Origin of the sequence: Rhizobium sp. 57MFTsu3.2 (genome assembly GCF_012932765.1) — a bacterium.
Classification (GTDB): domain Bacteria; phylum Pseudomonadota; class Alphaproteobacteria; order Rhizobiales; family Rhizobiaceae; genus Rhizobium; species Rhizobium altiplani.
Genome location: NZ_JDWI01000019.1, coordinates 54,136 through 111,515, shown reverse-complemented (window position 1 = coordinate 111,515; position 57,380 = coordinate 54,136). Strand labels below are relative to the sequence as shown.

Below are 57,380 nucleotides of genomic sequence, written 5' to 3'. Positions count from 1 at the left end.
CGATCCCGGCGTGCCGAGAAGGAGCGCCAGACGGGCGCCATCGGCACGCTGGTCAAGGATCCGGTCACCGGCGAATATCATCTGAAGAAGGACGAGGACGAGTAGGGCCGCAAAAGCCTTGACCCGTCTGGCGCGGCGTGGCACCTGTCCGCGCACTTTTTGTACGAATTCGGAAGCCGTTCCATGTCTGCAGCAATTCCCGACCACATGAACCCGAAGCGCTCGTTCCAGGCGCTGATCCTCACGCTCCATAACTATTGGGCGGACAAGGGTTGTGCGGTGCTGCAGCCTTACGACATGGAGGTCGGTGCCGGCACGTTCCACCCGGCAACGACGCTGCGCGCGCTCGGCCCCAAGCCGTGGAAGGCCGCCTATGTGCAGCCGTCGCGCCGCCCGTCGGACGGCCGCTACGGCGAGAACCCGAACCGTCTGCAGCACTATTATCAGTACCAGGTCATCCTGAAGCCGAATCCGTCGAACCTGCAGGAGCTCTATCTCGGCTCGCTGGCTGCGATCGGCCTCGATCCGCTGCTGCACGACATCCGTTTTGTCGAGGACGACTGGGAAAGCCCGACGCTCGGTGCCTGGGGTCTCGGCTGGGAATGCTGGTGCGATGGCATGGAAGTGTCGCAGTTTACTTATTTCCAGCAGGTCTGCGGTATCGAATGCTCGCCCGTCTCGGGCGAGTTGACCTATGGTCTCGAGCGTCTGGCGATGTATGTGCAGGGCGTCGACAACGTGTACGACCTGAACTTCAACGGGCGCGAAGGCGACGAGAAGATCAGCTACGGCGATGTCTTCCTACAGGCCGAACAGGAATATTCACGCCACAATTTCGAATACGCCAATACGGAAATGCTGCATCGCCACTTCATCGATGCCGAAAAGGAATGCCAGGCGCTTCTCGCCGCCGGCGCTCCTGGCGACAGCGATAATCAGAAGCTGCACAAGTGCGTCTTCCCAGCTTACGATCAGTGCATCAAGGCGTCACACGTTTTCAATCTGCTGGATGCGCGCGGCGTCATCTCGGTTACCGAGCGTCAGAGCTACATCCTGCGTGTGCGGACGCTGGCGAAGGCCTGCGGTGAGGCCTTCCTGCAGACGGATGCGGGTGGGGTGAACTTGGCGAAAACCGCCGCTTGAAGAGCGGCAGTCAGCGGCGCTCGTCGCTTCTGATCTCGACGCGGCGTTCCACCGGACGAGCCTTGCTGGACGAAAAAGTACGTTGCGATGGCCAGTATGTTGAGCAGGAAAATAAACGCGCTCATGGTCTGAATGATCCTTGCCGCAGTTTGCGTATGCACGCTAGTTCAACGTGCAGAGTGAAAATAAGGCTTCGGCCGGTGCGACGGTATCGTGATTTCTCACTACCCCCCGTCCAGTGATTGCCCCGAAAGAGGGCCGGAAAGCGGGATGACAATCTGCGGTAACCCGCATAGTCTCCGGGCATACTTTCGGTCGTTGCGGGGGATTCGCGAATGTATGTAATTCTTGGCCTTATTGTTCTGGTCGCGCTCTATGCCGTCTTTGTCTACAACGGCCTTGTTCGCGCGCGGCAGATGGCCGAGGAAGCCTGGTCCGGTATCGATGTGCAGCTGAAGCGCCGCGCCGACCTGATCCCGAACCTGATCGAGACGGTCAAGGGCTATGCCGCCCACGAGAAGACGACACTCGAAGAGGTCGTTGCCCTCCGCAATAAGGCGCAATCGGTTCCGACGGGCGACGTCGCCGGTCGCGCTCAGGCAGAAGGCCTGCTCGGCCAGGCGCTTGGACGTCTGCTGGCACTCGCCGAAGCCTATCCCGACCTGAAGGCAAACGAGAATTTCCGCGAGTTGCAGACCTCGCTGGAGACGATGGAAAGCGAAATCCAGATGGCCCGCCGTTATTACAATGGCGCCGCCCGTGATCTGAATGTCAAGGTCGAAAGCTTCCCCTCCAACCTTGTCGCTGGCCAGTTCGGGTTCCAGAAGCGGGACTATTTCGAGATCACCAACGAAGCGGATCGCGCCGTTCCGACCGTAAAGTTCTGATATCCGCCATTTGCCTTTGCGTAAAAACTGCTAAGAGCAGGGCATGATCGTGGCCTGATGTGGCCCTCGCGCAAAGACGGAAAAGACAGGCAATGAGTAAAGACAAGCTCACCATCATCCCGCCGGACAAGCCGCTGACAGGTCGCGCCGTCCCGCCCGGCTCGAAATCGATCACCAACCGCGCGCTGCTCCTGGCAGGTCTCGCCAAGGGCACGAGCCGCCTGACCGGCGCTTTGAAGAGCGACGACACGCGCTATATGGCCGACGCTCTCCGCGCCATGGGTGTCATCATCGAAGAGCCGGATGATACGAGCTTTGTCGTCACGGGCAGCGGCAAGCTGCTGCCGCCGCAGGTGCCGCTTTTCCTCGGCAACGCCGGAACGGCGACGCGCTTCCTCACGGCCGCTGCCGCCCTGGTGGATGGCACCGTCGTCGTCGACGGCGACCAGCACATGCGCAAGCGCCCGATCGGTCCGCTGGTCGATGCACTGCGTTCGCTCGGCATCGACGCGTCGACCGAAACCGGCTGCCCGCCGGTCACCGTCAAGGGCACTGGCCGTTTTGAGGCGAGCCGCATCCAGATCGATGGCGGCCTGTCGAGCCAATATGTCTCGGCGCTGCTGATGATGGCTGCTGGCGGCGACAGGGCGGTGACGATCGAACTGCTAGGCGAGGACATCGGCGCGCTCGGCTACATCGATCTGACCACAGCGGCGATGCGCGCCTTCGGCGCCAAGGTCGAGAAGACGAGCGCGGTGACCTGGCGCGTCGAGCCGACCGGCTACACGGCAGCAGATTTCGTGGTCGAGCCCGACGCCTCTGCCGCGACCTACCTCTGGGCTGCGGAGGTGCTGACATCAGGCAAGATCGACCTCGGCGTTGCAAACGGCGCGTTCACGCAGCCGGACGCGAAGGCCTATGACCTGATCGCCCAGTTCCCGCATCTTCCCGCGGTTATCGACGGCTCGCAGATGCAGGATGCGGTTCCGACCCTTGCTGTGCTCGCCGCCTTCAATGAGACGCCGGTCCGCTTCGTCGGCATCGCCAATCTGCGCGTCAAGGAATGCGATCGCATCCGCGCCGTCTCGACCGGCCTGACGCAGATCCGCCCGGGTCTCGCTCACGAGGAAGGCGACGATCTGATTGTCCAGTCCGATCCCTCGCTCGCCGGACAGCGTCTGCCTGCCAAGATCGATACCTTCGCCGACCACCGCATCGCCATGAGCTTTGCGCTCGCCGGTCTGAAGATCGCGGGCATAACGATCCTTGATCCGGACTGCGTCGGCAAGACCTTCCCGGCCTATTGGCGGACACTGGCCGCGCTTGGCGTGACCTATGCCGATGAGAGCTGACATTATCTGACGCGGCCAGGACGCCGCAGGCGAGGGGTATGATGATCCGACGGCTTTCCGGCCTTTGCTTCGTTCTGTTTCTGATGCTTGCGGCGCGTGGCGCCATCGCCGCGGAGGTGATCAACGCCTTCGCGTCAAACATTGCGCTGGAGAAGAGCGGCGCGATGACGGTGACGGAGACGATATCAGTTACCGCCGAAGGCAACCGCATTCGGCGTGGCATCTTCCGCGATTTTCCGCTGACTTATCAGGATGAAAAGGGCCGCCTCCGCCGAGTCGATTTCGACGTCATCGCGGTCAAGCGCGATGGCCGCGACGAGCCCTGGCACACCGAATCCATCAGCGGCGGCATCCGCATCTATGCCGGCTCGGAAGACGTTACCGTGAGCTATGGCCGGCACGAGTATGTCTTCACCTACCGCACCAATCGCCAGATCCGCTACTTCGACGATCACGACGAACTCTACTGGAACGTAACCGGCAATGGTTGGATCTTCCCGATCCTGATGGCGACGGCGACCGTGAACCTTCCAGATGGCGTCAGCGCGATCGATACTGCTTTCTTCACCGGCCCGCAGGGCGCGACGGACAGGAATGCAAAGATTTCAGGCGGCGGAAGTCGACTGTTGTTTTCGACGACCCGGGCGCTGAACGCAGGCGAAGGGCTGACGATCGCAGTCAAGATGCCGAAGGGCTCGATCAATCCGCCGAGCGCTGACGATGAGCGGCGCTGGTGGCTCAGCGACAACCGTGATTACTTCCTCGGCTTTGGCGGTCTCATTCTGGTCTTCCTCTATTACACGCGCTCCTGGCTGAAGGTCGGCCGTGACCCGGCGCGTGGCGTGCTGGTGCCGCGCTGGGATCCGCCTGATGGAATCTCGCCGGCGCTGGTGAACTACATCGACAATCGCGGCTTCTCCGGGCAGGGCTGGACGGCGCTGTCGGCAACGGCCCTCAATCTCGCGGTGCGCGGCTTTGTCGTGCTGGAGGACCTCAAGAACGCGATCGTCATCCGCCGCACCGACAAGCCGGTCGGCAAGGAGAAGCTGGAAGCAGGGGAAGCCAGCCTGCTTAACGCAGTCGGAGCCAAGGGCTCGCTGACGATCGATGAAGCGAACGGAACGAAGGTGAAATCAGTCGGCGACAGCTTCCGCACAGCCATCGAGCGCGAGCACCGCGGCAAGTACTACAACGCGAATGCCGGCTACACGACCGGCGGCATAGCGCTCAGCGCCGCTTCATTGGTGGCCCTCTTCGTCTTCGGAACGCTGGAACCTGATGCGATCGCCCTGATGATCATTCCGATTGGCGTCGTCGTCTTCATCTCGGTGTTCGTCGCTGGCTTCGCCAAGTCGTTCCGCCCCGGCAGATCGCTCGGCGCGAAGATCATGTCGGTGATCGCGATCGCCATTGCTGTCTTCATCGGCTTCAGCATCGTCTCGTCGCTGGCTTTGGCGCTGTTCTCGTCGCTGGTCGAGTTGCATGAGACGCCGATGCTGTTTGCGATCGGCGGCATCATTCTCCTGAACCTGCTCTACGTCTTCATCATGGGTGCGCCGACCCCGCTCGGTGCCAAGCTGATGGATGGCATCGACGGTCTCCGCCAGTACATGACGCTGGCCGAGAAGGACCGCATGAACATGGCTGGGGCGCCTGAGATGTCGCCCCAGCATTTCGAGAAGCTCTTGCCCTATGCCGTGGCGCTTGGCGTCGAAAAGCCCTGGTCGCGCGCGTTTGAAACATGGCTTGCTGCTGCGGCGGCGGGTGCCGCTGCAGCGGCCTATGCTCCCTCCTGGTATTCCGGTAATTTTGGCAGCGGCAATTTCTCCGATCGCATCGGCGGCTTTTCTTCGTCGATGGCCTCGACGATCGCCTCCACCATTCCGGCACCGCCATCAAGCTCGTCCTCCGGCTTTTCCGGCGGCTCGTCGGGCGGCTTTTCCGGCGGCGGCGGTGGTGGTGGCGGTGGCGGCGGCTGGTAAGGCGTCCTGCTCAATCATTCCTGCTTGAGCCCCCGGCAAGCGACTGTGCTTGACGTAGCAAGTATTCCTGCTTGACCCCGGGCAAGCATTCCTGCTTGACCTTTCGGCGCTCTCCCCTTAACCGCCAGACGGAAACGTGAAAGGGACGGGCATGAAGGTTCTGTTGATCGGATCGGGCGGACGCGAGCACGCATTGGCCTGGAAGCTGGCGCAATCGCCTCTCATGACGGAATTCTACGCCGCGCCCGGCAATCCCGGCATTGCCGACCACGCGACCCTGGTTGCCGTCAATGTCGACGATCATGATACCATCATTGCCTTCTGCAAGGACAAGGCGATCGACTTCGTCGTGGTTGGCCCGGAAGCGCCGCTCGTCGCCGGCATTGCTGACAAGCTGCGCGCCGCAGGCTTTGCAGTCTTCGGCCCATCGGCAGCAGCAGCCCAGCTCGAGGGTTCGAAGGGCTTCACCAAGGATATCTGCGCCCGCTACGGCATTCCGACCGGTGCCTATCAGCGCTTCAACAACCCGCCGAAGGCGAAGGCCTATATTCGCCAGCAGGGCGCCCCGATCGTCGTCAAGGCGGATGGCCTTGCTGCCGGCAAGGGTGTGACTGTTGCCATGACCGTTGATGAGGCGCTTGCTGCCGTCGACGATTGCTTCGAGGGTGCCTTCGGTGCCGCTGGCGCCGAGGTCGTTATCGAAGCCTATCTCGATGGCGAGGAAGCGAGCTTCTTCTGCCTTTGCGACGGTAAGCATGTCCTGCCGCTCGCAACGGCCCAGGACCACAAGCGGGTGGGCGAGGGCGACACCGGCCCGAACACCGGCGGTATGGGCGCCTATTCGCCTGCTCCCGTCATGACCGCCGAGATGGTCGAGCGCACGATGAAGGAAATCATCGAGCCGACCATGCGCGGCATGGCCGAAAGCGGCTATCCCTTCTCCGGCGTCTTCTTCGCCGGCCTGATGATCACCGCCAAGGGCCCCGAGCTTATCGAGTACAATGTCCGCTTTGGCGATCCCGAGTGCCAGGTGCTGATGATGCGTCTGAAGAGCGATCTTCTGCCGCTTCTCCACGCCACCGCCACCGGGACGCTCGATCAGGTGTCCGCCGAATGGACGGATGATCCGGCCCTGACGGTCGTCATGGCATCGGAGGGCTATCCGGGCTCCTACGACAAGGACACGCCGATCCGCCATATCCCGGAAGCGGGCGAGGGCGCCAAGGTGTTTCATGCCGGCACAGCGCTCAAGGACGGAGCGCTGGTCGCAACGGGTGGCCGCGTGCTGAACGTCACCGCCACAGGGAAGACGGTTGGCGAGGCGCAGACGCGTGCCTATGCGCTCCTCGACAAGGTCGATTGGGACAATGGCTTCTGCCGCCGCGACATCGGTTGGCGCGCGATCGACCGCGAAAAAGCGTGAGCAAACCCGAAATCGGGTCAGTTCTCTAAATTTTTACCCTTTCCCCTGACGGGATGGAAACAAAGCCACGCTAGTCTCTTCTCAACGTGAGACGGAGTGTTCCATGCGTCAGGTCATCTTGGGTGCGATAGCTGTGTTTACGGCAGGGTCTGCCTGTGCCTCCTCGATTGAGGTCGTGGGCAAGGACGCGCGCACCAATGGCGGGAGCATCAGCCAGGAAAGCTGCCAAACCTGCCCGCCGCTTGAAAAGGTCGAGCGCAAGAAGGACTACACCGTACCGACGCTGGCACCTGGCGCGCTGCAATCCTCGGAAGTTCGCGACGTCAACGGTGAGATGAAGCTCTATCGTACCGAAGGCTGGATGGGCGGCTCGCCCGTCGTTTTTGTAACCAAGGCGCCAGCCGAACCAATGACAGCCGCCACGCAGCCGGCCGACAACATCGACCGCGCCTCGACGACGGCTGCAGTCATCGGTGGCGACGTCAAGCCGGTCGCGGCAGGCGTGACAGGCGTGCCGAAGGAACAAAAGGCGCCGCTCGACGTTTTCAACTTTGAACTTCGACCCTGATTTCCAGTTCCCTGCCCCAGCCTGACCAAAGTTTCGGTCGTCCGGGGTCCACCCCGCGGTGGATAAAATGCGTCCCTGAGAGAAGCAGGGACGCATTTTTTTATTTCTAGTGAGCTTTGCCGAACGGGGAGTTGCCAAAGTTCGGCGCAAGCAGGCGCGCAAGTGCGTGCAATCCAGTCGAAACATCCAGCCAACGCAAATGGTGTTTGGTGCCCTGGCTATCAGCAACGGCAGCGGTAGCTTCAACAGCCGTCAGCTCGGGAACCGGCTCCGGCGGAGGGGAGTAGATGCGTCCCTGATCGAGGGAAAGGATGGTTAGCGTCGTAATCATGGCCGTCTCCCACTTGCGGTTTTGCTGTGGGAAGCAGTCTCAGCCGGTTGCGGCCTTCCGGTCCTGAAAGGCCCAAGGAAAAGTTCCGAAACGATCCGAAACTAGCGCTCAGGGACACCCGCCAACCTCAACCCGTCGAGGAGGGCAGCAATGCGATCCGGATATTTGCCGGGTTGGCCGGCGCGGATGCGCTCGGCGGTTATATCAGGCGTCAGTCGTCTCAACGCCGCTAGGTGGCGATGGGCTTCCTCCATGCGGCCGAGATGCGCACTCGCAGCAATGAGCACCCATAGCGTTGGCTCGAAATTCGGATTGCTGGCCAGCGCTCTCGAAGCCCAGGCCACCGCCTGCTCGTATTCTCCGAGGATCACGTGGGCATGCGCGATGCCGCAATGCGAGAAATGCGCGCCGCGGTCACCTGGGGTCAAGCGGTTGGCCCTGTGGAAGTGGCTGAGTGCGTCGTTGACGTTGCCGCAATGAAGATGCCCGATGCCGGCCCTGACAACGACCATCGGGTTGTTGGGATTGGATTCGGCGGCCGCCTGCAGAACTGCAGGACCCCAATCGTAGTCCTTCACCGTCTGCATCAGGGCGACGCCGCAATGAGCCATGACCATGGCGTCGCCGGCGCAGTGCTCCAGCGCCCGCCGCGCCAGTGCGCCGCAGGTTTGCACGTCGTCCTCGGTGAGCGACGGCCAACCCATCGTGTAGCGATGCTCGAGCGCCCATGCCGCATGGGCAAGCAACTGCGCATTGTCAGGCTCGACGGCCAGCCCTTGCATGAGAAGCGCATAGGCGGCAGCGTTATCGCTTTCGATTTCGGTCGAGATCTTGGCCAGCGCCTGCAGGTAGATGTCGTAGGTGGCTACGCTTCCGGGCCTTTCACGTCGTGACCGCTCGATCTCGGCCGTCTGGATCAGCGGTTCGATCAGCGTTGCGACGCGCTCGGTGATGCGATCCTGAAAGTCGAATATCTCGTCCAGCGTCCCGTCGAAGGTCTGCGCCCACATATGCGTGCCGCCTTGACCCTCGACGAGTTCGGCGACAATGCGCAAGCGGTTGCCCTGCTGCCGGATGCTGCCTTCAAGCACGTAGCTGACACCGAGTTCCGCCGCGATCTTGCGCACATCCATCCCGCTGCCCTTGTAGGCAAAGGAGCAGTCCCGGCCGACGACGGCAAAGCTTCGGAACCGGCTGAGGGCTGCAATAATGTCGTCGACGATCCCATCGGCAAAGTAGTCCTGGTTTGGATCGCCGCTAAGATTGCTGAAGGGGAGGACAGCTAGGGTCGGCTTCAACTCCGGGGCTGGAGCAGCGGCTTTCGTTTCAATGTTCGCGCGGATGAAGCGGTAACCGACACGCGGCACCGTCGCAATCCATTCCTGCCCATCGGGTGTAAGACCGAGCACTTTGCGAAGCGCCGCCACCTGGACAGTCAGGTTGCTTTCCTCGACTGCGGTTCCGGGCCAAACGCGCTCCATCAGCGCATCCTTGGAAACAACATTGCCGCGGGCTTCAAGTAACACTTCAAGAAGAGCCGCGCCGCGTTGGCCAAGCGCGACCGCCCGCCCATTCCGCAGCAAGCCGCAGCCGGGATCGAGAACGAATTCACCGAAGGCATGCGAAGCCTCAGCCATGCAGCAAGTATAGCGCAACCGCCAGAGTCGGAAAACTGTACGGCGTGCCTTGCGACACCACTTCAACTTAAGGGCGCGCAGATGAATCAAACTTGCCGCACACTGCAAGAATGCACTGATTATATTTGATAATCCTTTGAGCGCCCGCACTTGGCAATTGTTAATTCATTCACTCTAACTCTAACAACCAAAGCCGGAAGACGCATGATTGTCGTCGCCACGCGTGGTCAACGCAGAGGTCGGGAGTTCATCGATCCGGGATTGCAGCCAGCGCCTGCAGCGCGAGGAAACGGTCGCCCAGAACCATGTTGTCTCGACCATCGGCCAGGCGCTGGAGCTGATCGCCCGAGGTGACCTGACGGTCCGTTGCGCCGATCTAGGCCAGAAGTACGCAGCTCTTCGCGACAACTTCAACGATGCGCTTGCGCATCTCGAAGCTGCCATGGCCAAGGTCAGCGCCAAGGGCGGCGACATTGCCGTCAGCAAGGAAGAGATCCGTCGCGCCTCAAACGATCTGTTGCAGCGCACAGAGCGTCAGGCCGCGAGCCTCGAAGAAACCTCCGCAGCGCTCGATGAACTGACCGTCGCCGTCCGCCAGACCGCCGAAGGCGCCCATGAAGCCAGCAAGCGTGTCGAGGCCGTCAGCGGCGAGGCGAGCCGTAGCGATGCCGTCGTCTCCGAAGCGATCGAAGCGATGAGCGGTATCGAGAAGTCGTCTGCCGAGATCGGCAAGATCATCGGCGTCATCGACTACATTGCTTTCCAGACGAACCTGCTGGCTCTGAACGCCGGCGTCGAAGCCGCCCGTGCCGGCGAATCCGGCAAGGGCTTCGCGGTCGTCGCTCAGGAAGTGCGCGAGCTGGCACAGCGCTCGGCTGCGGCTGCCAAGGAGATCAAGGATCAGATCGCCCGCTCGTCCGGCCAGGTCGATCAGGGCGTCCGTCTGGTCGGCGAAGCCGGCGAGGCGCTGAAGCGTATCTCTGACCAGATCAAGGCCGCCAACGAGATCGTTGCGAAGATCGCCCACAGCGCCTCCGAGCAGGATACCACGCTGCGGTCGATCTCGTCCTCGATGAACCAGCTCGACGCTGCGACGCAGCAGAACGCCGCGATGGCCGAGGAAACCACTGCGTCGGCCGAGTCGCTGGCAAGCGACACCGACGAGCTTCTGAACCTCATCCGCGGTTTCCGCGTTGGTGACAGCCAGGATTACAGCGCGCAGGTTCGCCGGGCCGCCTGAGGTTCGGGCGCCAAGCAAGAAAACGGTCGTCGGGCGTTCCGACGGCCGTTTTGAATTAAGGGGAGTCGGCCGTCGCGGCCTCGTCGGCAGTAAGCCCTGCGACAAGTTCCTCAATTTCGCGATCGGAGTAGACGGCAATGCCAGCTTGCTTCAGAAGCGCGGCCGTCACGCCATTTGCTGCGAGCTTCTGCCCGGAAAACGTGCCGTCATAGACAAAGCCCGAGCCGCAGGAGGGGCTGCCATCGATCAGCAGCGCATAACGGCAGCCTGTTTCGATCGCGAGCGCCAGTGCATTCTCGGCAGCCCGCTTGAACTCGCCCGTCACATCGCCGCCGCTGACCTCGACGACGCGCGCACGGCCGGAGAGGACATCCTCGCCCGTGGCTGCGCCTTCAATTTCGGCGGGCGGACGCGGCACTGGCATTCCGGCGGACATCTCGGGACAGACGGTCACCAGCCGGCCTTCCTCGATCCAGCGCGCGATCGCGGGATGGGCGAGCGGCTTCGACTGGCCGTCATAACGGACGGCATGGCCCATGAGACAGGCGCTGACGAGGATCTTGTTCATGACTTTGGCATAACGCCAAGGACGTGATAGTTCCAGTCCGCCGTAAGACTTGATGAAGGGATGCAGGGTGCAGCTAAGCATTGGCGCGGACAAGCCATGACCGATCTTGCGGTTTATGCCGCGCTGTTCCTGGCGGCTTTTGCGGCTGCCACGATATTCCCGATGCAGTCGGAAGCCGGCCTCGTCGCGCTCATCCTGGCGAAGCAGCATCCGGTCATTGCGCTGATCGCGGTGGCGACAATAGGCAACGTCCTTGGCTCGGCCGTCAACTGGCTGCTCGGCGTCGGCATTGAACGATTTCGCGACAAGCACTGGTTTCCCGTCCGCCAGCCTGCGCTCGACAAGGCGCAAAGCTGGTATCGGCGCTATGGCAAGTGGTCGCTGCTTCTGAGCTGGATGCCTGTTATCGGCGATCCCATCACCATCGTCGCCGGTGTGCTGCGCGAACCGCTTCCGATGTTCCTGCTGCTTGTGACCATTGCCAAGGCCGCGCGTTATGCGGTTCTCTCGGCGGCTACAATCGGAGTTGCTGGCTGACGGAAATCAGAGATTTCCATCCTTGAATCAAAATCTGAGCAAGGATGGAAATCTGCAGCAAATGTCGGATGTTAAGGCGTCATCCGCACGCCGCATCTGATGCGCTTAACCCGAGATCTTCGAGAAGTCGGCGACCGTGCCGGTTGCCTCGCGGATCAGGCGAAGCAGGGAAAGGCGATTGGCGCGGATTGCAGCGTCTTCGTCATTGACCAACACGTCGTCGAAGAAGCGGTCGACCGGAGCACGCAGCCTGGAGAGCGCTTCCATCGCCGAGCGGAAGTCTTCCTTGTCGACGGCCGCAGAGGCTTCTGCGGAAGCGGTGGTGATGGCGGCAAAGAGCTGCTTCTCGGCGTCGAGTCGGAAGAGATTTTCGGAGACGCCGTCGGCGATCACCGTGCCCTTCTTTTCCTCGGCAGCCAGGATCTGCGTGGCACGCTTGGTGCCGACCAGGAGGTTCTTGCCATCCTCGGACGTGATGAAGGCCGTTAGTGCCTCGACACGGCGGGCGATCATCAAGAGGTCGTCGGCCTCCGGCGTCAGCACGGAATCGATGAGATCGTAGCGCGCGCCCTGATCGCGCAGATAGACCTTCAGGCGGTCATGGAAGAAGGAGAGGAGGTCGAACTGGCGTGACAGGTCGTTGTCGTCAACAGTCTTGCCTATATCCGTATCGATGCGGCCCATGTGGCTGGTGATGCGCGGCAGCAGCGTCAGGCGTACACTCCGCTCGAGAAGGATGCGGATGACGCCAAGGGCAGCCCGGCGCAGCGCAAACGGATCCTTCGAACCGGTCGGCTTTTCGTCCACAGCCCAGAAGCCGATCAGCGTGTCGAGTTTGTCGGCAAGCGCCACTGTGATCGCGACCTTGTCCTGTGGCAGCTGGTCGGACGGGCCTTGCGGCTTGTAGTGCTCCTCGATCGCGGTCGCGACAACGGCATCCTCGCCCTGAAGGGCGGCATACTTGCGCCCCATGACGCCCTGCAGTTCCGGAAACTCGCCGACAGCCTCGGTGCGCAGATCGGCCTTGGCAAGCACCACGGCCCTGTCGACCAGCTTGTAATCGGCACCGACCGGGAAAGCGACCTTTGCGGCCATGGCGCGGATGCGCTCCACGCGCTCACCCTGTGTACCCAGCTTGGCGTGGAACGTCACATCAAGCGCATCGAGCTTCGCCATGCGCTGGTCGAGCGGCTTCTTGAGGTCGAGGTCGAATTTCTTTGCCGAAGCCTCCAGTGTCTCCAGATCAGGCAAATCGCCCTGGTCGCGCTTCCAGAAGTGCAGCGCGTCGGACAGGCGCGCGCGCACGACCTTGCCGTTGCCGTGGATGATTTCCTTGCCGCCGTCGCTGGCTTCGATGTTCGAGACGAGGATGAACTTGTTCGACAGCGTGTCGCCGCCAACAGGGCGCGTCACGAAACACTTCTGGTTCGTCTTGATCGTCAGGCGGATGATCTCCGCCGGAATCGAGAGGTAGTCTTCCTCGAAGCTGCCCAACAGGACCTGCGGCAATTCGACGAGGCCCGAGACCTCTTCGAGCAGGCCTTCGTCCTCGACCAGTTCCAGTCCGTTTGCAAAGGCGACATCGCGGGCATCATGCAGGATGATGTCCTTGCGGCGTTCGCCATCGAGGATCACCTTGGCCTTTTCGAGGTTCGCGATGTAATCGCCGAAACGCTTGACGGTGATGGCGCCGGGCGCATGGAAACGATGGCCGTAGGTCACGTTGGAGGCGACGATGCCGTCGATCGAGAACGGAATGACGACGGTCTCTTCATGCTCGGTGCCGAACGTGCAGACGATCGATTGCAACGGCCGGACCCAGCGCAGCGAGCCCGGCTGAGCGGAAGCCGCGCCCCAGCGCATCGGCTTCGGCCAGGGGAAATCGCGAATGATGCCGGGCATGACATCGCTGATGATCTCTTCAGCGGTGCGACCGGGCTTGGAGATGATGGCGATGTAGAAGTCGCCCTTCTTCGGGTCGCTCTGGATCTGCGCCTCGGAAACGGAAGACAGACCGGCGCCGCGCAGGAAGCCTTCGATCGCCTTCTCGTTGGCGTCGGTGCGGGGACCCTTCTTCTCTTCGCGCACATCGGCGGAGCGCGCCGTCAGGCCGCGGATATCGAGCGTCAGCCGGCGTGGGGTCCAGTATTCGCGCGCACCCTCGTAGGAAAGTCCTGCTTCGACAAGCGCATCGGTCACGAGCTTCTTCAGGTCGCCGGCAGCCTTGCGCTGCAGGCGGGCCGGGATCTCTTCGGAGCGGAGTTCTAGGAGCAGATCTGGCATGTCACTTTCCTTGCCTTCTCTGGGGAAGGCGCCACAAAGGCGGGGCTAAAAACGGTCGCCTCTGCTAGCAAAGAATGCCGCATCTGCACAACCGCAAAAACGGCCGCTGGCCGTGCTATGTTGCTGTGGATAGGGACGTCGGGCATTGCCTTGCCGTTTTTCGCCGCTATGGTCCCGCAACTTTTGTGAAAACGCAGGAATTCTCATGGCCGCTGACCTCCGCTCGCTCGCCGCTGTCATCTCCTCCGAAATCAACGCCCGGCCGGACCAGGCCAAGGCGGCGATCGAGCTGCTGGACGAGGGGGCGACCGTGCCCTTCATCGCCCGCTACCGCAAGGAAGTAACGGGCGGGCTGGACGATACGCAGCTGCGCAACCTTGCGGAGCGACTGGTCTACCTGCGCGAACTGGAAGCGCGGCGCGATACGATCGTCGAGTCCATCAACGGCCAGGGAAAGATGACCGACGAACTGCTTGGCAAGATCGCCGGTGCCGCCACCAAGGCCGAGCTTGAAGATCTCTATCTCCCCTACAAGCCGAAGCGTCGCACCCGCGCCGAGATCGCCCGCGAGCGTGGCCTCGGGCCTCTGGCGGAGGCGATCCTGGCTGATCGCTCGAAGGAGCCTGCGACGCTGGCGGAGGGCTACATCACCGCCGATGTGCCGGATGTGAAGACGGCACTCGAAGGCGCGCGCGACATCGTCGCCGAAGGCATCGCCGAAAATGCCGATCTGCTTGGCAAGTTGCGCGCCCATATGCGCAGCGCTGCCCTGCTGAAGGCCAAGGTGGTCGATGGCAAACAGGCCGCTGGCGAGAAGTTCTCCGACTACTTCGACCATTCCGAGCGCTGGGCGACCGCCCCCGGTCACCGCGCGCTAGCCATGCTTCGCGGCTGGAACGAAGAAGTGCTGACGCTGACCATCGAGGCCGATGCCGAGACCGTCTCTCCCAACAAGCCGGTCGAGCGCATGATCGCCGCCGCCTACGAGATCGGCGCGAGCCGTCCCGGCGACCGCTGGCTGATGGACGTCGCAAGCTGGACCTGGCGCGTCAAGCTCTCCATGTCGCTGTCGCTCGACCTGATGCGCGAACTTCGCGAACGTGCCGAGGAAGAGGCGATCCACGTCTTCGCCCGCAACCTCAAGGATCTGCTGCTGGCAGCGCCAGCCGGTTCGCGCCCGACCATGGGCCTTGATCCGGGCATCCGCACCGGTGTCAAAGTCGCCGTCACCGACGCCACCGGTAAGGTCGTGGCGACCTCGACCGTCTATCCCTTCCAGCCGCGGAACGACGTGCGCGGTGCGCAGCTCGAACTGGCATCGCTGATCCGCAAGCACAATGTCGAACTGATTTCGATCGGCAACGGCACCGGCAGCCGCGAGACGGAAAAGCTGGTGGCAGACATGCTGGCCGATCTGCCGGCGCCGAAGCCGACCAAGGTGATCGTCTCTGAAGCTGGCGCGTCGGTTTATTCCGCCTCGGAGACCGCCGCCCTCGAGTTCCCCAACCTCGACGTCTCGCTGCGCGGCGCCGTTTCCATCGCCCGCCGCCTGCAGGATCCGCTGGCCGAACTCGTCAAGATCGAGCCGAAGTCGATCGGCGTCGGGCAGTACCAGCACGATGTCGATCAGCAGAAGCTGTCGCGCTCGCTCGATGCCGTCGTCGAAGACGCGGTGAATGCCGTCGGCGTCGATCTTAACACCGCTTCCGCGCCGCTGCTCTCCCGTGTCTCCGGCCTGGGCGCCTCGATTGCCGACGCGATCGTCAAGCATCGAGACAGCGAAGGTCGCTTCGAGACCCGCCGTGACCTGTTGAAGGTCGCCCGCCTCGGCCAGCGTACCTTCGAGCAATGCGCCGGCTTCCTGCGCATTCGCGATGGCAAGGAGCCGCTCGATGCCTCCTCAGTCCACCCAGAAGCCTATGGCGTCGCCAAGAAGATCGTCTCCGCCTGCGGCCGCGACCTGCGTTCGCTGATGGGCGACACCGCCGTGCTGAAGGCCGTCGATCCGCGTCAGTTCATCGATGAGAAATTCGGCCTGCCGACGGTGAAGGACATCCTGGCCGAGTTGGAAAAGCCCGGCCGCGACCCTCGCCCGAGCTTCAAGACAGCAACCTTCGCCGAAGGCGTTCATGAGATCTCGGACCTCACGCCGGGCATGATGCTGGAAGGCACCGTGACCAATGTCGCGGCCTTCGGGGCTTTCGTCGACATTGGCGTCCATCAGGACGGTTTGGTGCACGTTTCGCAGCTCGCCGATCGCTTCGTCAAAGATCCTCACGAAGTTGTGAAAGCTGGCGACGTTGTAAAAGTTCGCGTCGTCGAGGTCGATGCCAAGCGTAAGCGCATCGGCCTGTCGATGAGAAAGGACGATGGTTCGCAGACCTCCGCTCCGCGTGGCGAGCCACGTGGAAATCAGCCGGTTCGCGGCCAGAATGACCGGCGGTCGGCTTCGCCAAAGCAGGAAAGCCAAGGTGCGTTTGGAGCTGCACTGGCTGAGGCCATGAAGCGAAAATAAGCGCTTAGCAACCAAATTTGCAAAAATGTCACACTTCGGCGACCATGTTGCCGAGGTGCGAATTACGGCGCTTGTAAGGCGGATGAGAGATACTAAGTTGATCGGATCATCCTGTCACATTGCGAGGCCTTACTTATGGCGTCGGCTTTCTTATCGATTGTCCAAAAAATCATCCGTAAGGGTAATCTGAGACTCACTCTCGCCAATGGCGAGACGCATGCGGTCGGTGATGGCACAGGCGAACTCGTTGTCGCCCGCGTTGCCGATGAAGAGGCGGAACAGCTGATCCGCCGCGATCCCACCCTAAAGCTAGGCGAAATGTACATGGAAGGCCGGTTCATTCTCGAACAGGGCAACATCTACGATTTCCTGGCGATGGTGAAGAAGAACACCACCAACGAGATCTTCGATATCCCGATGGCGGCTCTCCTGATCGGACGCATCGCCCTGCAGCAGCTGAAGAGCCGCATGCCGATCAACCGCAACAGGCGAAACGTTGCCCACCACTACGACCTGTCCGAAAAGCTCTTTGAACTCTTCCTCGACGAGGATTGGCAATACTCCTGCGCCTACTACAACCCACCCGGCATCAGCCTGGAGGAGGCGCAGGTCGCCAAGAAGCGGCACATTGCCGCGAAGCTTCTGCTCGAACCGAACCAGCGTGTCCTGGAGATCGGCTCCGGCTGGGGCGGCATGGGCATGTACCTGGTGGAATCCACGCCGGGACTGGAGCTCACCGGCATCACGCTCAGCAAGGAGCAGCTGAAGATCTCGCGGGAGCGAGCTCAGAAGCGTGGTCTTGGCGATCGCGCGCGCTTCGAACTGCAGGACTATCGCACGATGACGGGCAGGAAATTTGACCGCATCGTATCGGTCGGCATGTTCGAGCATGTCGGCATCGGCAATTTCGGCAAGTTCTTCAAGAAAGTGCATGAATTCCTAGACGATGACGGCGTCATGGTGTTGCACTCGATCGCACGTCCGAAGCCAAGCTTTGCGACCAATGCCTTCATCGAGAAGTACATTTTCCCGCAGGGCTATATCCCATCGATCGGTGAGACCATACCTTTTATCGAGAAGGCGGGACTGCTCGTCCGCGATGTCGAAGTTCTGCCGCTGCACTATGCCTACACACTGCGTCACTGGCGTGAACGCTTCGTGGCGCGCAGGGCCGAGGCGGTTGCGCTTTATGACGAGCAGTTCTTCCGCATGTGGGAATTCTACCTTGCGGGGTCGGAAATGGGCTTCCGCTGGGACGAACTTTTCATCATGCAGATCCAGATTTCCAAGAACCAGTATTCCACCCCCGATAACCGCGACTACATTGCCGAGAACGAGGCGAAGCTGAAAGAGTTCGAGGCGACGCGCACGCCGCTCGAAAAAGTCATTCTCTGATCCAGATCAAAAGGCGCGGCAAAGGCCGCGCCGTCTTTAAATTCGGAGCTTGATGACAATGGCAAGCACCCTTCCGGAAATCCATCTCGTGCGTCACGGCGAAACCGAGTGGAGTTTGTCTGGGCGGCACACCGGTCGCAGTGACATTCCGCTCACGGCAAAAGGCGAGGCCGCAGCACGTGACGTCGGTTCGCGCCTTGCGGGTAGAGGTTTTGCGGCCGTGTGGTCGAGCCCGTCGCAGCGCGCGCGCGACACCTGCGAACTCTCGGGCTTTGGCGCCGGCGCGATCGTCAAGGATGACTTGGCGGAATGGGACTACGGCGCCTACGAGGGTATCACCACCAAGGAAATCCACGCGAGCCGACCCGGTTGGCAGCTGTTTCGCGACGGCTGCCCCAAGGGCGAGGCGGCGGGCGATGTCGGCGGGCGAGCAGATCGGATCATATCGGAGTTGCGGCTGGCCAATGCCCCGATCCTGATCTTTTCCAGCTCGCACTTCCTGCGCGTCCTTGGCGCGCGCTGGCTCGGATTGCCGCCGACCGATGGCGCGCGCTTCATCCTCGACACGGCAAGCATCAGCGTTCTCGGCTACGAGCACGACCTGACGGAGCCGGTGATCAGGCGGTGGAACCAGCGCTGAAAGGTCGCCCCGGCGGCCGTGAATTGACCTTGACCCGCGCCTCGACGGCTCGCTAGATGGCGTCATGCAACAGATCGGCGGAATAAACGGGCGCGTTGCGGATGCGCCTTCGAACAACTGGGTTTACCGGGTCCTGCCTCCCTGGCTCTGGCCCTACGCGCAGCTTGCGCGCTGGGATCGGCCGATCGGCTGGCAATTGCTGATGTGGCCCTGCTTCTGGTCGGCTGCCATGGCCGCGAATGCGGCGGCTCATATTGGCCAGTTTTCCGGCGGCCAGCTGATTTTCTATCTCGTGCTCTATTTCATCGGCTCTGTCGCGATGCGCGGGGCTGGGTGCACATACAACGATCTCGTCGACCACAAGATCGACATGGAAGTGGCGCGCACCCGCTCGCGGCCGCTGCCATCGGGTCGGGTGACACGCACGCAGGCCAAGGCGTTCATCGTCCTGCAGGCGCTGGTCGGGCTGCTGGTCGTGCTGCAGCTGAAATGGTTTGCCGTCATTCTCGGCGTCCTCTCGCTCGCTATCGTGGCGCTTTATCCTTTTGCCAAGCGCTTTACAGACTGGCCACAGTTCTTCCTTGGCCTTGCCTTTTCCTGGGGTGCTTTGATGGGCTGGGCGGCAATCTTCGGCGACCTTTCACTGGCGCCAATCCTCCTCTACGTCGCCTCGGTGGTCTGGACGATCGGTTACGACACGATCTATGCCCACCAGGACAAAGAGGACGACGAGCTGATCGGTGTCCGCTCGACCGCGCGGCTGTTCGGCGACAAGACGAAACAGTGGCTGGTCGGCCTCTATGGCCTGACGCTCGTGCTTGCCTTCTGCGCCTTCCTGTCCGCAGGCGTCGGCCCGTTCGGCTATCTCGGCCTGCTCATCGCGGCCGGCATGTTCGCCTGGCAGATCGTGACGCTCAATATCGACGACGCCGACCAGTGCCTTGCGCTGTTCAAGTCGAACAATCGCGTCGGCCTGATCATCTTTCTCGGCCTCTTCCTGTCGCTTCTCTTCGTCCTGCCCTGACGCGGAAACGAAAATGCCCGGCACAATGGCCGGGCATTGATGGTCTGAAATGACGCACCGCTTAGTTGCGGGCGATGATTTCCTTGCCTTCGATCTTCATGGCGACGCCGAGCTTGCCCGTCGTTCGGCGCACGAGGAAGCGCGGACGCCGGTTTGCGAAGTAGGAATGCCGGCGGCGCGGCTTCAATGCGCTGGTGCGCAGGTCGCCAAGATGCTCTTCCAGCGGGCGGGCAACGCCGTCGGCCTCGACCATCAGCATCGGAATGCGGAAGGCCTCGGACCAGCTTCGCCAGTCGGCTGCGATATCTGCGAGGTCGTGGGCGACCAGCAGCGGTATGCAGAGCTCGGGGTCCTCGTGGTGAAGCTCCAGCGTAACAGTGACTTCGCCGTTGCCATGGTCGATGGCCCGGGCCGCAACGCCCTTGAAGGCGCGCTTGGGCAGCGCGATCGAAAGCGGCAGGCCGCTGGAGGAGAGAACCTTGCGCAGGATGGCGCCACGTTCGTCGATCGTTATGTTCACGTCACTTGAGGAGTCATGGATGGCGTAGCTGACCTGCTGGGGAAAGCGAGACGGATCGAGACGCAGCGTCGTTCCAGCCCATACGGGCTTCATAACGGTGTTGTTCATGTTCATTCTACCCTTGTCTTACCTGAGAGCCGATTTGCGGTCTTCTCCTCGGGGCTTTTCGCCCTCTATGGCCTGACAATAGGCGCCGCCTGTTCGAGACAGCTTAAAAATCGCGGTTAAGAAAACTTTGCCTCCCTGGATGGTTATCAAAACCGAAGCCGGCAAGGTTTCCGGAGGGTGAACGCCGGCTGTGCCATATTGCAACGCAGGATGGGTAAGTCTCGGGTAAGCTTTTTATCGCAAAATGGCGCAGAACCAATCTGTCATGCTTGAAGACTTTGCCGGAAAAGGACGCACTATGATCTCGGCTTCGATGGCCTACAATTTGTTGTCCGGGAACATGAAGCAGAGCCTGGATCGCGTCGCCTCCCAGGCGACGGTCAAACGCGACGCCGAGTATTACAAGGACAACATCAACAACGTCAAAGACGTCGACGATTTCCTCGGCGACTATCGGCTCTACAGCTATGCGATGAAGGCCTATGGCCTCGAAGACATGACTTACGCCAAGGCCTTCATGAAAAAGGTGCTGGAAAGCGATCTGACGGACGCCAATAGCTTCGCCAACAAGCTTTCCGATTCGCGCTACAAGGAATTCGCTGCTGCGTTCAATTTCCACACGCCCGCGGCGGATGCCCAGAGCGACGCGCAGGAAGACGACCTGATCGGTCTCTACACGCAATCCTTCGCGGACGAAGGCAAGAATGCCACGGCCGAAACGAAATACTACAGCAGCGCGATAGACGCGGTTCAGAGCGTTTCCGATCTCGTCGGCGATAGCCGCGTGCGCACCTATGTTCTCAAGGCCTACGGCATCGATCCCACTTATGTTTCCAAGGATTTCCTGGCGCAGGTTTTGACGAGCGACGTCAACGATCCCAATAGCTTTGTCAATCTCAACGGCAACGACAAGTATAAGGCGCTTGCCGCACAATTCAGCTTCAATGCAGATGGCACCGTTAACGGCACAGCGCAGACGGCCACCCAGAAAGATGCCGTCATGGAGCAGTACAATCTGACTGTCCCATCGATCACGACCTCGGCGGCTGCCGACTACAACAAAGCCTATTATCTGTCCAAGATCGGAACCATCACCAATGTCGACGACATCATCGCCGACAAGCGGCTGACGTCCTATATCAAAACGGCCTTCAGCATGGGCGACGATTTCAGCAACGCGGCACTCCGGTTGGTTCTTACCGATGCGAGCTACGCAAGCTTGCTGGATTTCAGCAACGTCAATCAGAGCTTCAATTTCAACGCGGACGGTACCATCAATTCCGCTGCGGCGTCCTATGCGGCACAGACGTCGGATCAGATGAAAGCGATGTCCGACCAGGCCGCAAACACCACGGGCTATTATCAATCAAAGATCGTCAGCATCACTAATGTCGATGACCTGATCGCTGATACCAAGCTGACCCAGTACATCAGGGATGCCTATTCGCTTCCCCAGAGCGTCAGCGATGCCGACCTTCGCAGCGTCTTGACGGATGCGAGCTACGCCAGCTTGCTGGGTTACGACGACGTCCACTCGGCCTTCAACTTCCAGGCCGACGGCAGCGTTGCCACTGGCGCCGGGGCACAAACAATCGCACAGGCACGGGCCACGAGTTCGCAGGTCCGCGCCAATCTCGATTACTTCCAGACTGTGATCCCGACGATCTCCAATGTCGATGACCTGATCGCTGACGGGCAAATGATGAACACTCTGCGGTCGGCCTATGGCGTCCCCACGAGCGTCAGCGACGCAGACATCAAAAGCATCCTGACTGATGCCAGCTTCGCCGCCAGCCAGGGGCTCAGCGCGCTCAATGCCGCGTTCAGCTTCGCGGCCGATGGTTCGGCCGCCGCTGCATCCGGCCCGCAATCGAGCGCTCAGTTGATGGATACGACGACGTTCTACGGCGTGCGATATGCGGACGCGCAGAACGAGGCGATCGACGAGGCCGTGGCAAACTACAAGACGCGAATGGCCGACGATAAGATCAAGAAGGTTGACGACCTGCTGCGCTCGAACGCCGCCGCAGACTTTGACAAGAAGAACGACGACCTACCTGAACTTTACGATATGGCGCTTCGCGCCTACGGACTGACGGAACAGGACGTGTCTCGTTCCATGTTCCGCAAGCTGCTGAAGAGTGACCCCTACGATCCCGACGGCTACGTCGCCTCGTTAAAAGACGAGCGGATCACCAATCTGGTCCGCGCCTTCAATTTTGGAGCTGACGGCAAGATATCCGCGGAGATACAGCCGCTGCCGTCCGCCGTGATGGCGAAATATGCGACGAACTATAAGTCGCGCATGCTGATGGGCATGAGCGACGGCCCGCTCAGGGACAAGGCTTCCAAGGACGCGACGAAAGCCGTCGATGCATTCGCCAAAGGCATGGTGGAGGTGAAGTCTCTCGACGACTTCCTGTCAAACGACAAGCTGACCAGCCTGGTCTTGACGGCAAATGGCCTCGACCCGAAGAAATACGACGAGGAGACGCTGCGCAAGATCTTTGCCTCCGATCCGTCCGATCCCAAGAGCTACCTCAACACGAAGGCTGAGTCGAAGTTCAAGGAGATTGTCTCGGACTTCAACTTCGATACCGACGGTAACCTGACGCGGGCCAAGATCGGGACAGTCCAGAATGTTGGCGCCGAAGACCGGACGGAGCAAAAGTACGTTCAGCAGACGCTGGAATCGCAGGAAGGTGAAACGAACGACGGCGTACGCCTCGCGCTGTATTTCGCGCGCAGCGCACCCGACATCACATCGCTCTACACGATTCTAGGCGACAAGGCGTTGTTCCAGGTGATTACAACCACCTTCAGCCTGCCGACCAGTGTCTCGAACATGGATGTCGAAAAGCAGGTTTCCATGCTTGGGAAGTTCGTCAATCTCGAGGATCTCCAGGATTCCAAGAAGGTCGACAAGCTCATGAAGCGCTTTACGGCAATGTATGATCTGCAGAACAACTCTGGCACATCCCCGGCGCTCACCATCCTGACCAATGGCGGCACGACCAGCACAAGCCTTCTTTAAATCGTCGCCCCTTAGTCGACGTTGACGACCTTGCCTGGGTTCATGATGCCGGCCGGGTCGAAGGCGTGCTTGATCCTGCGCATCAGCTCCATTTCAATCGGCGGGCGGATCGAGGCCAGTTCGTCGCGCTTCAGCTGACCGATCCCGTGCTCGGCGGAAATCGATCCTCCGTGCGCCAGCACAAAGCCATGGACGATGTGGTTCATTTCACGCCAACGCGCCAGGAAGGCCTGTTTGTCGGCGCCAACTGGCTGGGAAATATTGTAGTGAATATTGCCGTCGCCCATGTGGCCGAAGGCGCAGATGCGAGCGCCGGGCATGGCCGCCATGACCGCACCGCCGGCCTCGTGCATGAAAGCCGGAACTGCGGAAACCGGCACGGAAACGTCGTGCTTGATCGATCCGCCTTCGGGTTTTTGCGCGTCCGACATGCTCTCGCGCATATGCCAGAGCGCCTGCTGCTGCGCGACCGACGAGGCGATTGTTGCGTCTTGAACCAAACCTGCCTCGAAGCCCTGCTCAAGCAGCGCCGTCATCATGCGCTCGGCGGTTTCGGCAGAATCGGACGTGGAAATATCGACAAGGACATACCAGAGGTGCGCCGATTCCAGTGGATCGCGTACCCCCTCGATGTTGCGTGCGGTAATCTCGACGCCGAAGCGCGGCATCAGCTCGAAGCCGGTCAGCGAGGTGCCGCAAAGGCTGGATGCGAGGTTGAAAAAGGCAAGGGCATCCTCGACCGAGTTAAGGCCGGCAAAAGCGACCTGCTTTCCGAGAGGCTGCGGAAAGAGCTTGAGCACGGCGCCGGTGATGATGCCGAGCGTGCCTTCCGCGCCGATGAAGAGGTCGCGCAGGTCATAGCCGGTGTTGTCCTTCTTCAGGCGGCGCAGGCCGTTCCAGATTTCGCCGGTCGGCAGCACGACCTCGAGGCCGAGGCAGAGCTGGCGCATGTTCCCATAGGCAAGCACCGCCGTGCCACCGGCATTCGTCGACAGATTGCCGCCGATGCGGCACGAACCTTCGGAGCCAAGCGAGAGAGGAAACAGCCTGCCGTATGCCTCTGCCGCCTTCTGCACGTCCGCGAGGATCGCCCCGCCATCGGCGACGAGGACATTGGCGACGGGATCGACATCACGAACCTTGTTCATGCGTTCGAGCGAGATGATGATGTCGGACTTGCCTTCGCGCGGCGTCTGGCCACCGACGAGACCCGTGTTGCCCGTTTGCGGCACGACCGCGGTTCCGGTCTCGGTTGCGAGCTTCAGGATCGACGACACTTCTTCGACCGAACCGGGCTTCAGGAGAAGAGGGGACGAGCCGTGGTAAAGGCCGCGGTTTTCAATCAGATGCGGCGCAAGATCGGCTTCGCTCTTAAGCGCATGCTTCTCACCGATGATGGCGGCGAAACGGTCGAGAAGTTCGGGGGAAACGCTGCTCATCGAAACATGATCCTTCTTGCTTACTCACGTGGCGCGGCTGCGCGGCGGAGCCGATCGTTGATTGCCTCGCCGAGACCCTCGTCGGGAATGGCTGCAAAGGCGATCGTCTGCGCGCCGCTGGCGTCGGCTTTCTTCATATAGTCGAAGAGGTTCGCCGCGGCTTCCGCGAGATCGCCGTCCCGGCTGAGATTGAGGACGATCCTGGCGTCATCGGCACCGGCAACGGCCGTCTTGCCGAAGGCAATCAGCGCCTCGTCGGAATCGACATGCGTTGCGTCCAGCCGGACGGTTGCGCCGGGCGCGTAGTGGGATGCCAGCATCCCCGGAGCCTCGATGGCCGCGGACGCCTTCCTGGCTCGCACCAGCTTTTGACCGGCCACGCGCTCGATCTCCGAGGCAGGCAGCCCGCCCGGCCGCAAGAGCCTGAGCTTGCCATCCTCGACCTTGACGATCGTGGACTCGACGCCAACGGTGCTTGCACCGGCATCGAGGATCAGTCTGATGCGCTCGCCGAGGTCGGCGTCGACATGGGCAGCGCTCGTCGCGCTGATCTTGCCTGACGTGTTGGCGCTGGGCGCGGCGAGCGGCCGCCCAAAGGCGCGGATCAGCTCTCCCGCGAAACCCTTCGGCACGCGGATGCCAACGGTATCAAGCCCTGCGGTCGCCAGCGAATGAATGGCACTCTCTGGCTTCAACGGCAGGACGAGCGTGAGGGGCCCCGGCCAGAATGCTTCGGCCAGCGCGCGTGAAACGGGGTCGAACTCCGCGTGCTTCTCAGCCATGGCAAGGTCGGCCATGTGGCAGATAAGCGGGTTGAAGCGGGGGCGGCCCTTGGTCTCGTAGATGTGGGCAATTGCGACCGGATTGGTCGCATCGGCAGCGAGCCCATAGACGGTCTCCGTCGGGATCGCGATCGGGAAGCCCTCGCCAAGCACTGCGCAACCGGCTTCGATAGCCTGCTGCCTGTCCTTCGTGATGTCGATCGATCGTGCCATGCGCTGTCCGGATTGCTGTCCGGCAGTCCTTATGCCTTCCCGGCGATCGGATCAATATCGAAGCGGGCCGATGATGCCGATCAGAGCTGGCGAATGATCTCGCGCAGCTGCTCGTTGCGCGCGCCGAGCAGCAATACGTTCTTGATGGCGATTTGCGGATCGTCGGTGCGGAAAAGCACCCCGTTGCCCCTGACCGAGCGGTCGATCGTCATCTTCTCCGGCGTATGTTCGCCGGGCTTGATCGCCACCGCGAAATACATGCGCGAATACTTCAGATCGATCTTGTGGAAGAAATTGTCGTTGTCGCCGATGTCGGCGTAGAAATTCGCGATGTAGAACGCCCAGCTGACTTCTTCGTAGCGGGCGAATTTCGTCCGCGACGCAGTCACGTGGCAATAGCCTAAATGCGGGCTGTCCTGCAGCGTGCGGTGGAAGAGCAGCTTCGGAAACTGGATCGAACGGTGAAATCCGTTGATATGTCGATGCGTCTTGGCGCCGGCTGTCTCCAGCTTGCGGCCCGTCTTCTCTGCGACTTCGTCATGTGTGAGGTAGCGCCGCTCCTCGGCGAGCCAGTGGGCCCGGGTGCGCGTGATCTTTCCGGTGCGCAGAAATTCAGAATGCGAGGTGACCGGTGCCGCGTTGCGGGAATTGCTGTTAGTGGCGTCGAAATAGCGAAGCTTCGCCATGAGAGATATCCACATCGATGATTGATGTGGAAAGGATAGGCAATCATGCTTAATGGCAGATTAAATTCGGCCGTCATGCGCGGGTTGGTGGATATTGGCCACCGCCGCCATGTCGCAAATACGATAGCTGTGGCAAGGTTGTGCCGAGAGCCCAAGTGTGAATTGGGTTGCGGCAATGTCGTAATTGGCCTTGCTGGCCGAGAATGAAGCATTTTTAGGCTGGAACCGCGTTCGATTCCGCACTCCTTTGCCGCCTGTCGTCATTTTCGAAGCCGATGTCGCTTTACAACCAAACGCCGCGCGCCAGCGGTGTTTAAATGTCTATCAAGAAAGTCTCCTGACGGAGAGGGAGCGAAGCTTCCGGCGGCTCTCGCCTTCGATCAAGCGGCGGCCCATTATACGAGGATATGCAGATGGATATTCGCAGCAACGTATTGCGGCAACTCAAGACCCGCAGGGAAGGCTTCAGTCTCGAGCGGCCCTTCTATATCGACGAGGATTATTTCAAGCTCGATATGGAGATGATCTATTATCGCGACTGGTTGTTCATGGGCCATGATTGCGAGCTGCCGAAGCCGGGCGCTTATTTCACGGTCCAGATCGGCGACTATCCCGTTGTCATCGTCCGTGGCCGTGACAACGTCATTCGCGCCTTCCACAACAGCTGTCGCCATCGCGGCTCGCGCGTCTGCACCAAGGAGCACGGCTCCTCGGTTCGCCTCGTCTGCCCCTATCATCAGTGGACCTACGACCTCGATGGTAAGCTCGCCTTTGCCCGCCACATGGGCGATGATTTCGACAAGAGCGGTTACGGCCTGAAGCCGGTCCATTGCGAGAGCTTCGGCGGCTACATCTTCATCTGTCTCGCGCAGAATGCACCGGATTTCCAGCCGATCCGCGACATGGTCGCGCCCTATATGCTGCCGCATCGTTTGAGCGAGGCGAAGGTCGCCTTCCAGAGCACGATCATCGAGAAGGGCAACTGGAAGCTCGTCTGGGAAAACAACCGCGAATGCTATCACTGCGCGGCCAACCACCCCGAACTCTGCCGCACCTACCCGGAAGCGCCGAGCGTCACGGGCACGGACGGCGGTGCCGACGATCCCGAGATTGCGGGTCACTGGGCACGCTGCGAGGCGGCTGGCTTGCCGAGCAAGTTCCAGATTTCCCCCGACGGTCAGTTCCGCACCGCCCGCATGCCGTTGATCGAGGACGCAGAGAGCTACACCATGTCCGGCAGGCGCGCCGTCGAGAGGCCTCTTTCGGACGACGTGACGCTTGATCGCATCGGCACGATGCTGCTGTTCCACTACCCGACGACGTGGAACCACATTCTCGGCGACCATGCGATTTCTTTCCGCGTGCTGCCGCTCAGTGCCAATGAAACGGCCGTCACGACGAAGTGGCTCGTGCACAAGGATGCCGTCGAGGGTGTCGACTACGATCTGGCCGAGCTCACGCATGTGTGGACCGAAACCAACGATCAGGACCGTCGCATCGTCGAAGAGAATGCCTTCGGTATTCACTCGCCGGCCTACGAGCCTGGACCTTATTCGATGGCGCATGAAGGCGGCGTCATGCAGTTCCTCGAATGGTACTCGAACTTCATGGTCAACCGCCTGCAGGGCGATCAGGCGAAGCTCTCCGTCGTCGCCTAATCCAAAAGACTCCCTCCCAAGTGACCTCGTCTCTTCGAGACGGGGTCTTTTTTGTGCGCACGTTTCTCAGAAGTCTCGACGCGTGCGCACGACGTCGCTCTGCGGTATCGAGGATGTGACGATAGGATCCGGCGGAAGCTGTGCGGTTGCCGGGCCTTGGGCAGGCATTCCGCGCGGCTCCATCTCGATCTTGGCAAGAATGAGCGGCGGGTCCGGTTCGCGCGCCGGCAAGAGGTTGCCCCGCGCCCACACCTTTGCGAGTTCGGCGCGGCTCATGGGCGCGACGTTGACATCGATATCCGTCAATGTGCCTGGAACGCGGTAAGGGCAGCGGCGCTTGCTGCAGTTCTGTCCCGACGAGAACTGCCACATCAGGTAGTTGTCCCAGTTTCCCATCGGGAACACGCCCTTCACGTCGGGCCTGTATCGCGCATACCAGATCGGTAGCCGCGCCAGCACCGGATAGTCGTTGCGATATGCGGCAATATATCGGGCGGTGTTGTGATTGGTATAGAGAACCGGGTAGCGTCCGGTCCTTGCCCTGATATGGCCTGCAAATATCTGTGCGTCCTCCAGCGACATGAATTTCTGCGGATCGATGCCCTCGAGATCGAGGATCATCATCTCGTCGTCCTTGGGATCGGCGTATTCGAGGAAATGGTTGGCCTGGTCGACCGGGTTGCCGGGACGGGCGAGGTGATAGGAGCCCCAGAGGAGGCCGGCCGCCCGGGCAACCAATCGCCGCGTCTGAAAGAGCTCGCGGCTCACCGCATATTTGCGCCACATGGTCTTGCAATGCGCAACCGTGTCCCCGGCATGATCGCCGGTGCAGGAGAAGCTCTCTGGAAGTCCGTCGGAAGCTTTCGAAATGAAGGCGGCGATGCGCTTGTCCGAAAGCAGGGAATCCCAATCGATCGTATTGAGTTCGTACGCGTCGATGACGAGCGCGTTGTTGGGGTTGTTCCAGGGTAGGGTGTCAGCCGCCACAGCCATAGTCGGAGGTCCCGCGACAAGCGCCGGAACCATCAAGCGAAGCAGAAGATTTCTCCAGGATTGCTTCATGGAATGAGCGTGGTGATAGGCGGTTAATGTCCAGTTAATCCGCGATCGCTTAAAAACAGAAAGTCGCACCGACAGCATGAAAACTGGTCATTGGAACGGTTTCAGTGCCTTGGCGTTCTCGTGCGCGCGTATTCCAACTGGAAATGGAGCTTCCATGACTGGGTTTTTTAAGAAGATAGCGATTGCCGCCGTTTCCTTTGTCACGCTGGCAAGTGGCTATGCGCCCTCGCAGGCGACGCAGATGCCGGCTCTGCCGCAGGTCGAAAAATCTGGTGACGTCCAGAACGTCCAGTATTGCCGTGGCCCGTATTGCCGCCCCGGTTTTCGTCCCGGATACCGGCCGGGCTACTATCCAGGCTATCGCCCTGGCTATTATCCGGGGTACCGCCCGGCTTATCGCCCAGCCTATCGCCCGGGTTGGTACGGTGGCTATCGCGGCTATCCCTACTATCGCAGTGGCTACCGCTACTATGACGGCTACTGGTTCCCGCTGGCCGCCTTCGGCGCTGGTGCGATAATTGGTGGTGCTATTGCATCGCAGCCGACCTATGTGGCTCCTCCGCCGGCTGCTTCGCTCGGCTCGGGTCACGTGGCTTGGTGCCAGGCGCGTTACCGTTCCTATCGGGTCTACGACAACACGTTCCAGCCGTACAACGGCCCGCGCCAGCAGTGCGTTTCGCCGTACTACTGAGTGAAGCAAGCTTTCGGTTTCAGGGCTCGGCAGCAATGCCGGGCCTTTTGCGTTCAGAGGATGCGGACGCGCTTCAGCAGCCACCATGCGAGCACGATGGAGGCGATAATGATCGCCACGGCATATTCCGTGCCGCCGCTTCCTTCGGCAAAAGGTAGATTGGCCGTGTTCATGCCGAAGAAGCCCGTCACCAGGGTTGGCGGCAGCAGGAAGGCCGTCATGATCGACAGAATGTAGAGGTGCCGGTTCGTCTCCGAGGACGCCTTCGAGTCGATTTCTTCATGCAGCAGCCGCGCGCGGTCCTGCAGCGCGTAAATGTCGTGATCGACGGTTTCGAGGCGGCTCGTCAGCCGTCCCGCGACATCATCGAAGCCGAAGGGCATTTCATCGTCATGCGAGGCGGCAGCGCGACGCATCAGGGCCAGCACAGTTCTCAGGTGCCGGTGCAGCCGGACGACCGTACGTCGGACCGGCGCCAGCCGCCGGCGTTCGTCGCGTGGCGAGTTGTCGTAGACGAAATCCTCGATAACGTTGAGCTCCTCGGTCATTTCCATGACGATGGAGATCAGTGTCCGCTGGAACTCGATCACCAGGATCTCGAACAGGTCGACGGGCCGTTCGAATTTTGCCGGGTTCTTCTCCACTAGCGCGCGGGCGCGCTCGATGCTGCGTAGCGGCTGCAGCCGCGTGGTAATGATAAAGCGGTCGGAGATCGCAAAATGCAGCCAACCAAGATCGGCGGTTTCACGATCGAATTCGCGCTGGCAATCAACAAGCGTGCCGTAGAGCAGCTGTTCGTCGACCGTTATCGCGGCATGCGTGTCACGGGTGGTCAAGGCTGCCTTGGCATCGTCGTTCAAGCCAACGATACTGTCGAGCAGGCCGGGCACCCTGGCATCGGCGAGATTGAGATGCAGCCAATAGAAGCCGCCGCCGTCGGTCAACTCGGCCTGCGGCGCGCTGTTTGGGAGACGGATTGCCTTGCCGCCTTCCGGCGGAAAGCGGTAGGCCCACACGAGTCCGTGGATGTTGGCGGGCAAAGTATCCATTGATGCGCCGGTCCTCTTGCGATGGCGGTGAGTGTCCTTAGAGATTCTCTATGACGGTTGTTTGTGCAAGTGCGTAATAATTCAAGACATGTGTAACTCCGTGGCAGCTTGTCGCTGGAAGTTTGAAATTGACGTTTACGTAAAAATCAATTAGCTCTGCCCTTGGAGAGGCTGGAGGGCTGTTCAATCGGCGGCCAGCGATGCGAGGAGATCACTGATGTACAAGGCGCCGGTCGAAGAGATTGCGTTTACGCTGAAGCATGTTGCCGGCCTGGGCGATGCAATCGAAGCTGGTTTGCTCGGTGACCTTGGTGATGATCTCGTCGACGCCATCCTTCATGAAGCGGGACGATTCGCCACGGATGAAGTTGCGCCGCTCGCCGAGGTTGGCGACCGTCAGGGTTCGCGCCTCGTCGACGGCAGGGTAGTAACGCCCGATGGTTGGCGCGATCTCTACAAGAACTGGATCGCCGGCGGCTGGAATGGCCTGACCGCACCAGAAGACTTCGGTGGGCAGGCGCTGCCGCATATGCTGAACGTCGCCGCCCTGGAAATGTGGAATTCCGGATCGATGGCGTTCGCGCTCTGCCCGACGCTGACCATGGGTGCGATCGAAGCGATCAACAGCCATGCGTCCGGCGAACTCAAGAATACCTACCTCGCAAAGCTCGTCTCGGGTGAGTGGACCGGCACGATGAACCTGACGGAGCCGCATGCCGGCTCCGACCTCGGCGTGCTCAAGACCCGCGCCGAACGCCGGGACGACGGCACCTACCGCATCTTCGGCCAGAAGATCTTCATCACCTGGGGCGAACACGACGCCGCCGACAACATCATTCACCTGGTCCTCGCTCGCCTCCCGGACGCACCGGCCGGAACGCGTGGCATCTCGCTGTTCCTCGTGCCGAAATTCCTCGTCAATGCGGACGGATCGCTTGGCGCCCGCAACGATCTCTTCACGCACTCGCTGGAGCACAAGCTCGGTATCCACGGCTCGCCGACCTGCACCATGATCTATGGCGACGGCAAGTTCGGCGAGGAGAAGGGGGCAATCGGCTGGCTGGTCGGCGAGGAGAACAAGGGCCTCGCCTGCATGTTCACGATGATGAACAATGCCCGCCTTGCCGTCGGCATGCAGGGCGTCGCGATCGCCGAGGCGGCGACGCAAAAGGCAGTCGCCTATGCGAGAGAGCGGGTTCAGGGCAAGGCGCCGAACTGGGCGGGTGGCGGCATGAGCCCGATCATCGACCATCCGGATGTTACCCGCACGCTCCTGACGATGAAGGCGTTGACGCAAGGCGCCCGCGCAATTTCCTATGCCTGCGCCCATGCCATCGACATGTCGCATCGCGCGGCGGATCGAAAGCAGCATTGGCAGGAGCGCGCAGCACTGCTGACGCCGATCGCAAAGTCCTTTTCCACCGATGTCGGCGTCGACGTCGCCTCATCAGGCATTCAGGTGCATGGCGGCATGGGCTTCATCGAGGAGACGGGAGCCGCGCGCTATCTGCGTGATGCGCGCATTGCGCCGATCTATGAGGGCACGAACGGTATCCAGGCGATCGATCTCGTCACCCGCAAATTGACGCTTTCGGACGGCGACCAGGTGCACGGTTTCATCGCCGAGCTGAAACAGATCGCCGACCAGGTCCGCCATTCCAACCTCGGCGGCTTCGGCGCGACGGCAAATCGCCTCGATTCCGCAATAACCGACCTCGGCGAGGCGACGGACTGGCTGCTGGCGCAGGTTCGCGATGCTAAGGTGGCAGAGGCGCTGGCCGGCGCGACACCGTATCAGCGGCTCTTCGGCCTTGTCCTGACCGGCTGCTATCTCGCCAAGGGCGGGCTCGCGCAGGCACCGGCGGGAGGTGCCGAAGGGCGCATCGCACTCTGCCGTTTTGCCGCGGAAAATCTTCTTTCGGAAGTGACGGCGCTGAAGGACAGCGTCATCAACGGCGCCGCAAGCCTTGCGGCTGCCAAAATAGTTCTCGCCTGAGGAACCATCATGACAGAGCAGGTCATCGTCGAGCAGGATGCGGCACACCCCGGCATCCAGATCATCCGTTTCAACAGGCCGGAAAAGAAGAATGCCATCACCCGCACCATGTATCGGAAAATGGCGGAGGCGTTGATTGCCGCCAATGGCGATGCGGCGATCAAGGCGACGGCTTTTCTCGGCACCGAAGGTTGCTTTTCCGCGGGCAATGACCTCGGAGATTTCCTCGCAGCGGCGATGGGCGGTGCCATGCCTCGCGAGATCGTCGAATTCCTCTACGCCATGGTTCGCTCCGAAAAGCCGATCGTGTCAGGTGTCGACGGGCTGGCGATCGGGATCGGAACCACAATGCACATGCATTGCGACCTGACAATCGCCTCAGCGCGCAGCCAGTTCCGCACGCCGTTCGTCGACCTCGCCCTCGTTCCGGAAGCGGCGTCCAGCCTGCTTGCGCCGCGGATCATGGGACACCAGTGCGCCTTTGCGATGTTGGCTCTCGGTGAGGGCTTCTCCGGCGAGGAAGCACGGGAGGCGGGACTTGTCTGGAAAGTCTGTGCGCCCGATGAGGTCGAAAGGACAACGCTCGCAACCGCTGCCAAGCTTGCCGCCAAGCCGCCAGAAGCGCTGAAGATCGCGCGCAACCTGATCCGGGGCGATCGGGAAGAAGTCATTGCGCGCATCGATGACGAGGCGCGTCACTTCTTCGACCGCCTACACAGCGCCGAAGCGAAAGCCGCCTTCGAAGCCTTCATGCGCCGCTGACGTGGGAATAGTCGAGTTTCGTCAAATTTTAAGCCAGTTTTAAATACCCCTCTAATATTAGGGGTATGACGGCGCGCTGATGGCGCAGTCGTCCGGGCGCATGAGGCGCTTTGTCCCGTTTTGCCCATAGCCTGCGCATCGAGTAGCCCGCGCTTCGTCAAGTACGGCGCGGACCACTCACGAAAGGAAAATCCTTGAAAAAGAAGACGAATTTGATGACGCGCATCCTCGTTGCCGCGTCTGCCGTTGTTCTTGTGGCCTTTGCCGCCTTTTCCTACTACATCAATTCCGTCGAACGGAGCACCGCGACTGCCGCGATCGAAGCCAACATCAACTCGTCCGGTGAGCAGGCTGCAAGCAGCCTGGCCAACTGGATGAATGGTCGCGTGACGCTGACCGCCATGGTCGCGAACGCCATCGGCCGCGCCGCCGATCAGAAGGGCGTCGAAGCCGTGCTCCAGAACGATGTTCTGACCAGCCAGTTCGTCAGCACCTATTTTGGCGACGAGCAGGGTGTCTTCACCATGTGGCCGAAGCTGCCGATGCCGGACGGCTATGATCCGCGCAAGCGCCCCTGGTATCAGGATGCCGTCAAGGCCAACGCCAGCGTCATGACCGAGCCCTATGTCGATGCGTCGAGCGGCGATCTCATCATCAGCTCGGCCGTTCCCGTCAGCCACGGCGGCAAGCTGGCCGGCGTGACCGGCAGCGACTTCTCGCTGAAGACCATGGTCGACATGATCAAGGAGATCGATCTCGGCGGCAAAGGCACGGCCTTCCTCGTCAACAAGAGCGGGCAGATCCTGATCCACCCGGATGCAAAGCTGGTGACAAAGACGCTTGCCGACGCTTTCCCGGCTGAGACACCGGCGATCAAGGCCGGGCTCGTTCCGACTGAGTTTGCCGGCAAGGATGTCCTCGTCAGCTTCATGCCGGTTGCAGGTTTGCCGTCGGTCGAATGGTACCTCGGCTTCGTCGTGGACAGCGACGCCGCCTTCGCTTCGCTGAACGAATTCCGCATTGCCGCAACCATTGCCACGATCCTCGCCGTCGGCCTGATGATCTGCGCCATGGCCTGGCTGCTGCATGGCCTGGTGATCCGTCCCGTCACCGATATGACCGCCGCGATGCAAAAGCTTGCCGCCGGCGATCTGTCGGTCTCCATTCCTGGCGAGCAGCGCCGCGACCAGATCGGCTCGATGGCCGAGGCTGTGGCTGTCTTCAAGAAGAACGCGGTTGATCGAGAGCGCCTTGAGGGTGAAGCCGAAACCGGCCGTGCCCTTACCGAGCGTGAGCGTCATGAGCGTGAGCAGCAGAAAAACCGCGAGGCAACCGAAATCCGTCATGCCGTCGATGCGCTTGCCAGTGCCCTCGGCGCGCTGTCGGATGGCAACCTTGCGCATCGCATCGACGCGCCGTTTGCCCCGCATCTCGACCGCCTACGCAATGACTTCAACAACGCCGTCACCAAGCTCCACGGTGCTCTGCATGCCGTGGGCAACAACGCGCACGCCATTGATGCCGGTGCGAGCGAAATCCGCACGGCCGCAGACGGCCTTGCCCGCCGCACCGAGCAGCAGGCAGCCTCGGTCGAGGAAACGGCTGCAGCGCTCGAGGAGATCACCACGACGGTCAAGGACACGGCACGTCGCGCTGAGGAGGCCGGCAATCTCGTCTCGCGCACCCGCAACGGCGCCGAAGAGTCCGGCAACATCGTGCGCAAGGCGGTTTCGGCAATGACCGAGATCGAGCAGTCCTCGCAGAGGATCGCCAACATCATCGGGGTGATCGACGACATCGCCTTCCAGACCAACCTGCTGGCGCTGAATGCCGGCGTCGAGGCGGCACGCGCCGGCGAAGCCGGCAAGGGCTTTGCGGTCGTCGCCCAGGAAGTGCGTGAACTGGCGCAGCGCTCGGCCCAGGCTGCGAAGGAAATCGAAAGCCTGATCACTGCTTCGAATAGTCAGGTTCGCTCGGGCGTCACGCTCGTCGGCGACACCGGCAAGGCGTTGGACGCGATTGTCGGTCAGGTTCAGGAGATCAGCCGTCATGTCGATGCGATCGTCACGGCGACCCGCGAACAGTCGACGGGGCTTGCCGAGATTAACACTGCTGTAAACACGATGGATCAGGGCACGCAGCAGAATGCCGCCATGGTCGAGGAGCAGACGGCAGCGAGCCATGGGCTGGCGCAGGAGGCGGCAAAGCTGATGCAGTTGCTGAGCCAGTTCAACCTGCAAGCAGCATCCCACGCTGCGGTCAGCCGTCGCGCGGCCTGATGTAATCCTGCGAAGACCGGACGCTCGCGCTCGTGGCGGGCGTTCTCGTTGGAGGGCGCGACCAGCGGTGATTAAAAAATATTACTTTTAATCAAATCTTACGGATCTTGGGCTTTAGTGGCGTGCAATGCATGATGCAGGATGGACGTTGTCCGTACCGTTCTCCCCACACCATTAAAACGAGTGTTCCCCCCAGGCGATCAACAGGAGATTGACTGAAGCACTTCGTTCAGCCGCACTGAGGCCGCTCTATGTCCAAATTGAAGATCAAGACGCTTCTTCCGCTTCTTTTTCTGTCCCTTGTCGTCATTGCCCTGGTGCAGGGTGCGATCGCGGCCTTCTCGTTGACCAATCTGGAGGCCAACACCCGGCAGATCGGGGCGCAGAACATTCCGAACACCGAACGGCTCCACGCGATCGTCACGACGCTGAACGACGTTCGTCGCAGCTACGCCGACTACCTCCTTGCAACAGGTAAGACGGACTTCCGCAACGCGGAGACGACACTCAAGGCCCGCCGCCAGCGCCTTGCCACTGCCATTGGCGCCTTCGACAAGCAGCCGAAGAGCGATTACATGAGCCAGAATTTCGGCCGGCTGCAGAAGGCGCTCACCAACGACGCTGCGCTTGCCGACAAGATCATTGCGCTGGCGCTCGACAACAAGCGCAGCCAGGCCAACAGCCTCTATCGCGGCGAACTTTCCATGTCCGCCAACAACATTCAGACGCTCGTCGACGGAATGTTGGCAAAGGATCGGCAGTCGACCGATGCCGCTCTCGCTGCCGCGACCGGTAACTATAACGCAGGCATCTTGTCCATCGTCGGTGGCCTCGTCGTCGCGCTTGCCGTCGCCGTTGCTGCGGCCTTCCTTGCCTGGAAGCGCATTTCTCAGCCGATCTCGACGATCGCCACCCGCATGGCCCGTCTGGCGGACGGGGATCTCGACGCGGCCGTCCCTTACGCCGGGCGCAAGGATGAGATCGGCGACATGGCGGCTGCCGTCGCGATCTTCCGCGACAACTCTTTCGCACGCCTCGACCTCGAACGGAGCGCCGAGCACACCCGCGAGCAGGCTCAGCAGGAGCGTTCCCGTAACGAAGCCTCGAAGGCACGTGAAGCCAGCGAGATCCAACATGCCGTCGATGCGCTTGCCGAAGCGCTGGGCGCTCTCTCGGAAGGCGATCTCACGCGGACGATCGAGACGCCTTTTGCCGACCACCTCGACCGGCTGCGCAGTGATTTCAATTCCTCCGTGGCCAAGTTGCGGGCTGTTCTTCAGGAGGTCGGTGACAACGCTCATGCGATCGACGCGGGCGCCGGAGAAATCCGCACCGCCGCGGACGGGCTTGCCCGCCGCACTGAACAGCAGGCTGCCTCCATCGAAGAAACGGCAGCCGCGCTCGAAGAGATTACGACGACCGTCAAGGACACAGCGCGCCGTGCCGAGGAAGCCGGCACGCTGGTCACTCGAACCCGCAACGGCGCCGAAGAGTCCGGCAACATCGTCCGCAAGGCGGTCTCGGCAATGACCGAGATCGAGCAGTCGTCGCAGAAGATTGCCAATATCATCAGTGTCATCGACGACATTGCCTTCCAGACCAACCTGCTGGCGCTGAATGCCGGTGTCGAGGCGGCACGCGCAGGCGAAGCCGGCAAGGGCTTTGCTGTCGTCGCCCAGGAAGTGCGCGAGCTGGCACAGCGTTCTGCCCATGCCGCGAAGGAAATCGAAAGCCTGATCACCGCCTCGAACTCACAGGTTCGCTCGGGCGTCACGCTCGTCGGCGACACCGGCAAGGCGTTGGAAGCAATCGTCGGTCAGGTTCAGGAGATCAGCCGTCACGTCGACGCAATCGTCACGGCAACCCGTGAGCAGTCGACGGGGCTTGCCGAGATCAATACGGCCGTCAACACGATGGACCAGGGCACGCAGCAGAACGCCGCCATGGTCGAGGAGCAGACGGCAGCGAGCCATGGGCTGGCGCAGGAAGCAGCAAAGCTGATGCAACTCCTTGCCCAGTTCAACCTGCAGGCAGCATCCCACGGCGCATCATCCTACAGCCGTCGCGCCGCCTGATTGATTGATACACACAAACTGGAACGCCCGCGCTCGTCGCGGGCGTTTTGTTTTTCGCGCCGCTACTTCTCCAGCGTCGCCACGACCTCGACGTGCGATGTCCACAGGAACTGGTCGATCGGGGTCACACCGGTGATGCGATAGCCACCCTCGACGAGCAGGGCGAGATCCCGGGCGAGCGTCGCCGGATTGCAGCTGACGGCGACGACTTTCTTGACCGTCGAGCGCGCCAGTTCCTTGCACTGAAACTCGGCGCCGGCGCGCGGCGGATCGAAGACCACGGCGTCGTAGACCTTCAGCTCGGATGTCATCAGCGGCCGGCGGAAGAGGTCTCGCCTTTCGACGCTGACCGGCTTCAGACCCTGCGTGTTGCGAGCAGCGTGATCGAGCGCCGCCAGCGGCTTGTCCTCGCTCTCGACCGCATGGACCCGGCCGACGCGGGCAAGGCGAAGCGAGAAGGTGCCGGCGCCTGCGAAAAGATCGGCGATGCGTTTCGCCTTGCCGACATGCGCCAGAACCAATTCCGCCATTGCGTCTTCCGCCGGCTTGGTCGCCTGCGTGAAGCTGCCGGGCGGCGGAACGACATTGACGCCGCCGAAATCGACGATCGGCTTCGATGGTTCGACGAGGATTTCGTCGTTGAGCGAGACGCGGGCGATGCCGCGAAGGGAAAGCACCGTCTCGATCGCGTTGCGGCGCTGCTGATCCGAGAGTTTCTTGATGCCGTCGACCGCGAGATCAAGACCCGACAGGGTCTCCAACACGGTGATGCGGAACGCTTCGGCGCTATTGGCAAGTGCTGCACCAATCGCCTCGATCGCCGGCAGCCTGGCCATGATGCCCGCCGACGAGATGGGACATTCCTCGATGGCGACGATGTGGTGGCTTTCGGCCTGATTGAAGCCGATAAGCATGTCCTTCTCGGTCCGCCGTGCGGCGAAGACGACACGCCGCCGTTCGCCGGGATGAGCGACGACGAGGTCGGCAACGTCAGCCGTCAGTCCCTTCGATTTCAGCGCATCGACGACAAGCTGACGCTTGAAGCCGCGGTAGGCAGCATCGTTCATGTGCTGGAGGCTGCAGCCGCCGCAGGTGCCGTTCACACCGTCCGGTCCGAAATGCCGGCACGGAGGAGCCTGGCGATCGGCAGATGGATCGGAGATCGACATCACCGTGCCGTGGTTCTTGACGCGCGCGATGGCGACGGTTTCGCCGGGCAGGGTGAAGGGTACATAGACCGGCCCGCCATCCGCGTGCACGATGCCATCGCCCTGGGCGCCCAGCTTTTCGATCGTAACAGTTTGCGTGCTCACGGTTTTGTCCCTGCGAGTAGAAATTCCTGATTACCGTCGCCGCCGGCAATGGGTGAGGGGATGAGGCCAAGGCTCTTCCAGCCCATATCCTCGACGAACCAGCGCTCGAGTTCGGCCGCGACATCGGGCGCCGATGACGGGTCCTTGAGAAGCCCCCCCTTGCCGATCGCCTCGCGCCCGGCCTCGAACTGCGGCTTGACGAGGAGAGCCGCGCAAGCCCCAGCTTCCGCGATCTCAAGAGCAGGGGCAAGCGCCAGCTTCAGCGAGATGAAGGAGACGTCCGACACGATAAAGGTGAGCGGATGGCCGATATTCTCCGCCGTCAGGTTGCGGGCGTTGAGGCCTTCGATGTTCGTCACGCGGGGATCACTCGAGATGCGCGGATGCATCTGGCCATGGCCGACGTCGATCGCGGTAACATGGGTTGCCCCTTGGGCCAGCAGCACTTCGGTGAAGCCACCGGTTGATGCGCCGACATCGAGACAGTGATGTCCTGACGGGTCGAGCTTGAAGTGATCGAGCGCTGCGGCGAGCTTCAGCGCCGCGCGGGACACATAGTCCTGCGCCGGATCGTCGATTTCGATTGGGGCATCCTCGCCAAACAGCGCACCTGCCTTCGTCACGATCTTGCCTCCGACCTTCACGGTGCCGCGTTGCACCGCATCCCGCGCTCGGGAACGGCTGGGGAAAAGACCAAGGCTGACGAGCAACTGGTCGAGGCGTTGTGTGTTTTGATCGGACATCGGCTGTCCATGACCGGCAAAGCCGTTAGTTGCAAGCCTTTTGTTGGAGAGGCGTCGCTGGCAGCAGGATGGCAGCGGTTCATCGACACTTCCGTCGGCCTTTCGCCAAACAAAAAAGACGGCCCCGTCTCCAGGGCTGTCTTCATCTAATGAGATTGAACTATCCGGCAGCGCCGACGCCAAATGCGGCGGGCCGGCCAAGCGCCTTGAACACGGTCGAAACGATGCCCGCGCGATCGAGGCCGGCATGGGCGTTCATCACTTCCGGCTTTGCCTGTTCCACCCAGATATCGGGCATGACAAGCGAGCGGACCTTCAGGCCATTGTCGAGCAGGCCGTCCATGGCCAGGAACTGCATGACTTGGCTGCCGAAGCCGCCGACCGCCCCCTCTTCGACGGTGATCAGGATTTCGTGGTGGCGCGCCAACTGGCGGATCAGATCATGATCCAGCGGCTTGGCGAATCGCGCATCGGCAACCGTCGTCGAAAGCCCGGCTGCGTCAAGGTCCTCGGCAGCAAGCAGACAGTCAGCGAGGCGGGTGCCGAACGAGAGCAGCGCCACTTTCGCGCCTTCCTTGACGACGCGGCCCTTGCCGATCTGCAGGATTTCACCACGGACGGGCATTTCTATGCCGACGCCTTCGCCGCGCGGATATCGGAAGGAGATCGGACCGGCATCATAGGCTGCCGCCGTTCGCACCATATGCTTCAACTCAGCCTCATCGGCGGCCGCCATCACCACGAAGCCGGGGAGGGTGGCGAGGAACGTCGTATCGAACGAGCCTGCATGCGTCGGGCCGTCGGCGCCGACGAAACCGGCGCGATCGATCGGGAAGCGAACCGGAAGGCCCTGGATCGCGACGTCGTGCACCACCTGGTCATAGGCGCGCTGCAGGAACGTGGAGTAAAGCGCGGCAAACGGCTTGAAGCCCTCGGCGGCTAGACCGGCGGCAAATGTCACCGCATGCTGCTCGGCAATCCCGACATCGAAACACCGCGACGGGAAGATGCTTGCGAGCTTGTCGAGGCCAGTCCCGTTCGGCATGGCGGCGGTAATGCCGACGATCTTGTCGTCGTGCTCCGCTTCCTGCACCAGCGCTTCGGCGAATACGCTCGTGTAGCTCGGCGCATTCGGCTTCACCTTCGCCTGCGCGCCGGTGATGACGTCGAACTTGTTGACGCCGTGATACTTGTCGGCTGCCGCCTCGGCGGGCGCGTAGCCCTTGCCCTTCTGCGTCACCACATGGATCAGCACGGGGCCGTTGGCATTGTCGCGCACATTGCGCAACACCGGCAGCAGGTGCTCGAACGAGTGACCGTCGATCGGCCCGATATGATAGAAACCCATCTCCTCGAACATTGTCCCCCCGGTCACATAGCCCCGGGCATGCTCCACGGCGCGAGTGATAGCGCGGTCGACACTCTTGCCGAGATAGGCCGTCAGCTTCTTGCCGAAATCGCGGAAGCCCATGTAGGTGCGGCCGGAAGCAAGGCGCGCGAGATAGGCGCTCATCGCGCCGGTCGGCGGCGCAATAGACATGTCATTGTCGTTGAGGATGACGATCAGGCGGGCGTCGAGCGCGCCAGCATTGTTCAATGCTTCGTAGGCCATGCCGGCCGACAACGCGCCGTCGCCGATCACGGCAATCACCCGGCGGTCTGTCTTGTCGAGGTCGGAGGCAACCGCCATGCCGAGGCCGGCGGAGATGGACGTGGAGGAGTGAGCAGCACCGAAGGGATCGTATTCGCTTTCCGCGCGGCGCGTGAAACCGGAGAGGCCGCCTTCTTGGCGCAACGTCCGGATACGGTCACGGCGACCGGTGAGGATCTTGTGCGGATAGCACTGGTGCCCGACGTCGAAGATCAGCCGATCTTCAGGCGTGTTGAAGACGCTGTGGATCGCAATCGTCAGTTCCACCACGCCGAGTCCTGCACCGAGATGACCGCCGGTGCGCGACACCGCATCGATCATTTCATCGCGAACCTCGCGCGCAAGCTGCGGTAGGTCGCGATCGTCAAGCTTTCGGAGGTCGGCTGGATAGGGAACCTTATCCAGCAGCGGCGTCTTCGGCGATTGTGTCACGGGCGGGCGCTCTTTCTTGTCTTTCTTGGGCAGGATGCCTTTAAGCCATAAATTGCGGTGAAAAAAGTCGATTTCAAGAATGGCCGAAACTCCTTTCTAAAGGAGATCAGCCTTCCGGCAAAGGTATGAATTCTTCTTCGTCCCCCGGTACGATGTCGAACTTGCCGGTCCGCCACTCTTCCTTGGCCTTTTCGATGCGCTCTTTCGAGGAGGAAACGAAGTTCCACCAGATGTACCGCTTCGAGTTCAGCGCCGCTCCGCCGAACAACATCAGGTGACAGCCCTCTCTGCCAGCTTCGAGAGTGATCGCATCGCCGGGGCGGAAGACGAGCAGCTGATCGGCTGCAAACCTATCGCCCGATATCACGACTTCGCCTGACAGTACGTATGCCGCCCGCTCCTCGTGTCCCGCCGCGAAGGGAAACTTCACACCCGGTTCAAGGCTGATATCGGCATAGAGCGTGTCGGAAAACACCTTCACCGGTGAAGACATCCCCTCGAACGATCCGATGACGACACGCCCGCGCACGCCGCGTTCGTCGATCAAAGGCATGTCGCTCTTTTCGGTATGCGCAAAGGAGGGATCGATCTCCTCCTTGTCATCCGGCAGTGCGAGCCAGGTCTGCAGGCCCGACATCAGCAGCGGATGGCCGCGCAAATTATCGGGCGTGCGCTCCGAATGGACGATGCCGCGCCCTGCCGTCATCAGGTTGATGTCGCCGGGGCGAATGACCTTCTCGGTGCCGAGGCTGTCCCGATGCCGGATCTCGCCGTCGAAGAGATAGGTCACCGTCGAAAGCCCGATATGCGGATGCGGCCGCACGTCCAGCGCCTCGTTCGGCTTCAGGATCGCCGGCCCCATGCGGTCGAAGAAGATGAACGGCCCGACCAGTCGCCGCTGCCGCGTTGGCAGTGCTCGCCGCACCTCGAAGCCGCCAATATCGCTGGTGCGGGGGATTATGAGGTTCTCGATCGCATCGCAGGCGAAAGCATCGCCGGGCAGGGGATCTTTACCGGGGAAAAAGGACATCAAAGCGTCTCCGATGAGGTTGTGCCTAGACTAGACCGATTACCGATGGCGGACTAGGAAAACTTGATCGCCAGGAGGCGACGCTCTGTTCATCACGACGACGATTTCGGAAAAGCTCTTGCTTATGCCCCGTCCAGCGGCTCGACGCCCTGCGGCTTGCCAGATCGGTCAAGGCGGATCTTTTCGATGCGGTTTTCGGCGGCCGAAAGCAGCGTTTCGCAGTGCTTCTTCAGCGCTTCGCCGCGCTCGTAGATCTCGATGGATTCGTCCAGCGCCACGTCGCCGCGTTCCAGCCGGGCCACGATGCTTTCGAGCTCGGCAACCGCCTTCTCGAAGGAAAGACCGGAAACTTCCGGCTTGGCGCTGTCAGTCATACTCAACCCTTCATCATTCTAAGAATATGCAGGCCAGCCGACTCGGCGAGGCCTTCGAGATCATAGCCGCCTTCCAGCAGGCTGACGACCCGGTTTGCGGCACTTTTGTCGGCGACCTCAAGCAACCGCCCGGTTGCCCAGTCGAAATCCTCGCCGACGAGATTGATCTGCGCCAAGGGATCGCGGTGATGCGCATCGAAGCCGGCGGAGATGATGATCAGGTCCGGGCGAAAATCAACGAGCGCAGGCAACACCCGTGATTTGAAAGCTTCGCGGAAGTGATCGCTACCGACATTCGGAGACAGCGGCGCGTTGACGATGGTACCGTGCTTGCCGCTTTCCTCCTTCGCGCCGGTGCCGGGGTAAAGCGGCATCTGGTGCGTCGAGCAGAAGAGCACGGAGGGATCGTCCCAGAAGATGTCCTGCGTGCCGTTGCCGTGATGCACGTCCCAGTCGACGATCGCCACACGCTCCGCACCGTGCGCTTTCTGGGCATGGCGGGCGGCGATCGCGGCATTGTTGAAGAAGCAGAAGCCCATTGCCGTTGATTTTTCGGCATGATGGCCCGGCGGGCGGGCCGCAACGAAGACGTTATCGGCCTTGCCGGTAAACACATCATCGACCGCGGCCATCGCGCCGCCGATCCCCGTCAGTGCCGCTTCGAAGCTCTTTCGGCTGGCGTAAGTATCGGCCTCGAGCTGATTGATCTCGCCATCCTCTTCGGGCACGTGGCGCAGCACTGACAGCAGGTGCTCTTCGGGATGGGCGAGCAGAACGGCTTCTTCGGCGGCCTGCGGTGCGCGCTTGCGGTCAAGACCTGCGAAGTTCGGATGTTCCAGCGCCACGTTGATCGCCCGCAGACGGTCGGACCGTTCGGGATGGCCGGCGGGCGTGACGTGTTCCAGGAAGATCGGGTGCTCGTAAAGGCGGGTGCTCATGGTGTCACTCTATCTTTCCGTCCCGTCATGATCCACAGCAGATGGGGCTCGGCGCGGCAATTTCAACAAGCGCGCGCCTTGGTCATGGGGCCAGTCCTGCGTTTACTTCGTCCGGCCCCGCGGCTAGTCTTTGGGGAGGGGAGAATTGGCAGAAAGATCAATGAACGAGGTCACGCGTACCGTTGAGATGAATGTGCCGTTCCGCGACGTCGACATGAACGGCCAGGTTTTCTTGGGCTCCTACATTTCCTATGCCGAGTCGGTGCTGGCGACCTTCTGGTCGTCGAGGCCGCAACTGGCGAATGAGCCGCTTTATATCGCCAGCAAGGTGACCTGTATCCTCCATCGGCCGCTGCATTACGATGAGCGGGTCGTGTTCACGGCGTCGGTCGACAAGATCGGCATGCGTTCGGTCGGCTTCATCATTTCGGCCGATATCGGCGACGAGCGCTCCGCCGAGGTCGAAATTATCTGGCAGGCGCGCTCGCGCGACGATCGTTCGCCAGTCCCGCTTCCCGAAGACACGCGTGACTGGCTTTATGGTTTCGTCGATTAGCTGCGCACCGGCAGGAGGGGATAGCCGACCATGACCGCGCGGCCGACAAGTGCCGCAACGAAGGCCTTGACGACGTCGCCGGGGATAAATGCCATTGAGCCGAGGAATGCCTTGGAGAGGCCAAGCTGGGCGGCGAACGCCAGATAGACGATGCCGCAGGCGTAGAGAACCACGATGCCGCCGATCATCGCGGCGAAGAAGAAGCCGACCGTCTGCACCAACGCCGACTGTTCGGATTTGACCAGCCGTTCGCTGAGATAACCGGTGACGAAGGCTGCCAGCACCCAGCCGATCAGAAAGCCGGTGGTCGGTGCGGCAAAGGCAGCAAGTCCGCCACGACCGCCGGAAAGCACAGGAAGGCCGATCGCGACAAGCACGAGAACGATCAGGACCGCGATCGTGCCGCGGCGCGCGCCGAGCACGACACCCGCCATCATGACGCCGAGCGACTGCGCCGTAATCGGCACCGGTATGAAGCCGAGCGTGATCGGCGGCAGAATGCCGAGCGCGACGATGATGGCCGCAAAGAGGGCGGAGAGAACGAGGTCGCGAGTGCTCATGCAGGGCTCCTGTTAGCGAGTTCTCAATTGACATGCCGCCGAACGCCGCGCGCGTCAATTGCCGCAGCAATGTTATCCGCATCCCTCAGCGTCAGAATGATCAATGGCACGAGCACGGTTGTCGGCCGCACCTTGATACCGCGCGCCGCGTGCGCCTCGCGGATGGCACGATAACGATCGAGAATCTCGGGAACGAAGCGGACGACGAGCCCGACAGCCAGCCCGACATCGTCGGCCCGAAGAAGTCCGAGCCGCTCCAGTGGCCTGGCCAGCAGGGTAATTTCGTCGATGAATTGCGCAATAGCAGTTGTTGCAGTCACGGCAGCGGCAAACAGCATCAATGCCGTGAGACGGAGCAGGGCGACGACGGCGATATGCCAGGGATTGAAGGCCAGGCTGAACAACGCCACGATGAGGATCGTCAGGAAGACCGGCTTCAGTCGCGCAAGCGCGGATCGCGCCGGAAGGCCGATGCTGAAGTAGATCCCGGCCGTCGCGAGCACTCCAAGGGCAAGCAACAGGAGGTTCGCCGTAAGGACGAGCATGACGCCGAGGGCCGCAAGAACAAGCAGCTTGGCGCGGGCCGAAACCCGATGCATGGCGCTGTTGCCTTCGACGAAAAGCGACTTCATCGGCTTGCGATCTCCCTGTAGCGGCGGATCGCCTCTCCGGCCGGCGCGTCGGAGACGAGAACGCCCTCATGGAAAACCAGTACGCGCTCGTAATCCGCGACCAATTCCAGATCGTGGCTGATGACGATCGCGCTCTCCGGAAGGCTTTCCACCAGCCTTTGCACGAGGCTGCGGTTCTTGAGGTCCAGCTGATTGGTCGGCTCGTCCAGGATGAGAATATCGGGCCCGGTTGCGAGCACGGAGCAAAGGGCGGCAAGTTGCAGCTCTCCGCCCGAGAGCTCGTGCGCCCGGCGGTCGGCAAGATGGGCCGCGCTGAAACGCTGCAGGACCGCCTCCACCTTCGCCGCAATTTCCGCCGGCTTGTAGCCGCGGCACTTCAGACCGAAGGCGATGTCGTCGCGCACGACCGGCAGGATGATCTGGTTTTGCGGCGACTGGAAGATGAAACCGACATCGGTGAGAACGGCCTTGGCGTCGGCCGTGTCGCGACCGTTGACGATCACCCGCCCGATGCTCGGCTTGGTCAGGCCGTTGATGAGGCGCGCAAAGGTCGTCTTGCCCGAGCCGTTGAGGCCGATGATGCCGATGCGCTTTTCTGTGAGCTGCAGCGTCACGGGCGCCAGCGCGACGCGCGCACCATAGCTGACCCCTGCGCCTTCGAAACGGATATCCACCTGGTCCCTCGTGAATTGAGAGGCCGTTCTATAACGAATTTCGCGCTTTGAAAGCTCAAAATCTCGCAATGAATGCCGGCCGCTCCTACCTGATGATCGTCCTAACTTAACGGGTGGCTAGGAACATTTTCCGTTCTATGATGTGCACATGACGAATCTCATTTCGAATTCCGATGCCCGCCGCATATTCCTCGCCAAGCAAGGCCTGAGCGCGCCGCCGAACAAGGCGCTGACGAAGGCCGGCCTGCTGGAGCTCATCCACGAACTCGGCTTCGTGCAGGTGGACAGCATCCAGACGGTGGAGCGAGCCCATCACCAGATCCTGTTTTCCCGCAACCAGACTTACAAACGCGAGCATCTGACGGCGCTACTGGAGAAGGACGGCTCGCTCTTCGAGCACTGGACGCACGACGCCTCGATCCTGCCGAGCGCCTTCTTCCGATACTGGAAACACAAGTTCCGCCACGAGGAAGAGGTAATCGGCGAGCGCTGGCGAAAATGGCAGGGGGAGGGGTTCGAACACGCCTTCGACGAGACATTTGAGCGCGTCACTCGTGACGGCGCCATCATGGCGCGCGAGATCAAGGCGGACGGGCATGTTTCCGGCGGCTGGTGGAATTGGCATCCCAACAAGACGGCGCTGGAATATTTCTGGCGCACCGGCAAGTTCGCCATCGCCGGACGCTCGAACTTCCAGAAAATCTATGATCTCGTCGAACGCGTCATTCCGCCTGAGTTTCACGAGCCGGAAGTCACCTACGAGGAGTTTGTCGACTGGGCCTGCCGCAGCGCGCTGACCCGACTGGGCTTTGCCACGCATGGCGAAATCGCCGCCTTCTGGGATCTGTTGTCGCCCGATGAAGCGAAAGCCTGGGTCAACGCGCATCGCGACGAGTTGATCGAAGTCCTGATCGAGCCGGCGCTTGGCGGAAAGCCGCGCCCCTCCTGGGCCGTCCCCGACCTGCTTACGAGCATGCAGGACTATCCCGGCGCACCGCCGCGCGTGCGCGTGCTCAGCCCCTTCGATCCGATGATCCGCGACCGCAATCGCACCGAACGGCTCTTCGGTTTCTTCTATCGCATCGAGGTTTTCGTGCCCGAGCCGAAGCGGGAATACGGATATTATGTCTTCCCGCTGCTTGAAGGCGACAAGCTGATCGGCCGCATCGACATGAAGGCCGATCGCAAAGGCGGAAGCCTCGACGTCAAGCGTCTGTGGCTGGAACCGGGCGTACGCCCGTCGGCCGGGCGGATCGAAAAGCTTCTCGCCGAACTTGACCGACTGGCCAAATTCACTGGCGTTGAACAGGTCGTCCTAATGGATAGTTGGCAAGGCTGAGCGGCGCTCATCGATAGTCGATATTTTAGGAAATTGCGTCGTAATTACAAAGAATTAATGTTGATGCGCGCTTTACCATGCTTGTCTTGAACTCTTTAAGAGCCGCCTGCGTAGGATGGCTGCATGAAAACACGAGCCATCAAATTCGCCGCATTGGCGGCACTGAACAGCCTTCGCCGTGAAGTGAGGGCCTTACTGCGCAAGCGGCGCGATGCGCGCGCCGCCACGATCGTCACACGGGCCGGACGGCAGGCGAAGATGGAGCCGTTGGCAGTGAAGTCAACGCTGATCGATGCGGTCTATTTCAGCCAGGAGGATGGCCGGCTTCGCGTCTGTCTGAGCAACGGCGAAGAGCGGCAGTTCGAGGGCGTGGCGGAAGCCGAGGTCATCGCGATGGTCACCGCCCAATCGCCGGGAAAGTACTATATCGAGAACGTCAGCGGTCGCTTCAAGCGCATCGCCGCCTGAGCGTGAAGCAGGCGGCCGCCTCTATCGCATCGAGGTTTTCGTGCCGAGCCGAAGCGGGCATGCGGCTACTATGTCTTCCCGCTGCTTGAAGGCGACAAGCTGATCGGCCGCATCGACATGAAAGCAGATGGCAGAGGCGGGAGCCTCGACGTCAAGCGCCTATGGCTGGAGCCGGGCGTGCGCCCCTCGACCGGTCGCCTGGACCGGCTCGACGCCGAGTTGCAACGCATCGCGCGGTTCTCCGGCGTCGAGAAGGTCGCCTATCTCGACGGATGGCGGGCTTAGTAGATCTCTGTCTTCGAAATCTTGATGCCGAAGCCTTCGAGACCGACATAGTGCCGCTCGCGGCTCGTCAGGAGCCGGATCGACGATACGCCGAGGTCTTTGAGGATCTGTGCGCCGAGACCGATTTCCAGCCACTCGCTGTCGCGCACCTGTGCCTCGACGTGTGCCTCGCGTCCCTGGCTGCGTGCCTTGCGACCACTGTCCGAATGACCGACGCCGACGGAGCCTTCCCGCAGGTAGACGATGATCCCGCGACCTTCCTCGGCAATCTTCTTCATGTAGTGGTCGACGGGACGGCGCTTGCCGAAAAGGTCCTCGGCGACATTCTCAGGGTGCAGGCGCACCGGAATGTCGATGCCGTCGCGGATGTCGCCGAAAACGACGGCGAGGTGCTGCATCGTATCCCAAGGCAGCGAATAGGTATGCGCCTTGGCCTTGCCGAAGGGTGTTTCGATGTCGAAGCTCTGGCCGAGTTCGATCAGCGTTTCTTTGCGCTGGCGGTAAGCGATCAGGTCGGCAACGGACACCAGCTTCAGGCTATGCGTTTCAGCGAATTCGACGACCTGCTGCCCGCGCGTGACGGTCCCGTCATCGTTAACGAGTTCGCAGATCACGCCGATCGGCGGAAGGCCGGCGAGCTTGCAGAGATCGACAGCAGCTTCCGTGTGGCCCGAGCGCATAAGCACTCCGCCTTCCCGCGCAACGAGCGGGAAGATGTGACCCGGGCGCACGAAGTCGGCGGCGCCGACATTGGGATTGGCGAGGTTGCGAACGGTCAGCGTCCGGTCGTCGGCGGAAATGCCGGTCGTCGTGCCGTGCTTGAAATCGACAGAAACGGTGAACGCCGTCGTGTGCGCCGAGTCGTTTTCGGCAACCATCGCATTCAGGTTGAGCCGGCGGGCCTCCTCCTTCGGCATCGGTGTGCAGACGATGCCGGAGGTGTGACGGACGATGAACGCCATCTTCTCCGCGGTACAGTGAACGGCCGCGACGATCAGGTCGCCTTCGTTCTCGCGGTCGTTGTCATCCATCACCACGACGATTTCGCCGGCCTCGAAGGCCCGGATCGCATCGACGACGCGCTTCTGATCGTAAGGCATGTCTGTATTTCCTATTTCAGTCGGCCGGTCTGGCCGCGGTCACGGAGGTAATGGTCTGCGATGGCGCAGGCGACCATCGCCTCGCCGATCGGCACGGCGCGGATGCCGACGCACGGATCATGCCGTCCCTTGGTCCGGATATTAACATTGTTGCCGTCGGCATCGATCGACTGGCGCTCGGTCAGGATCGACGAGGTTGGCTTGATGGCGAAGCGCGCGATAACCGGCTGGCCAGTCGAAATGCCGCCGAGGATGCCGCCCGCCTTGTTCGACAGGAACAAGGGCTTGCCGTCATTGCCCATGCGCATCTCGTCGGCGTTTTCCTCGCCGGTGATCTCGGCGGCTTCGAAGCCGTTGCCAATCTCGACACCCTTGACGGCATTGATCGACATCAGCAGCGAGGCGATGTCCTGGTCAAGCTTGCCATAGATGGGGGCGCCGAGGCCCGCCGGCACGCCTTCGGCCACGACTTCGACGACGGCGCCGATCGAGGAGCCGTTCTTGCGGATACCGTCGAGATATTCTTCCCAGACGGGAACGATCGCGGCATCAGGTGCAAAGAACGGATTCTGGTCGACCTGGTCCCAATCCCAGTTCTGGCGGTTGATCTTGTGCTTGCCGATCTGCACCAAGGCGCCGCGCACCTTGACCTCAGGCACAACAAGACGGGCAATGCCGCCAGCCGCCACGCGCGCCGCCGTTTCGCGGGCCGAGGAACGGCCGCCGCCGCGATAGTCGCGGATGCCGTATTTCACATCGTAGGTGTAGTCGGCATGGCCGGGCCGATATTGCCGTGAGATCTCACCGTAATCCTTGGAGCGCTGGTCGGTGTTCTCGATCATCATCGAGATCGGCGTACCGGTCGAAATCATCGTCTCGCCGTCGGCGTCCAGCATGACCCCGGACAGAATCTTGACCAGATCGGCCTCGCGACGCTGCGTTACAAAGCGCGACTGGCCGGGCTTTCGCTTGTCGAGCCAGACCTGAATATCCTCGAGCTTGAAGCGCAGACCGGGGGGGCAGCCGTCAACGACGCAGCCGAGCGCCGGGCCGTGGCTTTCGCCCCAGGTGGTTACGCGGAAGAGATGACCGAATGTATTGTGCGACATGTGTCCCGACCGGATCACGCCAACCGATCGTCACCGGCGGCGTCCTTCATCTGAAAATGCGCGACACTCATAGGCCAAAAAAACGCGGCGGCAAAAGCCTTTCTTTGCTCCAAATCGCCAACGAAAGGAAATGGTGTTTCCTCGGATTGTGAACGATGGCCTCAGGAGGCGATGCGCCAGGAGCTTTCGATCGCCATCTCCGTGAAATCCTCGAAGGACAGCGGGCGGGAGAAGGCATAGCCCTGCAGGAGGTCACAGCCGAGTTCGTCAAGGAGGGTGGCATGCGCTGCCGTTTCGACGCCCTCGGCCACCGTTTCGACGCCGAGCGAGCGGGCGATGTCGATGATCGAGCTGACCAGCGCGCGCTCCTGCGGCGAATTCATGATCGGCTGAACCAGCTGCCGGTCGATCTTCAGCCGCTTCGGCTTCAGCTTGAGGAGGCTGACAATCGACGTGTGACCCGTTCCGAAATCGTCGATTTCGATGTCGACCCCGAGCGTCTTGATCCGCTCGAGGTTATGCGCGGCTACATCCTCGCTTTCGTCGAGGAAGATCGACTCGACCAGTTCAAAGGAGAGTTCGCCGGGGCGGATCTGCAGGCCACTCAGCGATTCTGCGAGCATTTCGTCATGCAGCCGTCGCGCTGAAACGTTGACCGAAATCTTCGGAATGGTCACACCCCGTGCCGCCCAACGCATCTTGTCCTTCAGCGCGGTGTCAAGCACGATGCGGTCGAGCGTCTGGACGACGTTGATCTCGTCGGCGACCTTCAGGAACTTGTCCGGCGTCAACAATCCGCGGGAAGGATGCTGCCAGCGAACCAGGGCTTCGACGCCGGTGAGTTGCATCGTGCGCGCCGAGAACTGCGGCTGATACCAGGCGATAAACTCGCCGTTCTCGATGCCGGCAAGGATCTCGTCGGCCAGGCGCTTGTTGTTGATGATGTCGGCCTGGAGATTGTGATTGAAGAACTCGTAGCGGTTCCGGCCCTGGCTCTTGGCGCGGTAAAGGGCGATGTCGGCATTGATCAGCACCTTGCGTGCATCGACGTGCACGCCATTGGCGAGCGCGATGCCGATGGAGACGCCGCAGCGGCAGGCAAAGCCCTCGAAGTCGATCGGCTGGCGCATCTGCTCGATGATCCGGCCTGCAAGGGCAGACATATCCGTATCGCTGGCGTTGTGCGCCAGGATCACGAACTCATCGCCGCCGATGCGCGCCACGAGGTCGTCTTGGCGCAGGTTCCTCGACAGTACCCGCGATGCATGGATCAGCATTGCGTCGCCTGCGGCATGGCCAAGCGTGTCGTTGATCTCCTTGAACCTGTCGAGGTCGATGTGGAGGATGGCGAATTTCTGCCGCTCGCTCCGCCCGTCGAGGGTCAGCCTTTCAAGCGCGATATCAAGCTTGCGGCGGTTGGCAAGCGCCGTCAGCGGGTCGTGCAGTGAATTGTGCTCGATGCGGTTCTTGGCGATCTCGAGTTCGATGTTCTTGGCGATCGCCTCGTCCTTGGCGGCCTTGAGCTGGACCGTCATCAGCGCATCCTCGGTGATGTCGAAGGCAACGCCGATAATCTTCAGTTTGCCGCCTGAGGTCTTATGCACCTTGCCAGTGGAGCGGACGTAACGCATCGCGCCGTCCTCGACGGGAACCCGACAGATCAGGGTATGAGTGTCACCAAGGTGCTTGAAATGACGCGCGCTTTCGCGAGCCAGTGCCTGGTCCTCCGGCAGAATGCAGGAAAGCCAGACCGGTTCGGTCATGAAGCCGACCCTTGGCTTCAGGCCATAGAGCTCGTGCATCCGGTCGTCCCAGATCGAGCCTTCATCACCGAGCGTCGCCTCCCATATCCCGCACTGATAGGTGTCGAGGGCCAGGTCCAGCTTACCTGAGAGTTCGGCGAGTTCAGCCTCGCGCCGCGACAGTTCGTCCAGCGCCATCTCCAGTTCGGCATTCTTGACGTCGCTGACATCCTTTGCCTTACGCAGGGTTTCGGCCGCTTCCGCGTCGGTGGTGACGTCCCAGACGATCCCGACCGTTTTGTCATCGCCGGCCGCGTCCGTGTAGAAGGAGCCGATCGACCGCAGGTGTCGGACGCTGCCGTCCTCGGCGATGACGCGGTATTGTGTCTCGTAGGCTGAACCGGCGACGTGGTAGTTGAAGAAATGGACCTCCGCAAGGTGCCGGTCTTCGGCAACGATCGCGGCAAGCCAGTCTTCCAGCGAGTGACTGCCATCTTCTGCCGGCTTCCCGTGGAGCGCTGCGGCCCGGGCATCCCAGAAGAGCGTTTCGCCGTGGTCATGCAGCTCCCATATGCCGATGTTCGACGACTCCAATGCCAGATTGAGGCGCTGCGACAGCTTGAGCAGCGTAGCTTCGCGCACCTTGAGTTGGACGATGTTGCGGTTTCGCTCGCCGAGCAGCAAGGTCGCGAAGAAGACTGGGACGATGGTGATGCAGCCTGCGGCAGCGATAATCAGCCGAAGCGTCGACTGGTTTTCCGGAATCGCGTTCCAACCGGTCTTCGGAGCCGCGGCAATTTCCCAGCGCCCGCCGGCAAAGGCGATCTTTCGCGTCATCGGCCGCTTGTCACGCAAATCCGGTGAGCCGAAAAAGGGTAGGGCCGAGTCCGCAAGAGCGAGGTCGCGAACCGCAATCGAGAGATGGTCGAGGTGCGGATATTTCTCCTGATTCTCACTGTTGTGCGCGGGCTTCAATCCGGTGTTCTGATAGAACATGTTCGCGTCGATCATAACCTCGACTGCGCCCCAGATACGGCGTTGCCCATTTTCCTTCACGAAGACGGGAAAGAAGATTCCGAAAGCTTCCTTGCCGTCGCTGGCGGCGATCGGTCCATAGAAACGCGCCTGCTCGGCGCTGGCGCGCGTCACCGCTTGACGGGCGAGGAGGACCTCGCGGACATCCTTGCCGATGCGACCTTTACCCGCTTGCGAGGGAAAGACATTGCCGACGATAAAGTTCGGCGCGATGGCGATATCCAGGAAGTGGGGATTCTGGATGAGCAGCCAGTTGATCTGCCGCTCCATCTCCTCGGCATTTACGCTGGAATTGACCGCAACCATGTTGGCCAAGTCGCGTACGACGGTAATGTCCATGTTGGTCTGCGCGCTGATGCGCGCACGAATCAGACTCACCTCGTTTTCCGTCCGGATCGTCAGTTCGCGCAGATGAGCGGCAGTATTGGCGCGGTCGAGCCCAAAGCCGACGATGACGACGACAATAGCAACGAGGCCGGAGACTAGGAGGGCAAGGCGTGTATTCCTGAAGACGCGCCGCAACGTGTTGCTGTCTTTGTGGCGGAATAGCAAAACCCAGTCTCCCATGTTCGAGGGAGACTTTAGATAGGGGCGGTTAATTTACGATTTCCCGGAAATCCTCTTTGCCAGAAAGGCGGACATACGGGGAAAATAATTAACGAATGCATGCGGTTATTGTTAAAGTACTATTCATTAATTGGACGCGGAAGATCATTCTTCCGGGCAAATTTCGCCATATTCGGGGGGTTATCTGTGCGCAGTTGGGTTATCGAGTCGCGTTTTCGAGGGAAGTCCGCCATGCGCTTCGTAGTAGCTACGCTTTTGGCCACAGCGAGTTTCTTGTCGCCGATCGGCGGATTTGCTGAAAGCGCGGACGTCGAGGCGACGATCAAGAAGGTCGATATGACCAATCTCAGCCTCACTCTGGATGACGGAAAAACCTACCAAGCGCCGGAAGAGTTCAATTTCGAGGGGCTGAAGGCGGGCGTCAAGGTTATCGTCTTCTATACCGAGGTCGACGGCAAGCGCGTCATCAACGATCTCGATGTCGTTCAGTAATCGAACTAGATCCAGCCGATCGACCCGTTGTCCCGATCAATCTTAAGGATCCGGTCCTGCGGAATCTCGCCCTCTGCCGCTTCGTCCTTCGGTAAGGCCGCAATGGTCCTGAAAAGACTGCGTATGACGCCGCCATGAGTCACGCAAACCGTAGGCTTGTCGACGGAATTCAGCCAGGACGCCACGCGCCAGGACATGATTTCGTAGCTCTCCGCGTCGTCTCCTGGCGGAATGAAATCCCATTTGTTGAGATTACGCTCGGTGATGCGGTCCCGGGCCGTTGCCTTCAATTCCTTGATCGTGAAACCTTCCCAAGCGCCGAAGGAAACCTCCACTAGGCGCTCGTCGGTTCGATAATCTTTCGACGGAAGACCCATCGCCTCGCGCATGATCTCCATCGTGGCGCGGGTTCGCGCGAGCGGGCTCGCGACGAAGTCAAAGGGGATTGCCTCGACTTTCAGGATTTCTGCGAGGTCGATACCATTCTGCCACGCCTGCGCTCTGCCGATGGCATTGAGCGGGATGTCCTTCTGCCCTTGCAGGCGGCGTTCGGCGTTCCAGTCTGTCTGGCCGTGTCTGACGACGTAGATAAGCAATGATCGGCTCCGTTTACGGCACGCAACCCCTCAATCGCTGTCGCGAAGAAGGGGTCGCGAGCACGACGCAGCAAAGGAGTGCGATCAGTCCTTTATGACGGAAATGTCCGGTGCGTCTACCGCCTTCATGCCGACGACGTGATAGCCGCTGTCGGCATGGTGGACTTCGCCGGTGACCGAGCGAGAAAGATGCGAAAGCAGATATAGGCCGACATCGCCGACCTCTTCGATCGTCACCGTCCGACGCAGCGGCGCATTGTATTCGTTCCACTTCAGAATGTAGCGGAAGTCGCCGATGCCGGAAGCTGCAAGCGTCTTGATCGGGCCGGCGGAGACGGCGTTGACGCGAATGTTCTTCGGTCCGAGGTCGACCGCCAGGTACTTCACGCTGGCTTCCAGCGCCGCCTTGGCAACGCCCATGACGTTGTAGTTCGGCATGACCTTCTCGGCGCCGTAATAGGTCAGAGTCAGCATGGAGCCGCCATCCGTCATCAGCCTCTCGGCGCGACGCGCCACCGAGGTGAAGGAATAGACGGAGATCTGCATGGTCTTGGCGAAGTTGTCGGCCGAGGTATCGACATAGCGGCCGGTCAACTCGTCCTTGTCCGAAAAGCCGATCGCGTGAACGATGAAGTCGATCTTGCCCCACAGCTTTTCGACGTGGTCGAAGACGGCATCGATGGTCGACTCGTCGCTGACATCGCAATGTCCGGCAAGAACGCCGTTTACCTCTGCAACCAGGGGCTCGACGCGCTTCTTCAGTGCATCACCCTGGTAGGTAAATGCGATTTCGCCGCCCTGTGCATGAATAGCCTTGGCAATACCCCACGCAATCGAACGATTGTTGGCAACGCCCATGATGACGCCGCGCTTGCCTGACATGAGGCCTGTTGCCTGAGCCATATTTTGCCCCCTAAGAAATTCTGATAGGTCCTGCCTATGGCATAGGCTGCTAATCGGTTCAAGATTAGTAGCAATCATCAACTGTTAGGGATCGTAACAAAGGGTGCGCTTGTCACCTAAATTTCACAGAAACAGCCCGTTCTTCATGCTTCGCATCAGATCGGTGACTTTGTCGTCAGGTTTTTCCCACAACATAATGCGCAGTTCGACGACGAGATCTCCCTTGCCGCCATCTGCGTTCGCAAGTCCCTGACCGGAAATTCGGATCGTCTTGTCGGAGCCAGACCAGGCGGGAACCGTGACGTTGATCGGCCCGCGAGGGCCCTCGATGCGCGCATCGGTTCCGAGCACGGCATTTTCGATCGTCACCGGCAGCACGGTGTGCAGGTCGAAGCCACTGACGGTAAACCGCTCATCGCGCGCAATGTGGATATTGATGACCGCATCGCCCCGCTGCATGCCGGTCAGCTTGTGGCCTTGGCCCTTGAGACGTACCTGGTGGCCTTCCGTCGTACCGGCGGCCAGCGCAAATCCGGCCTCCCGGCCTTCGCCGAGATCGACCGTCAGCCAGCTGCCCTTGATGAGATCGTCGATGCTCACGGTCTTCGTTGCGAACTGGTCGGGCACCTTTTCAGGTGCCTGCTGCGTCCCGCTGCCGGTGAAGCGACGCACCAGGGAAGTCAGCAAGCTGAGAGGCTGCATGATCGCAGAGGCCTGAGCGGCCGCGTCCTCGGCAGCCTGCTGCTCAGCCTCGGCCTTGCCGGCCTCCGGCTGTTTGTCTGCGATCGCGGCCTCCGGTTCCGGCCGCCTCGCGGCGCCAGCGCTAAAACCCTGGTCGCGACCACCACCGGCTGCGGCGCGTGCCTGCGTGCCGAAGATACGTTCGATCATTTCTTCTGCCGGTTCGGCAGCACCCGTCTTCTGCTGGCTGGCGGCATCGGCCGCGGCCTTCTGGGCGGCGG

General features: G+C 61.3%; 48 protein-coding genes and 2 pseudogenes (2 of these 50 only partly in view). 25 read left to right on the top strand and 25 right to left on the bottom strand.

Annotated elements, in window-relative coordinates; all coding sequences use genetic code 11:
• The 7 genes from AF71_RS19845 to AF71_RS19815 form a co-directional block, all read left to right on the top strand.
• Positions 1 to 105, top strand: the 3' portion of a protein-coding gene (locus AF71_RS19845; protein WP_018116661.1) for a membrane protein. The gene continues 90 nt to the left of window position 1, outside the view; only the last 105 of its 195 coding nucleotides appear in the window; its start codon lies off the left edge, out of view; the stop codon is at positions 103 to 105.
• Positions 106 to 183: 78 nt separating this feature from the next.
• Positions 184 to 1,143 (top strand): glycine--tRNA ligase subunit alpha, encoded by a 960-nt coding sequence (locus tag AF71_RS19840; protein ID WP_018859332.1) that lies wholly within the window; start codon positions 184 to 186, stop codon positions 1,141 to 1,143.
• A 335-nt stretch (positions 1,144 to 1,478) separates the two neighbouring features.
• A complete protein-coding gene (locus tag AF71_RS19835; protein WP_113472002.1) occupies positions 1,479 to 2,030 on the top strand; it encodes a LemA family protein in 552 nt (183 codons plus the stop codon).
• Positions 2,031 to 2,122: 92 nt separating this feature from the next.
• Complete coding sequence (gene aroA, locus AF71_RS19830) at positions 2,123 to 3,382, top strand: 3-phosphoshikimate 1-carboxyvinyltransferase (RefSeq protein ID WP_169682738.1); 1,260 nt, start codon at positions 2,123 to 2,125, stop codon at positions 3,380 to 3,382.
• A gap of 41 nt (positions 3,383 to 3,423) precedes the next feature.
• Positions 3,424 to 5,364, top strand: a complete 1,941-nt coding sequence (locus tag AF71_RS19825) for a DUF2207 domain-containing protein (protein ID WP_169682747.1) — start codon at positions 3,424 to 3,426, stop codon at positions 5,362 to 5,364.
• 151 nt (positions 5,365 to 5,515) lie between these two features.
• Positions 5,516 to 6,787, top strand: coding sequence for a phosphoribosylamine--glycine ligase (gene purD / locus AF71_RS19820; RefSeq protein ID WP_169682736.1), 1,272 nt, complete (start codon positions 5,516 to 5,518; stop codon positions 6,785 to 6,787).
• 103 nt (positions 6,788 to 6,890) lie between these two features.
• On the top strand, positions 6,891 to 7,355 hold the full coding sequence (locus AF71_RS19815; RefSeq protein ID WP_169682733.1) for a plant virulence effector HPE1-like domain-containing protein: 465 nt from the start codon (positions 6,891 to 6,893) through the stop codon (positions 7,353 to 7,355).
• A gap of 106 nt (positions 7,356 to 7,461) precedes the next feature.
• Here the strand turns inward: AF71_RS19815 and AF71_RS19810 are convergent, their stop codons facing one another.
• On the bottom strand, positions 7,462 to 7,686 hold the full coding sequence (locus AF71_RS19810) for a hypothetical protein (protein ID WP_169682731.1): 225 nt from the start codon (positions 7,684 to 7,686) through the stop codon (positions 7,462 to 7,464).
• A gap of 101 nt (positions 7,687 to 7,787) precedes the next feature.
• Positions 7,788 to 9,323, bottom strand: a complete 1,536-nt coding sequence (locus tag AF71_RS19805; protein ID WP_169682729.1) for a winged helix-turn-helix domain-containing tetratricopeptide repeat protein — start codon at positions 9,321 to 9,323, stop codon at positions 7,788 to 7,790.
• Positions 9,324 to 9,573: 250 nt separating this feature from the next.
• Here AF71_RS19805 and AF71_RS19800 point away from each other — a divergent pair.
• Positions 9,574 to 10,563, top strand: a pseudogene (locus AF71_RS19800) (methyl-accepting chemotaxis protein); the annotation flags it as partial.
• Between the two features lie 55 nt (positions 10,564 to 10,618).
• Here the strand turns inward: AF71_RS19800 and AF71_RS19795 are convergent.
• A complete protein-coding gene (locus AF71_RS19795; RefSeq protein WP_113472034.1) occupies positions 10,619 to 11,131 on the bottom strand; it encodes a DUF523 domain-containing protein in 513 nt (170 codons plus the stop codon).
• A gap of 96 nt (positions 11,132 to 11,227) precedes the next feature.
• On the opposite strand from AF71_RS19795, the gene AF71_RS19790 reads away from it, so the two are divergent.
• Positions 11,228 to 11,668, top strand: a complete 441-nt coding sequence (locus AF71_RS19790) for a YqaA family protein (protein WP_018859342.1) — start codon at positions 11,228 to 11,230, stop codon at positions 11,666 to 11,668.
• Positions 11,669 to 11,773: 105 nt separating this feature from the next.
• Here AF71_RS19790 and glyS read toward each other — a convergent pair whose 3' ends face one another.
• Entirely contained in the window at positions 11,774 to 13,951 is a 2,178-nt protein-coding gene (gene glyS, locus AF71_RS19785; protein ID WP_169682727.1) for a glycine--tRNA ligase subunit beta, read from the bottom strand.
• A gap of 205 nt (positions 13,952 to 14,156) precedes the next feature.
• Here glyS and AF71_RS19780 point away from each other — a divergent pair, with 205 nt between their 5' ends.
• From AF71_RS19780 to ubiA, 4 genes are all read left to right on the top strand, one after another.
• Complete coding sequence (locus tag AF71_RS19780) at positions 14,157 to 16,466, top strand: Tex family protein (protein WP_113472037.1); 2,310 nt, start codon at positions 14,157 to 14,159, stop codon at positions 16,464 to 16,466.
• Positions 16,467 to 16,601: 135 nt separating this feature from the next.
• Positions 16,602 to 17,861 (top strand): cyclopropane-fatty-acyl-phospholipid synthase family protein, encoded by a 1,260-nt coding sequence (locus AF71_RS19775; protein WP_018859345.1) that lies wholly within the window; start codon positions 16,602 to 16,604, stop codon positions 17,859 to 17,861.
• Between the two features lie 58 nt (positions 17,862 to 17,919).
• The gene (locus AF71_RS19770) at positions 17,920 to 18,501 is read left to right on the top strand and encodes a histidine phosphatase family protein (protein ID WP_018859346.1); all 582 of its coding nucleotides are present in this window, start codon (positions 17,920 to 17,922) and stop codon (positions 18,499 to 18,501) included.
• A 64-nt stretch (positions 18,502 to 18,565) separates the two neighbouring features.
• Positions 18,566 to 19,525, top strand: a complete 960-nt coding sequence (gene ubiA / locus AF71_RS19765; protein ID WP_169682725.1) for a 4-hydroxybenzoate octaprenyltransferase — start codon at positions 18,566 to 18,568, stop codon at positions 19,523 to 19,525.
• A 61-nt stretch (positions 19,526 to 19,586) separates the two neighbouring features.
• On the opposite strand, the gene AF71_RS19760 is transcribed toward ubiA, so the two are convergent.
• Positions 19,587 to 20,153 carry a DUF6101 family protein gene (locus AF71_RS19760; RefSeq protein ID WP_025661901.1) on the bottom strand — a complete coding sequence of 189 codons (567 nt, stop codon included), beginning with the start codon at positions 20,151 to 20,153 and terminating at the stop codon, positions 19,587 to 19,589.
• A 298-nt stretch (positions 20,154 to 20,451) separates the two neighbouring features.
• Between AF71_RS19760 and AF71_RS19755 the strand changes: the two genes are divergently transcribed.
• On the top strand, positions 20,452 to 23,187 hold the full coding sequence (locus tag AF71_RS19755) for a DUF1217 domain-containing protein (protein WP_169682723.1): 2,736 nt from the start codon (positions 20,452 to 20,454) through the stop codon (positions 23,185 to 23,187).
• Between the two features lie 11 nt (positions 23,188 to 23,198).
• Here the strand turns inward: AF71_RS19755 and AF71_RS19750 are convergent, their stop codons facing one another.
• The 3 genes from AF71_RS19750 to AF71_RS19740 all read right to left on the bottom strand — a co-directional run bounded on the left by AF71_RS19750 (position 23,199) and on the right by AF71_RS19740 (position 26,307).
• Positions 23,199 to 24,626: an FAD-binding oxidoreductase gene (locus AF71_RS19750; protein WP_169682721.1), complete on the bottom strand. Its 1,428-nt coding sequence runs from the start codon at positions 24,624 to 24,626 to the stop codon at positions 23,199 to 23,201.
• Positions 24,627 to 24,646: 20 nt separating this feature from the next.
• Positions 24,647 to 25,621 carry an L-threonylcarbamoyladenylate synthase gene (locus AF71_RS19745; RefSeq protein WP_025661898.1) on the bottom strand — a complete coding sequence of 325 codons (975 nt, stop codon included), beginning with the start codon at positions 25,619 to 25,621 and terminating at the stop codon, positions 24,647 to 24,649.
• Between the two features lie 80 nt (positions 25,622 to 25,701).
• Complete coding sequence (locus AF71_RS19740) at positions 25,702 to 26,307, bottom strand: DUF6656 family protein (protein WP_169682719.1); 606 nt, start codon at positions 26,305 to 26,307, stop codon at positions 25,702 to 25,704.
• Between the two features lie 413 nt (positions 26,308 to 26,720).
• Between AF71_RS19740 and AF71_RS19735 the strand changes: the two genes are divergently transcribed.
• Positions 26,721 to 27,965 carry an aromatic ring-hydroxylating dioxygenase subunit alpha gene (locus AF71_RS19735; protein WP_018859352.1) on the top strand — a complete coding sequence of 415 codons (1,245 nt, stop codon included), beginning with the start codon at positions 26,721 to 26,723 and terminating at the stop codon, positions 27,963 to 27,965.
• Positions 27,966 to 28,031: 66 nt separating this feature from the next.
• Here the strand turns inward: AF71_RS19735 and AF71_RS19730 are convergent, their stop codons facing one another.
• Entirely contained in the window at positions 28,032 to 28,958 is a 927-nt protein-coding gene (locus tag AF71_RS19730) for a GH25 family lysozyme (RefSeq protein ID WP_246733740.1), read from the bottom strand.
• A gap of 223 nt (positions 28,959 to 29,181) precedes the next feature.
• Between AF71_RS19730 and AF71_RS19725 the strand changes: the two genes are divergently transcribed.
• Entirely contained in the window at positions 29,182 to 29,718 is a 537-nt protein-coding gene (locus AF71_RS19725) for a BA14K family protein (RefSeq protein WP_169682717.1), read from the top strand.
• A 53-nt stretch (positions 29,719 to 29,771) separates the two neighbouring features.
• Here the strand turns inward: AF71_RS19725 and AF71_RS19720 are convergent, their stop codons facing one another.
• Entirely contained in the window at positions 29,772 to 30,767 is a 996-nt protein-coding gene (locus AF71_RS19720; protein ID WP_018859355.1) for a transporter, read from the bottom strand.
• 217 nt (positions 30,768 to 30,984) lie between these two features.
• Between AF71_RS19720 and AF71_RS19715 the strand changes: the two genes are divergently transcribed.
• The 4 genes from AF71_RS19715 (at position 30,985) to AF71_RS19700 (ending at position 37,879) form a co-directional block, all read left to right on the top strand.
• On the top strand, positions 30,985 to 32,763 hold the full coding sequence (locus AF71_RS19715) for an acyl-CoA dehydrogenase (protein ID WP_169682715.1): 1,779 nt from the start codon (positions 30,985 to 30,987) through the stop codon (positions 32,761 to 32,763).
• A gap of 9 nt (positions 32,764 to 32,772) precedes the next feature.
• Positions 32,773 to 33,525: a crotonase/enoyl-CoA hydratase family protein gene (locus AF71_RS19710; protein WP_169682713.1), complete on the top strand. Its 753-nt coding sequence runs from the start codon at positions 32,773 to 32,775 to the stop codon at positions 33,523 to 33,525.
• Positions 33,526 to 33,740: 215 nt separating this feature from the next.
• Positions 33,741 to 35,804, top strand: coding sequence for a methyl-accepting chemotaxis protein (locus tag AF71_RS19705; RefSeq protein WP_246733743.1), 2,064 nt, complete (start codon positions 33,741 to 33,743; stop codon positions 35,802 to 35,804).
• A gap of 251 nt (positions 35,805 to 36,055) precedes the next feature.
• Positions 36,056 to 37,879, top strand: coding sequence for a HAMP domain-containing methyl-accepting chemotaxis protein (locus AF71_RS19700; RefSeq protein WP_169682709.1), 1,824 nt, complete (start codon positions 36,056 to 36,058; stop codon positions 37,877 to 37,879).
• A 62-nt stretch (positions 37,880 to 37,941) separates the two neighbouring features.
• Here the strand turns inward: AF71_RS19700 and AF71_RS19695 are convergent, their stop codons facing one another.
• The 6 genes from AF71_RS19695 to AF71_RS19670 form a co-directional block, all read right to left on the bottom strand.
• On the bottom strand, positions 37,942 to 39,192 hold the full coding sequence (locus AF71_RS19695; protein WP_169682707.1) for a class I SAM-dependent RNA methyltransferase: 1,251 nt from the start codon (positions 39,190 to 39,192) through the stop codon (positions 37,942 to 37,944).
• A complete protein-coding gene (locus AF71_RS19690) occupies positions 39,189 to 39,935 on the bottom strand; it encodes a TlyA family RNA methyltransferase (RefSeq protein ID WP_169682705.1) in 747 nt (248 codons plus the stop codon). Before AF71_RS19690 ends, AF71_RS19695 begins: the two co-directional genes overlap by 4 nt.
• Before the next feature lie 160 nt (positions 39,936 to 40,095).
• Positions 40,096 to 42,018, bottom strand: a complete 1,923-nt coding sequence (gene dxs, locus AF71_RS19685) for a 1-deoxy-D-xylulose-5-phosphate synthase (protein WP_169682703.1) — start codon at positions 42,016 to 42,018, stop codon at positions 40,096 to 40,098.
• Positions 42,019 to 42,124: 106 nt separating this feature from the next.
• A complete protein-coding gene (locus tag AF71_RS19680) occupies positions 42,125 to 43,048 on the bottom strand; it encodes a pirin family protein (RefSeq protein WP_169682701.1) in 924 nt (307 codons plus the stop codon).
• Positions 43,049 to 43,170: 122 nt separating this feature from the next.
• Complete coding sequence (locus tag AF71_RS19675; RefSeq protein WP_025582353.1) at positions 43,171 to 43,422, bottom strand: exodeoxyribonuclease VII small subunit; 252 nt, start codon at positions 43,420 to 43,422, stop codon at positions 43,171 to 43,173.
• Positions 43,423 to 43,424: 2 nt separating this feature from the next.
• On the bottom strand, positions 43,425 to 44,360 hold the full coding sequence (locus tag AF71_RS19670) for a histone deacetylase family protein (protein WP_169682699.1): 936 nt from the start codon (positions 44,358 to 44,360) through the stop codon (positions 43,425 to 43,427).
• A 160-nt stretch (positions 44,361 to 44,520) separates the two neighbouring features.
• Here AF71_RS19670 and AF71_RS19665 point away from each other — a divergent pair, with 160 nt between their 5' ends.
• The gene (locus tag AF71_RS19665) at positions 44,521 to 44,916 is read left to right on the top strand and encodes a hotdog domain-containing protein (protein WP_018858971.1); all 396 of its coding nucleotides are present in this window, start codon (positions 44,521 to 44,523) and stop codon (positions 44,914 to 44,916) included.
• Here the strand turns inward: AF71_RS19665 and AF71_RS19660 are convergent.
• The 3 genes from AF71_RS19660 to AF71_RS19650 are packed head-to-tail and all read right to left on the bottom strand — an operon-like array spanning position 44,913 to position 46,782.
• Positions 44,913 to 45,476 carry a biotin transporter BioY gene (locus AF71_RS19660; RefSeq protein WP_018858972.1) on the bottom strand — a complete coding sequence of 188 codons (564 nt, stop codon included), beginning with the start codon at positions 45,474 to 45,476 and terminating at the stop codon, positions 44,913 to 44,915. The genes AF71_RS19665 and AF71_RS19660 overlap by 4 nt on opposite strands.
• Positions 45,477 to 45,499: 23 nt before the next feature.
• A complete protein-coding gene (locus AF71_RS19655) occupies positions 45,500 to 46,108 on the bottom strand; it encodes a CbiQ family ECF transporter T component (protein ID WP_169682697.1) in 609 nt (202 codons plus the stop codon).
• On the bottom strand, positions 46,105 to 46,782 hold the full coding sequence (locus tag AF71_RS19650) for an ABC transporter ATP-binding protein (RefSeq protein ID WP_169682695.1): 678 nt from the start codon (positions 46,780 to 46,782) through the stop codon (positions 46,105 to 46,107). The genes AF71_RS19655 and AF71_RS19650 overlap by 4 nt, the downstream gene beginning before the upstream one ends.
• 148 nt (positions 46,783 to 46,930) lie before the next feature.
• Between AF71_RS19650 and AF71_RS19645 the strand changes: the two genes are divergently transcribed.
• The 3 genes and pseudogenes from AF71_RS19645 to AF71_RS19635 form a co-directional block, all read left to right on the top strand.
• On the top strand, positions 46,931 to 48,121 hold the full coding sequence (locus AF71_RS19645) for a winged helix-turn-helix domain-containing protein (protein ID WP_169682693.1): 1,191 nt from the start codon (positions 46,931 to 46,933) through the stop codon (positions 48,119 to 48,121).
• A gap of 258 nt (positions 48,122 to 48,379) precedes the next feature.
• The gene (locus AF71_RS32270; RefSeq protein ID WP_025661086.1) at positions 48,380 to 48,589 is read left to right on the top strand and encodes a KTSC domain-containing protein; all 210 of its coding nucleotides are present in this window, start codon (positions 48,380 to 48,382) and stop codon (positions 48,587 to 48,589) included.
• A gap of 22 nt (positions 48,590 to 48,611) precedes the next feature.
• Positions 48,612 to 48,874 (top strand): annotated as a pseudogene (locus AF71_RS19635) (crosslink repair DNA glycosylase YcaQ family protein); the annotation flags it as partial.
• Here AF71_RS19635 and ribB read toward each other — a convergent pair.
• The 3 genes from ribB to AF71_RS19620 form a co-directional block, all read right to left on the bottom strand.
• Complete coding sequence (gene ribB, locus AF71_RS19630; protein WP_018858978.1) at positions 48,871 to 49,974, bottom strand: 3,4-dihydroxy-2-butanone-4-phosphate synthase; 1,104 nt, start codon at positions 49,972 to 49,974, stop codon at positions 48,871 to 48,873. The pseudogene AF71_RS19635 and the gene ribB sit on opposite strands and share 4 nt — an antisense overlap.
• An 11-nt stretch (positions 49,975 to 49,985) precedes the next feature.
• On the bottom strand, positions 49,986 to 51,083 hold the full coding sequence (aroC, locus tag AF71_RS19625) for a chorismate synthase (RefSeq protein WP_018858979.1): 1,098 nt from the start codon (positions 51,081 to 51,083) through the stop codon (positions 49,986 to 49,988).
• Positions 51,084 to 51,244: 161 nt separating this feature from the next.
• A complete protein-coding gene (locus AF71_RS19620; RefSeq protein WP_018858980.1) occupies positions 51,245 to 54,412 on the bottom strand; it encodes an EAL domain-containing protein in 3,168 nt (1,055 codons plus the stop codon).
• 246 nt (positions 54,413 to 54,658) lie between these two features.
• On the opposite strand from AF71_RS19620, the gene AF71_RS19615 reads away from it, so the two are divergent.
• Positions 54,659 to 54,919: a DUF1344 domain-containing protein gene (locus AF71_RS19615; RefSeq protein ID WP_018858981.1), complete on the top strand. Its 261-nt coding sequence runs from the start codon at positions 54,659 to 54,661 to the stop codon at positions 54,917 to 54,919.
• A 5-nt stretch (positions 54,920 to 54,924) separates the two neighbouring features.
• On the opposite strand, the gene AF71_RS19610 is transcribed toward AF71_RS19615, so the two are convergent.
• The 3 genes from AF71_RS19610 to AF71_RS19600 form a co-directional block, all read right to left on the bottom strand.
• A complete protein-coding gene (locus AF71_RS19610; protein WP_018858982.1) occupies positions 54,925 to 55,515 on the bottom strand; it encodes a histidine phosphatase family protein in 591 nt (196 codons plus the stop codon).
• An 84-nt stretch (positions 55,516 to 55,599) separates the two neighbouring features.
• A complete protein-coding gene (fabI, locus tag AF71_RS19605; protein WP_169682691.1) occupies positions 55,600 to 56,418 on the bottom strand; it encodes an enoyl-ACP reductase FabI in 819 nt (272 codons plus the stop codon).
• 123 nt (positions 56,419 to 56,541) lie between these two features.
• Positions 56,542 to 57,380, bottom strand: partial view of a DnaJ C-terminal domain-containing protein gene (locus AF71_RS19600; RefSeq protein WP_169682689.1) — the 3' portion only. Its footprint extends 331 nt past the window's final position; only the last 839 of its 1,170 coding nucleotides appear in the window; its start codon lies beyond the right edge, outside the window; the stop codon is at positions 56,542 to 56,544.

Coding starts and splice junctions, on each gene's coding strand:
- AF71_RS19805 (WP_169682729.1), bottom strand. CDS start 9,323: ATGGCTGAGGCTTCGCATGCCTTCGGTGAATTCGTTCTCGATCCCGGC.
- purD (WP_169682736.1), top strand. CDS start 5,516: ATGAAGGTTCTGTTGATCGGATCGGGCGGACGCGAGCACGCATTGGCC.
- AF71_RS32270 (WP_025661086.1), top strand. CDS start 48,380: ATGGAGCCGTTGGCAGTGAAGTCAACGCTGATCGATGCGGTCTATTTC.
- AF71_RS19720 (WP_018859355.1), bottom strand. CDS start 30,767: ATGGATACTTTGCCCGCCAACATCCACGGACTCGTGTGGGCCTACCGC.
- AF71_RS19815 (WP_169682733.1), top strand. CDS start 6,891: ATGCGTCAGGTCATCTTGGGTGCGATAGCTGTGTTTACGGCAGGGTCT.
- ubiA (WP_169682725.1), top strand. CDS start 18,566: ATGCAACAGATCGGCGGAATAAACGGGCGCGTTGCGGATGCGCCTTCG.
- AF71_RS19775 (WP_018859345.1), top strand. CDS start 16,602: ATGGCGTCGGCTTTCTTATCGATTGTCCAAAAAATCATCCGTAAGGGT.
- AF71_RS19680 (WP_169682701.1), bottom strand. CDS start 43,048: ATGTCCTTTTTCCCCGGTAAAGATCCCCTGCCCGGCGATGCTTTCGCC.
- AF71_RS19730 (WP_246733740.1), bottom strand. CDS start 28,958: ATGGCTGTGGCGGCTGACACCCTACCCTGGAACAACCCCAACAACGCG.
- aroA (WP_169682738.1), top strand. CDS start 2,123: ATGAGTAAAGACAAGCTCACCATCATCCCGCCGGACAAGCCGCTGACA.
- AF71_RS19690 (WP_169682705.1), bottom strand. CDS start 39,935: ATGTCCGATCAAAACACACAACGCCTCGACCAGTTGCTCGTCAGCCTT.
- AF71_RS19795 (WP_113472034.1), bottom strand. CDS start 11,131: ATGAACAAGATCCTCGTCAGCGCCTGTCTCATGGGCCATGCCGTCCGT.
- AF71_RS19825 (WP_169682747.1), top strand. CDS start 3,424: ATGATCCGACGGCTTTCCGGCCTTTGCTTCGTTCTGTTTCTGATGCTT.
- AF71_RS19835 (WP_113472002.1), top strand. CDS start 1,479: ATGTATGTAATTCTTGGCCTTATTGTTCTGGTCGCGCTCTATGCCGTC.
- AF71_RS19755 (WP_169682723.1), top strand. CDS start 20,452: ATGATCTCGGCTTCGATGGCCTACAATTTGTTGTCCGGGAACATGAAG.
- glyS (WP_169682727.1), bottom strand. CDS start 13,951: ATGCCAGATCTGCTCCTAGAACTCCGCTCCGAAGAGATCCCGGCCCGC.
- AF71_RS19700 (WP_169682709.1), top strand. CDS start 36,056: ATGTCCAAATTGAAGATCAAGACGCTTCTTCCGCTTCTTTTTCTGTCC.
- AF71_RS19655 (WP_169682697.1), bottom strand. CDS start 46,108: ATGAAGTCGCTTTTCGTCGAAGGCAACAGCGCCATGCATCGGGTTTCG.
- AF71_RS19705 (WP_246733743.1), top strand. CDS start 33,741: ATGACGCGCATCCTCGTTGCCGCGTCTGCCGTTGTTCTTGTGGCCTTT.
- AF71_RS19670 (WP_169682699.1), bottom strand. CDS start 44,360: ATGAGCACCCGCCTTTACGAGCACCCGATCTTCCTGGAACACGTCACG.
- AF71_RS19790 (WP_018859342.1), top strand. CDS start 11,228: ATGACCGATCTTGCGGTTTATGCCGCGCTGTTCCTGGCGGCTTTTGCG.
- AF71_RS19615 (WP_018858981.1), top strand. CDS start 54,659: ATGCGCTTCGTAGTAGCTACGCTTTTGGCCACAGCGAGTTTCTTGTCG.
- AF71_RS19665 (WP_018858971.1), top strand. CDS start 44,521: ATGAACGAGGTCACGCGTACCGTTGAGATGAATGTGCCGTTCCGCGAC.
- AF71_RS19760 (WP_025661901.1), bottom strand. CDS start 20,153: ATGAACAACACCGTTATGAAGCCCGTATGGGCTGGAACGACGCTGCGT.
- AF71_RS19780 (WP_113472037.1), top strand. CDS start 14,157: ATGGCCGCTGACCTCCGCTCGCTCGCCGCTGTCATCTCCTCCGAAATC.
- AF71_RS19745 (WP_025661898.1), bottom strand. CDS start 25,621: ATGGCACGATCGATCGACATCACGAAGGACAGGCAGCAGGCTATCGAA.
- AF71_RS19660 (WP_018858972.1), bottom strand. CDS start 45,476: ATGAGCACTCGCGACCTCGTTCTCTCCGCCCTCTTTGCGGCCATCATC.
- AF71_RS19645 (WP_169682693.1), top strand. CDS start 46,931: ATGACGAATCTCATTTCGAATTCCGATGCCCGCCGCATATTCCTCGCC.
- AF71_RS19725 (WP_169682717.1), top strand. CDS start 29,182: ATGACTGGGTTTTTTAAGAAGATAGCGATTGCCGCCGTTTCCTTTGTC.
- AF71_RS19770 (WP_018859346.1), top strand. CDS start 17,920: ATGGCAAGCACCCTTCCGGAAATCCATCTCGTGCGTCACGGCGAAACC.
- AF71_RS19740 (WP_169682719.1), bottom strand. CDS start 26,307: ATGGCGAAGCTTCGCTATTTCGACGCCACTAACAGCAATTCCCGCAAC.
- AF71_RS19710 (WP_169682713.1), top strand. CDS start 32,773: ATGACAGAGCAGGTCATCGTCGAGCAGGATGCGGCACACCCCGGCATC.
- aroC (WP_018858979.1), bottom strand. CDS start 51,083: ATGTCGCACAATACATTCGGTCATCTCTTCCGCGTAACCACCTGGGGC.
- AF71_RS19735 (WP_018859352.1), top strand. CDS start 26,721: ATGGATATTCGCAGCAACGTATTGCGGCAACTCAAGACCCGCAGGGAA.
- ribB (WP_018858978.1), bottom strand. CDS start 49,974: ATGCCTTACGATCAGAAGCGCGTCGTCGATGCGATCCGGGCCTTCGAG.
- fabI (WP_169682691.1), bottom strand. CDS start 56,418: ATGGCTCAGGCAACAGGCCTCATGTCAGGCAAGCGCGGCGTCATCATG.
- AF71_RS19715 (WP_169682715.1), top strand. CDS start 30,985: ATGTACAAGGCGCCGGTCGAAGAGATTGCGTTTACGCTGAAGCATGTT.
- AF71_RS19750 (WP_169682721.1), bottom strand. CDS start 24,626: ATGAGCAGCGTTTCCCCCGAACTTCTCGACCGTTTCGCCGCCATCATC.
- AF71_RS19810 (WP_169682731.1), bottom strand. CDS start 7,686: ATGATTACGACGCTAACCATCCTTTCCCTCGATCAGGGACGCATCTAC.
- AF71_RS19675 (WP_025582353.1), bottom strand. CDS start 43,422: ATGACTGACAGCGCCAAGCCGGAAGTTTCCGGTCTTTCCTTCGAGAAG.
- AF71_RS19840 (WP_018859332.1), top strand. CDS start 184: ATGTCTGCAGCAATTCCCGACCACATGAACCCGAAGCGCTCGTTCCAG.